Origin of the sequence: Erysipelothrix sp. HDW6A (genome assembly GCF_011400295.1) — a bacterium.
Lineage (GTDB): Bacteria > Bacillota_I > Bacilli_A > Erysipelotrichales > Erysipelotrichaceae > Erysipelothrix.
The window spans coordinates 1,326,446-1,384,116 of the sequence record NZ_CP049859.1 but is presented as its reverse complement, the minus strand read 5'-3'; the positions used below and the strand labels follow the sequence as shown (position 1 = coordinate 1,384,116).

The following is a 57,671-nucleotide window of genomic DNA, read 5'->3' as shown; positions in this document are numbered from 1 at the left end:
CCTTAGTCTCTGTTTGGGGAGGTCTTGCAGCTTCTTATTACCTTAATTTAGCACCTGGAGGAACTATTGTCTTATTAAGTATTGCTTTACTCATGATCACAATTGTTACTCAACAAATAAATAAAGTTGTAAGAAAATGAGATAATCGATAAGATTATCTTTTTTTTATGGAAGATTACCTAAACTGCAGTGAAATCTTGAGAAACAAGACTTGTCTTGGTATAGTTAAATCATAGCGTGTTTCAAAGGTAAAGGAGGAAATGTAATGGCCGATATTTTACTTCAAGAATATCGCAATGAAAAGTCGCAAGCGCTCTCGCTTATTAAATCTTTTTGGTTGTCTCACAATGGTATTAAACAATCAGATGAAGCGGCTTTAGAAGATTTACATCATTGGACACAAGAAGGTCATCAATTATATTTTATTGTATATCATCAAGAATTGATTGGCTTTGTCCATTTGGGAAGTCGTGGCGCAGGTATCGATTGGTTGGAAGACATATTTGTCTTACCTATTTATCAAAACAAAGGAATTGGAACGCGAGTAATTGTGCTTGTTGAGGAAATTGTTCGTACTTATTCGGAATCGCTTTATATTGAGGCGGCAGCTAGAAATGAGAAAGCAATTCGTTTGTATCGAAAACTTGGGTATGAGTGCTTAAATACTATTTCTGTACGTAAAGATTTTGATAAGTGTAAATTTGATGTTGTTCGTAAAGAAGTCTTATATAACTCTGAATTTGAAATACGTAAACTAAAGAATAAATAGAAATGTAGATACACTAAAAGAGTGGATGAGGGGAAAGTATGAAAACAATAAAATTAATTGCTACAGATATTGATGGAACATTACTTAGCTCTGACCGAAGTATTTCGCAAGAAAACTTCAATTATATCAAGGAGTTGGATCATGAAGGTCGCTTTGTAACACTTGTTACAAGTCGTCATTTAAAAGGGCTTCCTGTTAATGTATTGGAAACGAACGCTATTCGTTATACGATTACATCGAACGGGGCAGCAATCTATGACCACCAACATGAGAAATATATTGAAAAGGTATTAATGGATAAAGACCGTATACTACCTTTACTTCGCCAACTTCAAGACTTCAAAGCCGTAATTACAGTTGCCATGTTTGGCGATATTATCACAGATAACGACTCTTTGAAGAACATTGTTGCAAAGTCAGAAGAAGAACGAGAAGAGGTAATTCGTTTCTTTAATCGAAGTCGAAAGTTATTAGATGTAGAATCATTAGTAAATAAAATAAAAGAGAGTGAAGGTATTGAAAAAATACATTTAAACTTTGGAACTGTAAGTGATAAAGATGATGTTATCGAGTTTTTAAATACTTTACCAGATTTTGAAGATTACCATATTACTTCTTCGTACTATAAAAATGTAGAGATATCACATAAGGATGCTACAAAGTTAGAAGCTGTTTTACGTCTTGCAAATAAGATTCAAATTGCTAATCAACAAATCCTAACAATAGGCGACGGAGAGAATGATATAGAGATGTTTAAGGCATCAGAAAACTCTATAGCAATGTTAAATGCTTCCGACTATGTTAAAGAGCATGCTTTGTTTGTAACTGACTATAATAATGATGAAAATGGTTGGTCACGATATATTAAGAAGTATATTGCGAATCGCGAATAGTATTAGGAGACACTATGATTGTACGAAACATAGAGATAAATGACTTTGAATCGCTGACTCCACTCTTTAGTGACTTAGGCTATCCTAGTGAGCCGTATTCAATCAAGAAAAGATTAACTGGTATTCTAGAAGACAAGAGTTATTACCTTATTGGAGTTGATTTTGGTGGTAAGATTGTAGGGATGTGTGGCTACTGCGTTATGCATCAGTTCGAAAGTGATGAACTGTATGCCCGTATTCTTGCACTGGTTGTTGATGGTAAGTATCGTGGTAAAGGCTATGCTCAAGCAATGCTTCAGTTTGTTGAGAAGTGGTGTAAAAATCAAGGAATAAATATCATGACCTTGAATAGCGGCATGAGAGATGAGCGCAAAGCTGCTCATGAATTTTATCAGAAGTACGGGTTCCACCAAAAGTCCTTTGGCTATTCAAAAATCATTGAATAACCGTAGGATAAACCAAGAAATCTGTATGGTATCGTGCTTTATTCTTTCGTTAGACTGATTTTACCACTAACTCAGTATTGTTTCCTTGTTATCTAATCGGTCTTTTGCTATAATAAAAGGCGTATAAATCGATGAAGAGGACTAGTAGTTAAGTAATCTTATTAAAGAGAGTGGTTGGTGCTGCAAAACCATATAAGATGCTCAATGAATTCACCTTAGAGAGAGGCTAATCACCTTCGTAAGTTCGCGTTAAGAACATAAGAGATGTATACTCAAGTATAAATCAGGATGGTACCGCGCTCGACGTTCCTGGACGTGCGGTACTTTTTTATTGTTAAGGGAGGATATTATGGAACTGAAAGATATTATTGTTAATGGGTTAGAAGCTATTAATAAGGCTGAAACTTTAGAACAATTAAATGAAGTAAGAATTGCATATTTAAGTAAAAAAGGACATCTAACTTCAGTGATGGGTCAAATGCGAAACTTATCCAATGAAGAACGTCCAATGTTTGGTAAGAAAGTAAATGAAGTCAAAGAAAAGATTGAATCAGCATATCAACAAAAGGTTTCTGAACTTGAAGCAATTCGTTTAGAACGAAAAATGAAGGAAGATGCAATTGATATTACACTTCCTGGTCCGGAATTTACAATTGGAGCTCAAAATCCATTGATTATTATTCAACGTGAAATTGAAGATGTTTTCCGTGAGATGGGTTATCAAGTTGTCGAAGGTGATGAAATCGAGCTTGATTTGTATAACTTTGAACGTGCAAACATTCCTCAAGATCACCCAGCTCGTGAAATGCAAGATACATTTTATATTGATGAACACACATTATTACGTACGCATACAACTGCAATTCAAACACGTGCTCTTGAAGAGAATGCACCACATATTCCATTAAAGGTAATATGCCCTGGTAAGGTATACCGTCGTGATGACGATGATGCAACACATTCACATCAATTCGTTCAAACAGAAGGCTTAGTAGTAGGTCATAACATAACATTAAGTGATCTTAAAGGAACGTTGTCATTATTCGCTAAACGTATGTTTGGAGATGATCGTGTTATCCGCTTTAGACCATCATATTTCCAATTTACAGAGCCATCAGTAGAAGTTGATGTTTCCTGTCATATTTGTAATGGTAAAGGTTGTAATGTATGTAAGCATACAGGATGGATTGAAATCCTAGGTGCTGGTATGGTGCATCCTCATGTATTAAGAGATGCAGGATATACAGACCCAACACTTACTGGTTTTGCATTTGGAGCAGGGGTTGAACGTATCGCAATGCTTAAGTACGGTATTGAAGATATCCGTTCATTCTATACAAATGATAAACGCTTTATTGAGCAATTTAAACGTTACGAGTAGGAGAGGAAATTATGTTAGTTAGTCGAAAATTATTAGAACGCTATGTTAACTTAGACGGCATTAGCACAGAAGAAATTGCAGACCGTCTTACCAATGCAGGACTTGAAGTTGAAGGTATTTCTACAATTATTCAAGGTACTCAATTAGTTGTAGGACATGTTTTAGAATGTGTTCCACACCCAGACAGTGATCATTTACATGTTACTCAAGTTAATGTTGGGTCGCATGTTGAACAGATTGTTTGTGGTGCAGCGAATATTGCGAAGGACCAATATGTTGTTGTAGCACTTGTTGGTGCAGAACTTCCTCGTTTATCAATTAAAGAAACAAGCATCCGTGGTGTTGAATCACGAGGTATGATTTGTTCTCTTAATGAACTCGGAGTTGCTGAGAAATATCAAACAGAAGAACAAAAAGAAGGAATTGTAGTTTTAGAACCAGCAGAACCTGGATCAAACCCAGCAGTTGCTTTAGGTATGGATGATGAAATACTAGATGTTTCACAAACACCTAACCGTTCTGACTTCTTATCCATGTTTGCTGTTGCAAAAGAAGTAGGGGCAATATTTGAAAGAAGTGTTTCATTACCTACACTTGATGGTACAGAAGATGAAGGTTCAAAAACATCGCTTACTACTGGATCAGAAACAGAGAAAGCGACATCGTTTTATGGAAAAGTCGTTAATAAAGTTACAATTAAACAATCTCCATTATGGATTCGTGAAGTATTAATTGCATCAGGGATTAAACCTATTAATAATGTTGTTGATATCTCTAACTTAGTAATGCTAGAAACTGGGCAACCACTTCATTACTATGATATTGATTTCCTTGCAAACCAATCATTAACAGTAAAAGATGATGTTGAAGGAACGTATCTCGCTTTAGATGAAAAAGAATACACCTTACAAAAAGGTGACTTAGTCATCATGAACGGAGATACTCCTGTTGGGATTGCTGGTATCATGGGTCTAGGAAATTCAATGATTACCGATAATACTCGTGGAATTATTATTGAAGCAGCACGTTTTAATAATGTGTCTGTACGTAAGACATCAACACGCTTGGGTATTTTCTCAGAGTCTTCAGCACGCTTTACAAAACCAATGGATCCATTAGGTTTAGAACTTGCTATTGCTCGTTCTGTTCATCTTCTTAAAGAATATGCTGATGCAGATGGACTTGAAGAGACTGTTAAGTATGGTGTCATCGGTTTTAAAGCTCCACAGGTGTCAGTTGGCTTAAAACGAGTCAATGACTACCTTGGAACAGCTTTATCTCTAGAAACGCTTGTAAACGTCTTTGAGAGACTTAATTTTGAACCAACAGTCAATGGTGATGAGATTACATGTACTATTCCATCTTATCGTCGTGATATCGAACTTGATGTTGATCTTATTGAAGAAGTAATTCGAATCGTTGGTTATGATGTCTTAGAAGAGACATTACCACTACTTGATTTAACAATGGGAACATTAACACCACTTCAAAGAACTATTAGATTAATCGAATCTGTGTTACTAGGTTTTGGTGCGAATCAAATTAATAGTTACACTCTTGTTGAAGAATCATTTACAAAAGGCTTTATGGCATTGGGTGAACCCGTATCATTAATGAGTCCAATGAGTGATAAACGAGCATTTATTCGTAATCAACTCTATCCTTCAATGTTGGAGACATTAGCATACAATAACTCACATAAGATACAAGATGGTTTATATTTCGAACATAGCAGAATTTATTCTAAAGAGAAGAATTCTACACGTCTTGCGCTTATTGGACAAGGAGTTGTTGGTCAAGAAAATTGGACTAAAGCAGCCGTTAAATTAGATTTCTATACTCTAAAGGGTATGGTGTTATCACTTCTTGATAAGCTTGGTTATCAAAGTAAACGTATTGGTTTTACAACAAAAGACCTTGATACTCATGTAATGCACCCATTCAAAAGTGCTGTTATTACATTAGATCGTCAAGTAATCGGGACTCTAGGACATCTTCATCCAACAGTAGTAGCTGCTAATGATTTATCAGATGCAGTTTACTGTGAGATTGATTTAGATGCACTATTATCACGTAAATCCGGTCAAATTAAAGCAACAGCAATTTCTAAGTATCCTGTTGTTACTAGAGACTTATCTATTCTTTGTGATAAAGATGTTGTTGTTCAAGACTTAATTCAATTAATTGAAAAAGGTTCGAAACGTTACTTAGTAGGATTAAATGTCTTTGATGTTTTTGAATCTGAGAAACTTGGAGATAAGAAATCTATTGCCTTAGAATTAAGCTTTGGTCAAAATCGCACTTTAGAAGTTGAAGAAATTAATGATATAATGAATCAGATAGAAACATTACTTGTTGAAAAACTAAATGTTGAGATACGATAGAAACAGGAGATAAGATATATGGGACGCGCATTTGAAGTTCGTAAAGCATCAATGGCTAAAACAGCCGCAGCAAAAACAAAGGTATATTCACGTTATGGTAAGGAAATCTACATGGCAGCAAAAGCTGGAGTTCCTGATCCAGAAATGAATGTTGGATTGAAGCGTATGATTGATGAGGCAAGAGCAAAACAAGTTCCTGCTGACGTAATTAAACGTGCAATCGATAAAGCAAAAGGTGGTTCTGATGAAAGCTACCATTCAGTAGTTTATGAAGGGTTTGGACCTGGTGCTTCGACATTTATTGTTGAGTGCTTAACGGATAACGATAATAGAACGGTTAGTGAAGTACGTAACTGCTTTACTAAGTCTAAAGGTAAGATGGGTGTTAATGGTTCTGTAATGCACGGTTATGACCATGTAGGACTTCTCTCGTTTGCTTATGATGACGAAGAATTAATTATGGAAGTTCTCTTGGAGAATGATGTTGAACTTCAAGATATTGAACTTGAAGAAGGCACAATCACTGTAACTGTAGAACCTTCAAGTCTTCATAAAGCTAAAGATGCAATTGAAGAAAAACTAGGTGAAATAAATTTTGATGTATTAGAGATTACTTACTTAGCTCACGAGTATGTCACGCTATCTGAAGAAGATATGCCGATGTATGAAAAAATGATTGCTATGCTTGATGAAGTAGAAGACGTTCAAAACTATTATCATAATATTGAAATCGTTTAACTTGAAAAAACTTCCCAAATCGTTTTATACTATGATTAAGGGAGGGTTGTAAGATGAATGATATTTTAGATAAAGCAAAAGAGGCAATGGACAAAGTCAAAGACTCTGCAGAAGATGTTGTTGATAAAGCCAAAGACCTCGCCGAAGATGCTAAAGAAAAAACTACTGATGCAGTTGATGATGTAAAAGAAGCAACTGAAGATTTAGTTGAAAAAGCAAAAGAAGTTTTTAAGAAATAATGATAAAAGAAAAGAGTGTTTCTTGATGAAACGCTCTTTTTTAGTCTTTATGCATAAATAGGTATCCAACTGCAATTCCTGCAAAGGAAATAAAGAAATAAATGAGAACTCCTGGTTGTGTGAGCCCTCCATAGAGAACAAGTGATGCTCCAAGAGTTGCTAAAGCAGGGTATAAGATACCATCTCTAAAGCTATACTGTTTTGTTTTAATTTGTTTTCTTATTAGTGCAATATAAAGTGATACATAGAAGAAGTAAGTTAATACAATCGGTAAACTATCGATTTGAAGGAATGAGAAGTTTAAACCAAGAATATTAATTTTAAAAACACTGAGAGCATGTAAACCAATCCAAGATAATACAAGGAATATTGTTAACCATGCAGAGTTTAATGGAATGCTATAATTAGTATTCATTTTCTTAAATGTTGATGATGCTGGGAAACGATCTCTTAATGCTAATGAATAGGGAAGTCGAATGTAGCTAAGCACTAAACCGTTAATAGATCCTAGAATTGAAATAACAACACATACATATATAAACTGGCCACCATATTTTCCAAATAGAGACTGAGCCATAACACCAACGGATTGGTCGCCTAGCTCAATTACAGTATCTGCTCCAAGATAGGTTGAGACGCCAATAAAGTATATTAGATAAACAACAAGAATAATTAGTGGAGCGAGAACGAGAGCACGACTCAGGTTTCGTTTAGGATCTTTAATTTCATGAGCAATCGTAGGGGCAACAAACCATCCATCGTACGAGAAAGCACATGCTATAAGACCAACGAATATTCCAGAATTCAATTCTATATTTTTTGTAGAGTCAGCGATGAAGTTCTGTTTATCACCTAAGAATAATGCTGCAAAAGAAATAAGAAGCAACGACGCTATTTTAATAATTAAGGTAATATTTTGAAATTTACCTGCTGCATAAGTATTTAAGATATTGAGTCCAAATGAACTTGCGATAATGATCAGTGTAATTAACCAGAGTCGATAATCTTCCGGATTTGTAATGTTAAATATTATTCCTAAGTAAACCGCTGCAATCCAACTTAGTACAGCAATGATTGCAGGATAGTAGAAAATAGCTTGAAACCATCCGGAAAGATAACCAAGAGTCTTACCCCAAGCATCTTCCACATAAGTTATTAGGCCACCTGCAGTGCTGTTCTCACGTGCATAGGTGGCGATTGATAATCCACCAAAGACAATTCCAATTGCTCCCACTGTAAGTAGTAAAGCACCTACAAGTGTATTTCCTTGAGCAGCAATTAGTATTTCATCTGCCTTAAAAAATATTCCTGAACCGATGACAACACCAACAATCATAGCGATTGTCGTGAAGAGTCCAAATTTTTGTTGTTTAGTATCCATTGTTTCCCTCTTTAATATAGACAAAGCTCTACAATTATATGCTAGATAGAATAATATAACAATGAAATTTAGGAAAAACCATGTTTCAGAGAATAAATCAAAAAACTATACATTTCGTGTGTATAATAGTGATAAAGAAATGAGGTGAAACAATGAGTGAGATTAAAGATAGAATTATTTTTCATATCGATATTAATCATTGTTTCGCTCAAATTGAAGAAATGATGAATCCGGAGTTAAGAAACGTTGCGATGTGTGTTGGCGGTGATGAGAAAAGTAGAAGTGGAATTGTCCTAGCTAGAAATCTTAAGGCGAAAGAGTACGGAGTTCAGACAGCAGAAACCTTAAGAGATGCTAAGAAGAAATGTCCTCATTTAGTTGTTGTGACTCCACATTCAGATTTGTACATGTACTACACCAGTAAAGTTAAGGATATTTATCGTGAATATACAGATAAAGTCGAATCTTATGGAGCGGACGAAGCATGGATTGATGTCACTGAATCCTATCATTTGTTTGGTAAACCTTATGATTTAGCGTATGAGATGCAAAGGCGAGTATTAGAAGAGTATGGACTGACAGTATCTGTAGGTGTTAGTTGGAATAAAGTGTTTGCGAAACTTGGAAGTGATTTAATCAAACCAAGTGGTATGACCATTATTACTCGATCAAACTACAAAGAAATTGTTTGGCCGCTCCCAGTCAGTGAATTATTATATGTTGGAAAGCAAACGACACCGAAATTAAATGCATTGGGTATTTATACCATTGGTGATCTTGCAACAAGTTCTGTAAAGAAGCTAGAAAAGCATTTTGGTGTTAAAGGATTGCAGATGTGGGAATTTGCTAATGGTATAGAAGAGGGGGATGTCGATTACTCAGGTGTTATGCCAGCTCCAAAAAGTATTGGCAATAGTACAACTCCACCTCACGATATAAATACAAACCATCAAGCGAAGATAATTTTCAGACACCTTGCTGACAGTGTAGCTTCACGACTGCATGATGAAAAAATGAAAGGTTTTACCATTTCAATTTCTCTGCGAGATATTCAATTAGTCACGATTACACGACAAAAACGAATATCTAAAGCAACAAACAACAGTACTGAAATACTAAAAACTGCAATGATGCTCTTAGAAGAGAACTATACTTTTAATATTCCACTTCGTAGTATTGGAATCAGTGTTTCAAATCTTATTGATAATCCCGAATTCGAACAAATATCTATCTTTGAAAACACAAAAGAATCCAATCAAAAACAAGCTATAATCGATGATACGATTGACAAGCTCCGTGATAAGTTTGGCTACAATGTTATTAAGAGAGCAAGTGCAGTAATGGATAAAGATACAGAAAACTTTGATGCAAAAAGACGTAATGTACTATACCCAGGTAGAAAGAAAGATTACGATGTTGATTAATTTTGTTTAATATTTAAACAATCGTTTAAGATATTAATGATTGATGATATAATAATTTCATAGGAGGATATAGTATGAAAATATTAGCAGGGGAGAAAAGATTTTATGTATTAAATGATAATGGTGATGAAATTGGTGAGGTTACTTACCAACAAGCAGGTGAGAACATATTAATTATCGATCACACCTATGTAAATCCTGACTATCGTGGACAAGGAATTGCAGAAGACCTTGTAAAACATGTAGTCGACTTAGCACGTGAAATCAATAAAGTAATAATGCCACTTTGTCCTTTCGCAGCTCAGGAATTTAAACGTAAAGCTGAATATTCAGATGTACTAAAGAAATAAAAAGTAAGCCTTAAATATATATAAACAATTAACTTGTGTTATACTTTAGTTAACATTAGTTAATATTGCCCCAGTATTCACGTCCCCAAACTTGATACTGGGGTGTTTTTATAGAGGTATATTCAATTGTATCTTATCTATAAGTGATATAATTAGGTAAAGGAGGAATTACAATGACATATATTATTCCGCAAGAAGTAAGTGGTTCGGCAACTGATATCCGTGTTCTATATGATGGTGGACCTGATAGTTATTCTGTGGCTTTGGTTAAATGGAAGAACAAAGACACCTATGCTATACGTTGGAATGGTGATAATGTAAAACCAGGAGGTTTTCCTTTATTTGGTAAAACACCTTTATGGTTTGTACTTCCTGAGGACATAGCGGTTGAAGGTATTAAAGGTATTGTAGGGAAGGTCTATTCTACAAAGTAATCATGAAATCAAGAAATAGCTTATTAAAGCGAAAAGGGAGTCTTTGGCTCCCTTTTATTAACGTTATTAATCAATTATTAGCATATCATTTTCATCAAACATCCAATCATAAGCATAAGCTACTTCCTAATAATATCCATCGGGATTTTGGAAATAACCACTGTATCCACCCCAAGAGACTGTTTCGGGGCTCTTAACTATAGTGCCACCAATTTGATTGACTAAGTTAAAGAGGTCATCAACTTCTTGCATTGACTTCATATTACAGGCTAAAGTAATCCCTGAAAAGCAATTCTTACAAACACTCGGAGGATTTACTAAAATTAATATCTTTAGCGAGCTCATCAATTTGAAATAACTCAAGTTTGGATCCTTGGTTATCAAAGAAGACAATTCCTGCGTTCACTTTAGCCAATGTATTAAAACCCAAACTCTTGTAGAAGTCTAAAGAAGTATTGATGTTCTCTACACCTAAGCAAATCAAGTTTATTCTATTCATAGTATGTCTCTCTGTATCTTGGAGTAAATATACCATGTCTATATGAGACTTAGAAGCTTGCATACACTTCAATTGAATAAAAGTTATTATAGGTATCCGATTGTAGGGGATTAAGATTGTTAGGCCCATTACAAGAATAATATCATATGAGAACAAAGACGTTTTATACCTCGAATCATAACTACTAGATAGAGTTATGAGTGTAAATTCAATAATGATTAATGGATTAGTAAGGAATCCCATGTATAAACAATGAAAATTAAACTATTTATATCTTTTCATTTGCTTTTATTGAAATAAAATGTTAACCTTGTAAAGCAACCAAATCAGTTGCTTAAACATTCTTATAACGCATCGTTCAGATTAAACGATAATTAACTCCTTAGAAGAGGAGTTTTTTTGTGCGTTCTTGTGCATACATAAAAAAAAGAGCCCTTAGGCTCTAGTTTAAATTAAAGTCCGCGAACATTGTCGGCTTGTTTACCGCGTTGTCCATCAACAATATCAAATGATACTGCTTGGCCCTCATTTAGAGTTTTGTATCCTTCTGATACGATTGCTGAGAAGTGAACGAAGATTTCTTCGTTTGAACCGTCAACAATAATAAAGCCGAAGCCTTTTTCTGCATTAAAGAATTTTACTTTTCCTGATTCCATGTATAATACCTCCTGTCTAGAATAAGTACACAAATAATAACAAAAGGCATTATTGAGTATTTTTTATCTTATCACTTGAAACTATAACACGTTCACATTAAAATGCAAGAAAAATGTTTTCAAATAATTGCATGCTTCATTTGAATTTTCTAATCTTTTGATAGATTGCACTATTTTATGAGTGCAGTAACAAGAAAATAGATAAGAGCATTAATGGGGAGCAAAATCATTGAGTTCATTTTAGATTTGTAGACAATTAATGAATTAATAAGTAAAAATGATATGAGTATCGAGTTGTTCGATATTGATAATAATAAATCAATAACGACATGCGCCATAATTGCCAGTGCAGCAATAGAAATCCCTTGTAGTATTTTCTTAATGATTTGATTGCTACTTAGTTTTTTCTTAAATGGCATAAGCAGTAACATAAATGTAAATGAAGGGATGAAAATTCCAATTGAGGCTATAATCCCTCCAGGGATATTTGCCATTATAATGCCAAGAGATGTAGCAGTAGTGAAGACTGGGCCAGGAGTAAGTTCACCACTCGCAAATGCTTGAGTTATTTGTTGCTCGGTAAGGATCCTTAATGTATCAACAAACTCTGTTTTTAAGTATGACATTAATACATAACCACTTCCGTAAAGAGTGGCTCCAATTTTAAAGAAACTAAGAAAAATGACGAAAAGAGAAATAGGTTCTACTATTAAGAGCTTTATTGTTTTCAGTTTATCAGCAATTAAATAAAGAAGACCTGCTAAAATGAAGATTATTATTTCATTAACGTTTAGAAGTTTTAAACTTAACGCACTTATGAATAGGAAGATGTTAAGGAAACTCTTTTCTTGTTTCTTTATTAGTTTTATGAGAGCAGATGCAATTATCACAATCAAAAGGGGAGTTACAGCGAGTGTAAGAGTCTCTAGAACCGATAAATCTGAAGAGATAAAAAACAAGGTGATTAAACTGGTTATTAAAAGTGCAGGTAGGATAAATGCAAAGCCTGCTACGATAAGTCCTTTCCTTTTTGAGTGGTGATACCCCACAGCCATTACCATTTCACTTGAATTTGGGCCTGGAATAATATTAGTGAAAGCCATTAATTCAAGGAATTCTTGGCTATTAATCCACTTTCTTTTTTCAACCACTTCGTTTTCCAAGATAGCGATGTGAGCAGCAGGGCCACCAAAAGCAGTAAAGCCTAGACGTAAGCATAACAGAAATAACTCGTTCATCTGAATCTCCTTAACACAAGTTGTTTAGATTATCTCATAATAGATAGTATTCTTTAATTACTTTGCACACTGTTTTCTTTAATATATATTTCTGATATTATGAGCTTAAGAGGGGTGATTATAATGAATGATGAAAAATGCCCACACTGTGGTAGTCAAGAAAATGTTGCAGGTATACAAGGAGTTGAAGCGTATGTCTCTTCAACTCGGAAACTATCGGCGAAAAGAGAACAGCTTCATTATATAATATGCTTGAAATGTGGTACTGTCATTCGATCATTTGTTCAAAAACCTGAAAGATTAAAATAAAAACCACAATCAAGTGGTTTTTATTTATCTGTTTTAGGAAAATTACCAAATCATTGCAGATAATTCGTAAGTGTCATAGTCAATATCTGAGTAATTTTTTGCTTCAAAAGGAGTGGCTTATCCAGAACGCACACCATGGATAATTTTTCCGTCTTTTCTTAGTAATACTGTAATCGCAATTTGATCTTGGTCATTGGGTAGGTTACTAATTACATCACCAACAATTACAGTTGAATTTTGATCTTTTGTTTCGTTAGTATTTTCGAATGTGAAAGAATCTTTATAATTAAAAGATGTTGATTTTACATATTCAATAGGGTCATTTGTTATTGTAAATTCAATTTTTGTGCTTTAGTGTCTTTAGTGATAACTGCTGAAGAGAATGCAATTCGATCGTTAGGTCCCATGTATGGTAATAACTGTTCATAGTATGTAATGGATTTATTGTTTTCATCAAAAGCTTCTACTTTGTATCGTGGAATGGTTACTTCATAGTCGCTATTTGGGTTTTCAATAATAACAGAATAAGTATATGAGAAATTATCATCTTCTGTAGCGTGTACAGACTCAACAATTTGCAACTCTTTAAAATCGTTGTTACTATTGCTGTCTGGTTTAACGGAAATTTCAGATGTTCCTTCGGTTTTATTATTAGGTATTGCATCTTCTTTTTTTCCACACGCAGTGAGAGCAAGTAACGCTAATAGTAAGATACTTAAGATTTTATTTTTCATTTTTCCTCCTAAGATTGATACGTGACATCAAATCTAAACTATATGAATATCGTTCCAAACAATATTCATAAGTCTATCATTATGGAGTTTACTAGTGACTCAGTCATTTTTACACTAATCATAAATGAATAGAATTAATCGTTTGTTAATAATTTTAGAACTGTGATATTATCTAAAGTAGATTAATCATTTAAGAACAAGGAGGGGATTGCTTTGAGTGAATCAAGCTTTAGCTATAAATATGATCAAAGATATGAAGATGTGACACTACTAGATCATAGTCGAAATAAAAAAGTAAACTCTCGTCAGAATATGGTGCTTATTACCCATAGTCCCTTAAAAGGGTTCAAAGTAGAAAGCCACTTTCATGATTGGTATGAGTTTACATATGTAAAAAGTGGACTTCAAAGAATTACACTGGGCACTAATTCATATTTATTATCCTCTGGCGATTTTCTCCTTATTCCAAGTGGAATACTCCATGATTCTGAAGCACTTGAAAAATGCGAAAAAGTAACTTTGCTAATTAGTAGATTATACCTGCAAAGTATTGTCCCGCAAAATATACTTAATAATCTTGAATGTAATACAATTTCAATTCAGTCAACAGAATCTTATTATCAATATCTAGACTTAATTTCAGTGTACTTAGAGTTTACTGATATATTTGATTATGATTGTGATTCTGATAAGTATGAAATAAATGATTTGATGTTGTTTAATTCGGCTTTCTATAAATTTCTGTCCGTGTTAACGAAAAACTTTATTTCTAAAGATCCTGTGCTTATCAATAGTGATATGAGGGATAGTGATTTACTAATATCGCAAATAATTTCTTACATACATAAAAACTATGATAAAAACATTAAACTTCTTGATGTGGCAGATATGTTTTACTGCTCTCCCCAGTATATCTCTAAAATATTCAAGAAAAACAAAGGTGTTACATTTTTAGACGTATTAAATGATGTTCGCATGAATCACGCTGTTTATGAACTCATTAATACGAATAAAATGATTTCAGAAATATGTTTTGAATGTGGATATGGAAACTTTAAATCATTCATTAATGTGTTTAAGAAGAGATATGGAATGACACCTAAAGAATTCAGACAAAACAACTCTTAGACTATCAAAATTATTTGATAGTCTTTTTACGAGGTTAATTTTAGCTAGTTATTTGGCAATTTAAGAATATTTTATTATTGATCTTAGTTCTAATATAGATGTATAAGGTAATTGAACTTACCTTAAGGAGGAGAATATGTTTAGTTTGCTTCAAGAAAAAATGGAGAGTATTATCGGACCTCTAGCTGAGAAGTTAAGTAAGAATAAGACTCTTAATGCCTTGCAAGCGGGTATGATGCTTTCGATGCCTGTTTCACTAGGTGTTTCAATGATTGCCGTACTTACAAATTTCCCGGTAAAACCGTGGTTAGAATTTCTAAGTAACATTGGTCTGAGCTCGGTGTTAAATGAGGTGTTAGCAGCTTCACTTAATATGCTGGCAATTTATATTGTTGTAACAATCGCGTACAAATATGCACAGGCTGAGAATGAGAATGGTATTGTAGTTGCTACTTTAACCCTTGCTGTATTCTTGGTTCTAATGCCACAAACTATTGCTGTAGGGGAAGAATCAATTTCAGCATTAAAATCAAGTAATCTTGGATCTGATGGAATTTTTGTTGCTATGATTATTTCTATCGTTGTTCCTAAGCTTTATGTTTTCTTATCAAAGAAAAATATAAAATTGAAATTACCAGAGAGTGTTCCTACAATGGTTTCTGATTCATTGTCTCCAGTATTTGTTTCAATGATCCTATTTATCCTAGTAACTGCAATAAAATATCTATTTACTTTTACAAGTTATAATAATATTTTCACTTTTGTAAGTACTGTAGTTGCTCAACCTATCATGTCGTTTGGTAGCTCACCATGGGCATTAATTGGCGTATATACGTTTGCTAACTTCATGTGGTTCTTTGGGATACACCCTTCCGCAGTCACATCAGTATACCGCCCAGTGACATCTGCAGCCATGCTTGCATGTATTGGCGCATTTGCAGCAGGAGAACCACTACCATACGCAACTTTCTTTGTAATATTCTGGAGTATATTTAATAGTGGCACTGGTAACACTCTCGGTCTAGCATTGCTTGCAAGTTTTGCTAAATCAAAACACTTAAGAAGTGTTGGACGATTGTCACTCATACCTAATATATTCAACATCAACGAACCTATTGTTTTCGGATTTCCTATAATCATGAACCCAATTTTCTTTTTCCCATTTGTTTTCTCAAGCTTAATTCCAGGAGTAATTTCTATGGGAATAATAAAAGTCATTGGTACAGTTACATTTAATCCGACGATTAGTTTGCCGTGGGCAACTCCAACAATTATTGCTTCCTTTATTAAAGGTGGATTAGCTTTAGGAATAATTGTAGTGATTGCAACATTAGTAAATACTTTACTCTACTATCCATTCTTCAAGATTGCTGACAAGCGTGCTTACCAAGAAGAATTGAACAATCAATAAAATAATAAAATTGCATTTGAAGGTTTATTCTTCAGTGCAATTTTGTTTAGTAATTTAGAAAGGACGTATTATGATTAAATTTCCAAAAGATTTTTTATGGGGAGGAGCGATTTCTGCATCTCAAGCGGAAGGAGCCTATTTAGAAGGAGGACGACTGCCTTCGCAAGGGGATATTCTAGAAAGTGGTTCTGGAAGGTTAGGATATAAAGATAATCTAGAGATATCAAATGAAGAATACTATCCGTATCATACAGGAATAGATTTTTATCACACTTATAAAGAAGATATTAAATTGTTTGCAGAGATGGGTTTTAAAACATTTAGAACTTCAATATCTTGGAGCCGTATTTATCCAACAGGTGAAGAAGATATTGCGAATGAGGAAGGTTTACTGTTCTATGATGCAGTAATTGATGAGCTTCTGAAATATAAGATTGAACCCTTAATAACAATATCTCATTATGATGTACCACTTAATTTAGTTCAGAAATTTAATGGTTGGCAAAGCAGAGAAATGATTGATCTGTATGTTAAATTTGCGAACACATTAATGAATAGATATAAAAACAAAGTTAAGTATTGGATAAACTTTAATGAAATAAACGTTACTATAATGTGCTCAAGTCTTGGTGGCGCAACTTACATAAAAAGAGATGCACCTGATTACTACCAAAAAGCATATCAAGCGGTGCATCATCAGTTTGTCGCAGCAGCGAAAGTAACTAAACTTGCCAGAGAAATTAATCCTGATTTTAAAATTGGAGGCATGATAGCTGGTAATGGAATTTATGCTGAAACTTGCAATCCAAATGATGTTATGGCTGCGCTAGAAAAGGAAAGACGTACTTTTTTCTTTTCTGATGTGTTAATTAGAGGGTATTATCCATCATACATGAATACTTTTTTTAAAAAGAAAAATGTTTCTATTGTAGTTCATGATGGCGATAGTGAATTGATAAGAAACTATACATCAGATTATTTGGCGTTTTCATACTATATGTCATCAGTAGTCAACGAGGAAAATCTCGGTGATGAGAAAACAATAGGAAATTTTTCAATGGGAGAGCCTAATCCAAATTTAGAAACAAGTGAATGGGGATGGCAAGTTGATCCTGTTGGATTAAGAATCTACTTGAATAAACTGTATGATCGTTACCAGAAACCATTGTTTATTGTAGAAAATGGATTAGGTGCAAATGATATCCTTAATGGTGATAAGACTGTACATGACGACTACAGAATAGACTACGTCCGCCAACATATTGTCGCGATGCGTGATGCTATTGAGGATGGAGTAGATTTAATTGGTTATACACCATGGGGATGTATCGATTTAGTAAGTGTATCTACTGGGGAAATGAGCAAGAGATATGGTTTTGTTTATGTGGATAAAGATAATGAAGGCTTTGGAACATATGAACGATATCGCAAAGATTCATTTTATTGGTATAAAAAAGTTATTGAAAGTAATGGAGAAATACTGTAATTATTGTAAAAGCCACTTTTTAGTGGCTTTGTTACTTTTTTAAGAAAAAGAGTGTTGTCATGAGACACAATTTTATTTTGAATGCTTTGTACTAGTATACTTAAGTTGCTACAACTGGGTGGAAAAATGATAAAATGAAATCAATGAGAACACTATGAAAAGATATACCAATGAACTTAAAAATGAAATTATTCAACTCCATTTAAAAGAAGGAAGAACCATTAAAAGCCTTTCTAAGGAATATTACTTTGGAAGTGGAACACTTCAATACTGACTTAAAGAACTCCGCAAAGAATGCCAAAACAATCCATATATCGAAGAAGTAGCACTATCTTTTGAAGAATCTAAAAAACAGCGGCATTCTTTGCAAAGGAAATCGAATAAGCGAATATCAATTTATTCGGCATCATGGAGAAGAGTTTGGAATACGATGGCTTTGTCGTAAATTCCAAATGAGTACAAACGCATATTATAATTATCTTAAACAACGCAAAGCAGCTTAATATGAAAAGAAAGCAGAAGTACAACGTTTCATCAATCTAAAGGTACAATGGGATCCAAAATGATGCGTGACTATTGTGCCAATCAAGGATATCCATATTCACTTTCAACAGTTCGAAAGTATATGAGAGAAATGAAATTGGCTTCAAGTATTCGTCGTAAAAAACAGACTTATAAAAGCAAGAAGCAGCATCTCGTGTTTCCCAATCTTGTTCAACAACATTTCATTGCTTCAAAACCCAATCGAGTGTGGTGCGTTGACTTCACCTATTTATATTTAGCAAATGGAACACCACAATATAACTGCACTATACAGGATGTATACGATCGTAGAATTGCTTCTTGTAGTTTGGTAATCACATGAATACTCAGTTACGATTACCACACTACAAGAAGCGATTCATAGATATTATCCAGAGGTAGGACTGATACTTCACAGTGACCAAGGCAGTCAATTTACCAGAAACACATTTACGGATTACTGAAAAAAAAGACACATACAGCAAAGTATGAGTCGTGCAGGGTTTCCTTATGATAATGCGGTCATGGAACAATACTTTAATACATTGAAACATGAATGTACCACCCTTTATTCATTTACAACAAAAGAAAGAATGGATTCGACGTTTTTAGATTTTGAAGAAAATTGATACAATTCCAAACGCCCCTATACATTTATCAATGGAAAACCACCTTATCAGGTCTATGCAAACTCTACCTTACTGTAGCAGCTTTGCTTGACTAGAACAGTTTAGTTTGATTAGAAATCGGAATGACGGTTTGTTAGTTTTGATGTTATAATCACAACAATTTCCATTTGTCGATAATTTGTTAATATATATTGTATTTATATACAATATTTCACTTTTTAACTGTTTGTTAGTAAAGTTAAGTGATAAACTATTAATAGGAGGTTCGTAATATGAAAAGGTATATTAGAACTATAATTGCATTGGTTATTGTTATTTCTAGTGTTGTAAGTCTTCAACAGATTGATGCTGATGATGTCCAAAAAAAAAATATACAAATTGTTGAGGGAGGAATAGAAGATAAATTTACCGATCAAAATCTTCTTAATTATGTAAGAAGTGCCCTTAAACTATCAGCAACTGAACCAATTACTGAGACAAACATTAAGAAATTGAAGTCTATTCAAATTAATAAATCTGTTGGGAATGAAGTCAAACAGTTAAATGGACTTGAATATGCTATGGAGTTAAAAACGATTATTTTCGATTATCACTCAATCGAAGATTTCAAGCCAATAGAGAATTTAGTAAATTTAGGAATAATTAGAGTAAGTAACAATTCTACTCCAATCAATAATTTTTCTCTGATTGGTAATTTACCTAAAGTAAGTAGTTTGAATTTTTCTAATACAAAACTAGATGATGTATCTATACAGGCGATATCTAAACTTCCGCTGTTAACTCATATTGCGTTAACAAATACGGGTATTTCTGATATATCGTTTTTGTCTAACTTGGAAAATTTAAATACAGTTTACTTGTCTGAGAATAAAATTGTGGATATTTCTTCGCTAGCAGGAAAATCACTCCAAAACTTGTGGTTAGATGATAACTTGATTGAAGATGTATCAGCGTTAGCAGGAAATCAGTATAGAAATGGATTGTATTTATACAACAATAAAATTTCTGATATATCAGCTTTGTCTCCTCAGACGTCTGATTTGCTTTCCATCGTCTTATATGGAAACAGAATACTCAATGTTGGAAATATTAATCCCAAAAATGTATTGGCGTCAAAAGCAAGTTTTCAAAGAGGCGAGATTAGTATTGGGAAAATAGATTTTGATTCATCAGAAATTAGAGTCTCGAATCCATTGGTCGGATTTGAAGGATATGGTGTTATTGAACCATCGTTAGACTCAACTCATGAAGATGGTGCATATATATTTGATTTAACGAATAATCAATTAGTATTTGATATGACAAAAATTACACCGATTTATAATGAAACTACAAAAAAACATTCTGTTGTAATGTCATGGGATCAAGTAGATGAAAATGATTCAGATATAAGATTCCAAGGTAGATTAGTCATCTATATGGAGCCAATAAACAAATATACCGTTACATATACTGATGGCGTTGATTCTGAGATTATATTCGCAGATGAGTCATATACGGTAAAAGAAGGAGGGTTAACCCCTGAGTTCTCTAAAGAAATTACAAGATATGGCTATACATTCGATGGATGGTCACCGCTAATTGAACCGACAGTAAATGAAGATGTAACATATGTAGCACAATGGAAAAAAATTGATACATTCACTGTTACTTATACAGATGGAGTTGATGGGGAAGAGATATTTAAAGATCAAACATCAACTGTATATCGCAATGATCCATCTCCTATTTTTGAAGGGGAGGAACCTGTGAGAACAGGATATATATTCAAAGGTTGGTCGCCAGAATATGTGGGTGTTGTAGCTGAAAATATTATTTATACTGCAACATGGGAAAAGATTACTGTACCTGCTAAAGAATATTTAGTAATCTACACTGATGGAACTAACGAAGAAGCAGTATTTACGAACCAAGTAAATTCAGTTCCTGAAGGGGCAGCTACACCGCTATTTAAGGGTGATATTGTTAGAAATGGTTACACTTTTGAAGGTTGGAATCCTGAAATTGCATTAACAGTAAGCAAAGATGTAATTTATGTAGCTCAATGGAAGAAAGTTGAACTACCAATTGAACCTGAGATTCCTGTGAAACCGGTTGAACCTAGTGATCCAAATGATCAAGTAAAGCCGATAGAACCTCAAACTCCAGTTTTACCAAGTACAGGGGTAAAAGATAATCATTTTAGTTTCTTTACTATTATATTGGGAATTTCGTTTATAAGCTATAGAACAGTTTCAAGGAAAAGAAATAATCAATAGTTGATAACAGCCAGGCTTTTACAACCTGGCTTTTTTTATTTCACAATATAAACTATAATTATAGTGAAAACTGATGCAAATCACATAGGAGTGAATGTCATGAACAAAATAATGAAGTTGTTAGAGCCAACAAAGAACAGAATAATTTCAGGTGTGATTGTTATTTTGGTTGTGGTTGGTGGATTAGCGATATGGAGTATTTCACAAGCTAGAGCCAAAGAACCTATGATAGTCTTTAAAGATTCTATGACCGTTGAATATGGAGCATACACTGCAGATACACCAGATCATATGGCAATTGAACCAGATGCATTAGTTCATCAAGAGCGTTCTATTTATGAAGAGCTTGCATTTGATGAAGATTTTTTAGTTAAGAAGTCTCCGCAAGATGGTAAGAACTATTTTAATACAATGAATGTTGGGGTGGATAAAATTATCATATTCGCAAAGAACGATGGAATTGTTAAATCTTTTGAATTCGAATACGAGGTTAAGGATACAAGACCACCAGAATTTAATTCGGTAATGAATATTGATGCACCATACAACACTGTGCCGAACTATGCAGATATTATTAGAGCATCAGATATTGTCGATGGAGAACTTGAAGTAATAATAAGTGGTGATATAGACTATACAGTACCAGGCATTTATACTTTAGAAGCTAGCGCAAGTGATATAAATGGAAAATCAAGTAAACATACTTTTTTTGTCACTGTAAAAGAAGAAATTAAAGGAGTTGTTACGAAAGATCCTTCATCAACGAGTAATAGCGGTAATAATACCGCGACAAAACCGACTACACCGAGTAAGCCGGTAGATAAGCCTACTGAACCTCCGAAAACAGTAGAGAAACCTAAACCAGTAGAACCTGAAAAACCAAGTAGACCTGCACCAGAAGCACCTACCGGAATGTTTTTCTATAAAGATTATGGAAATACAGATGGTTGTATCGCGGTCATGCATACTGTAAAAAAAGAATATGTGAGAGAGTGGGTAAGTAATTTCTGTGATGTCAACGGATATATGTATTACGCACCACGAAATTAGAAAGAATCACTATAGAATATATTCACAATAGATACATTGCTCTAGTTAAAGTAGATGAAAACGGTAAAAAGACCATACACAAATATGGTCTTACCTTTTGATCATTTAATGAGTTACTAGAATATGAAAGAACTATACATAAGAAACAAGCAACTTCAAATGATAAGGATGCTTGGTTGAAATCTAAAGGGGAATATTAAAATAGACGACAGATAATGTCGTCTTTGCTTTATATACTTCCAATATAAGGGAGTGATATGAATGGTTACTAGAACTAAAAAGGAGTTTACACCTTACAATGATTATCAAGATAGGCCTTTTGGCTTAAAATGGGGTACTGCATTTGCGTTACCTGAATTAACTAAGTCTATTAAATCGTTACATGATGAAGCGGTTAAATATGTAGAAGAACTACCTCAGATGGATAGAAATGAAATCGATGAAGTGTTGCAGCAAGCATTCTTAAAGAACAAGGTGGTTTCTATTCAACATAATGAACGTGATGAATTAGGTAGGCTACAAGATAGCATAGTGTCTAAGTTTACGGGCTATGCAGATGAAACATATTTATTCATAGATTCTAAAATGATTGAATGGGGTAGGGTAAGGAATGTATCTTTTTATTAATGATTATTAGTAAGGATAATAGCTTTTAATAATATCTTGAAATTGATGTATGTAGGCTATTTGTAGGCCATTATTTCAAATAAGACATTAAAAAACCCACTTAATAGTGGGTTAAATGATATATTGGCAGGGGTAGCAGGACTCGAACCCACATTAACGGTTTTGGAGACCGTTGCTCTACCATTGAACTATACCCCTGTGTTTGCGCTAACAAATAATAACACAGTCTTATACCAATTTCAACATGTATTTGTTATAATGTTACACGAGGTGTACTATGAAAACAATAATGGATGAAAACGCTATTAATCGCTCTCTTATTAGAATGACTCATGAAATAATTGAGCGAAATAAAGGATTGGATAAAGTAATATTATTAGGGATTGAAACTCGAGGCGCTACTCTTGCATTTAGAATGGCTAAACTCATGGAACAATTTGAACAAGTGAGTGTTCCTGTTGCTTCGTTGAATGTCCGTTACTGGCGTGATGATCTTACAATTAAAGATAAAGCATTCCGCTTACCAATCAGCGTTCAAGATAGAGTCGTTGTAATTGTTGATGATGTTCTATTTAGGGGTAGAACTGTACGTGCTGCAATGGATGGTATTATTTTCAATGGTCGACCACAACAAATTCAGTTAGCTGTGCTTGTTGATCGTGGCCATAGAGAACTTCCAATACGCGCTGATTTTGTAGGGAAAAACATTCCTACATCACATCACGAAACAGTTAAAGTTCGTCTTCAAGAAGATGACGGAGAAAACTTAGTAGTAATAGAATAAATATCAATGAGGAGGATGTCAAATGAGAATTGGCTTATTTACCGATACGTATACACCAGATATTAATGGTGTTGTTACTTCGGTGGTAACGTTACAGAATGCTTTAGAAGCGCTAGGGCACGAGGTATACATTGTTACCAATCAACCATCATTACTCAATACAAGTTATGAAAATAACGTATTACGTTTACCAGGAGTTGAATTAAAATTCTTGTATGGCTACATCATGAGTAGTCCTATACATATTCAAGCACTTAGAGTAATAAAAGAAATGGAACTTGATGTTATTCATGTTCATTCAGAATTCGGTATTGGAATGTTTGCTCGTAGTGCTGCTAAACAGCTTCATATACCTTTAGTATCGACTTACCACACTACATATGAGGATTATACTCATTATGTTAACTTACTTGGCTTAAAGTCTGTTGATAGCCTTTCAAAGATTGCTGTCGCAAAGATAAGCAGAGTCTTTACTAAACAATCTCAAATCGTTATTGCACCATCTGAGAAAACAAAGAAGATGCTTTTAGGTTATGAAATCAAAAAAGAAATCTCAGTAATTCCTACAGGGCTTGATCTTCAACGTTTCCAAAAACGAGACGGAGAAGCACTGGATAGAATTCGTAACAAACACAACATTATCGATTCTGTTACAACCTTCGTTTATATTGGACGCTTAGCGAAAGAGAAAAGCATTGACGTTGTTATCAACAGTATCGCTTCTCTTATCAAACAAGAACCCAATGTTAAATTACTTATTGTAGGTGGAGGTCCATCAGATGATGAACTCAAAGCACAAGCGAAACGTCTTGGTATTGAAGAGAATGTTGATTTTGTCGGACCTGTTGCAAGTGATGAAGTTGTAAACTACTACCATGTATCTGATGCGTTTATATCAGCTTCGCTAACAGAGACTCAAGGGCTTACCTATATTGAAGCACTAGCGTGTGGTATCTGTGTCTTTGCTCGTCCAGATAGACCATTAGATGGAATCATTGTCGACCAAGAAACAGGATATCTCTTCGAAAGTGAAGAAGAGTTCACCACAAAAGCTGTTAAGTTTATTCGTGAATCAAATGAAGAAAGACAATTAATGCATAGCAATGCTCTTGCCAAAGCAAGCACTTTTGGCAGTGAAAAATTTGCACTTGATGTTTTAGAAGTTTATACGAAAGCAATCGATATTTACTTTGGTAGATATAGTGTTGTTGCAATTGATGAACTTGAAAATGGTCAATGGAAATTGGTTGTGAATTCGAAAGAAAGTCAAGAAACGTTTATGTTAGATGACTTTATTATGGAACGTCGTGAAATTAAAGTAGGTGATGAAATGTCACGTGTAGAATTAAGTGAAATGGAAGATGATCAACAAGTCTATGAAGCGTATCAGCTTGCGCTGAAGCGTATTGGACTTCGAGATTATACAAGTTTTGAAATGTCTGACTACTTAAGAGCTAAGTTTGATTTATCAGAAAATCAAATCAATGTTGTTATCGATCTATTAAAGAAACGTAGATTTATTAACGATGAGCGTTACTTTAGGGATAAGGTGGATTATCACCGAGAACAACTCCGAGGCAATCAAAGAATAATTGATGACCTCACAAAACGTGGTTTTGATCGCATTGAGATTGAAGAAGCTTTAAGTAAGGAGCCTTATGAAGATTATCTTGAAAGAGGCAGCTTACGTGCTCAGAATTATTACAATACAATTCGTGATGGTTCGCGCCAACAACGCTACGACCGTGTGAGTCAACACTTAATCCGTCAGGGGTATGAGTATTCAATCGTTAGAGAAATATTAGATACGATTAAAGATGACTACGATCTTGAAAGTGAAAAATCTAGTTTAGAAGAAGTGATTCGAAAGGCATGGATGCGTTATTCCCGTCGTAGTGAATCAAAACGAGAAGTAAAGAACAAAGTCGTTCGTTATGTTTTAGGTAAAGGATACGACTACGATTTAGTAAAAGAAGTTATTGAGGAGTATGAACATGAAGATTAAAGAATTTGAAAATGGTATGAAGTTAACGATTCCGTTGTTAATTACTCGTTTTGTACGAGGAGTTACACAAAACGGTTCACCATACCTGTCAATTACCTTACAAGATAATACAGGTGAAATAGAAGGTAAGATTTGGGATGTTGCTCCTGATCAAGAAGCACTCATTAAGGTAGGAGTTATCGCAGAGTTTGACTGTGAAGTTAATCAATACCGAAATTCCTTACAACTCCGTATTTATAAAGTAGAGGTTAAAGATGCATCACAATATCTACCTGAAGACTTTGTGAATGCGAGCCAATACGATACAGAGTTCCTAAGAGAAGAAATTACTAAATTTGTTGATTCAATTGAAAACAAAGTACTCTTGAATATCGTTAGAGCTTCTCTTGATGAAATAGGGGAAGCATTCTATCAATATCCGGCAGCAACTCGTAATCACCATGATTTTGTTGGAGGACTTGCAACTCATGTTTATGGGATGATGCGTCTTGCAGATGCAATTTGCGAACTTTACCCAATCTACAATCGTGATTTACTAATGTCTGGAATTGCACTCCATGACTTAGGTAAAGTTGAAGAGTATACAGCACCTGTACTTAGCGAGTACTCTGTAGCAGGTAAGTTATTAGGACATATCTCAATTGCTCATGCTAATGTAAGTCGTATTGCTGAAAAACTTGGACTAGAGAATAATGAAGAGGTACTTCTGCTTCGTCACTTGATTCTCTCACACCATGGTCAATTAGAATATGGATCACCAGTTGTTCCGATGATTAAAGAGGCAGAGATATTAAACTTCATTGATAATATGGATGCTCGTACAAATATGTTTGAGAAAGTCTATGACAATCTAAGTGAAGGGGAGTTCAGTCCACGTATTTTCGCATTAGAAAATCGTAACTTCTATAAAGCTAAAGGTATTAAATAATCATAAATGTAGGTGTTAAGTAAAAAGACTTGACACCTATTTCTATGGATGCTATAATTCAAAAGGAATTAATTAGGAGGCTATATTAAATGGCAGTTAAATTACGTTTAAGAAGAATGGGTTCAAAACAAAAACCTTTTTACAGAATTGTTGCAGCTGACTCACGTGCACCACGTGATGGTCGTTTTATTGAAATCGTAGGTTACTATGATCCAACTAAATCACCAGCAGTTGTTAAAGTTGATGAAGAACTAGCATTGAAATGGTTAGGTGTAGGTGCTCAACCATCCGATACAGTTCGTAGTATTCTATCAAAAGAAGGTATCATGGCTCGTTTCCATGAGTCAAAATTAGCGAAATAATTATGAGACCGGTTGAAGATATTCTATATGATTTGGTTCTTCCAATTGTTGAAGATGAAAAGAGTTTGAGTGTCAAGAGTTTACCGAGTTTAGATGATAATGAAATTATTCTAGCAATCTATGCACAAAGTTCAGACATTGCAAGATTAATTGGTCGTCAAGGTGTAATGGCACATGCAATCCGCCAAACAATGGCAATTGGCTCGCGCGTCCTTGATAAGCGTATTTCGATTAAATTTGAATCATACTAGGATGTACTCATGTACATCCTTTTTTGGAGGAAATATGGAACGAATTAAAATAGGCGTAGTACAGAAACCACACGGAGTACGTGGGGAAATAAAAATCTTTCCAACAACAGACTTTATTAAAGAACGTTTTAAGAAAGATAATGTAGTTACCATGATACTTAATGGTAAAACAAGTGAACTTACAATTGAATCAAGTAGGATGCATAAGCAATCTGTACTTGTTAAGTTTAAAGAGCATAGTTCTTTAAATGATGTTGAATTTTTTCATAATGCAGAATTGTATGTTAATAGAGATGAATTACATGCTTTACCTGAAGATGAGTTTTACTTTGTAGATCTCGTAGGATGCAAAACTTTTGTCAGTGATAAAGAAATCGGTGAAGTCATTGAAGTTATGGAAACACCAGCTCATCCAATTCTTAGAATAAAAGCCATAGATGAAGATCGTGATATCTTAGTGCCTTTTGTCGAACGTTTCATTGTATCTGTTGAAGTTGAAGCAAAACAGATAGAAATAGACTGGATGGAGGGTCTCTAATGAAAGTAAGCATATTAACACTTTTTCCAGATATGTTTACAGGATTCAAGGAGACATCAATCATAAAGAAAGCTATACTTAAAGGTATTGTTGAACTTGAAGTGGTTGATATGCGATCATTTACTGAAGATAAACACAATCGAGTTGATGATTATCCTTATGGTGGTGGTGCTGGGTTGGTGTTAATGTGTCAACCTGTTGTTGATGCTATTAAAGCAACCCGCACTGATGATTCACTAGTAATAATGATGACTCCACAAGGAAAAACCTTTAAACAATCAGTTGCTTACGAATTGAGTGAGTATAAACATTTAATCCTTGTCTGTGGACATTACGAAGGCTTTGATGAGCGTATTCGTAACTACGTAGACTTAGAGTTATCAATTGGTGATTTCGTCCTTACAGGTGGTGAAACAGCTGCCATGGTTGTAAGTGATGCTGTGATTCGTTTGGTTGATGGGGTTATCACTCAAGAATCTCATGAAGACGATTCATTCAGTAATGGTTTACTAGAATATCCTCACTATACACGACCACGTGAATATGATGGTCATGAAGTTCCTGATGTAATAGTTAGTGGACACCATGAGAATGTTAAACGATTTAGAATTAAAGAATCACTAAGAAAAACATTACGAGTTCGACCAGATCTTCTCGAAAACAGAGAATTCACAGACTTAGAACTCAAATTATTAAAAGAAATCAAAGAAGAATTGTAAATCAATTCTTTTTTTGTGCAAAAATGAATCAGAGTAAATTGAAATATGTTACGATACATCTAAGTGGAGGTAGTGTATGAAAATACTTGTTGTCGGTGATGGTCCAATTAATGAGGAAGAATTAGTAAGTTTAGGTAATGAGATTGAATATTTAGATTTACGCAGAGGATTGGAAGAAGGAACAAATCTTCTCGATTCGTATCAAGAGTCACATCCAGAACTTATCCCAGGAGTGCGAAACACAATCAAAGATATCAATCCAGATAAGATTGTAGCTCTTGGTCGTCTTGAAGGGTATTTATGGGTAGGAACCGTTGTTTGCCGTTTCTTTGGCCAGTTTAATTCCTGGCTAGATCAGTGGCATAATCCTTACGGAATTACTGAAATTATGGTGGGAGAACGAAAAGTGAAACTCTATGCTATTGAGTCTTTAGCTGATTGGTCTGTAACCAAAGGATAAGTGTTGTAAAAGAAATGAAACTATGGTAATATATTAACCGGTGCAAAGGCACCTAATCACACACCATGGATTGGGAGACCCGTGCTCTTAAATGAGTTGTCAACTTTAGAAATGGTGGAGGACTAACGGAAAGGTAGGAATTTAGTTATGTCAGTTGTGACAATGAAGAAATTATTAGAAAGTGGGGTTCATTACGGACATCAAACACGTCGTTGGAACCCAAAAATGAAGCCATATATCTATGCGGCTAAAAATCGAATTTATATTATCGATTTAAACAAAACACAAGAGAAATTAGATGTTGCTTATGCAGCTCTACGTGAAATTGCAGAACGCAATGGAAAACTCTTAATTGTTGGTACAAAGAAACAAGCACAAACAATCGTAGTCGAAGAAGCTCTACGTAGTGGTTCATTCTTTATCAACCAACGTTGGTTAGGAGGAACACTTACAAACTTCCGTACAATTCAAAAGAGTATTCGTCGTTTAATCGAAATCGAAGAAATGGAAGCAAGTGGATCAATCCAAGTTTATACAAAGAAAGAAATCGCTTTATTACTTAAAGAGAAAAACCGTTTAGAAAACTTCTTAGGCGGTATTAAAGAAATGAAGAAACTACCAGACGCAGTCTTTGTAGTTGACCCAATCGAAGATGCTAACGCAGTTGCTGAAGCACGTAAATTAGGTATCCCAGTATTCGGTATCGTTGATACAAACTGTGATCCAGATGCAGTTGATTACGCAATTCCAGGTAATGACGACGCAATTCGTTCAATCCGTTTAATCGTAGGCTTAATGGCAGACGCAATGGTAGAACCAAAAGGTGGCGTATTACAAGTTGCTTACCAAGATCAAGATGAAGAAGACATTACAATGGAAGATGTTATTGTTAATGTTGAACAACAAGCTGCAGAAAACGACCGTCGCCGTCGTCAACGTTTCGAAGAACGTCGTAAACGTGATGAACGCCGTCGTCAACAACGTTACAACCGTCCAAACGACAACCGTGACGATAGAAGACCTACAGAAAATGTAGAAGGAAATACAAAAACAGAAAAAAGTGAGGAGTAATTTATGATAACAGCAAGTTTAGTTAAAGAACTACGTGATCTTACTGGCGCAGGAATGATGGACTGTAAGAAAGCTCTAGAAGCTACAAACGGAAACATCGAAGAAGCAGTTGTATGGTTACGTGAAAAAGGTATCGCTAGTGCTGCTAAAAAATCAGGTCGTATTGCTGCTGAAGGAACAAGTACTGTTAAATCAGTAGGAAATACAGCTGTTATTTTAGAAGTTAACTCAGAAACAGACTTTGTTGCTAAAAACGAACAATTTGTTGAACTTGTTGCAGGTTTAGCAGACATCTTGTTAGCATCAAAACCAGCTTCATTAGAAGAAGCATTAAAAGTTGATTTTAATGGGCAAACTATTGAAGAAGCAGTTGTTAGTGCAACAGCTACAATCGGTGAAAAAATTACATTACGTCGTTTTGAAATCGTTGAAAAAAATGATAACCAAGTATTTGGTGAATACATCCATATGGGTGGTAAAATCTCAGCAGTTGCTGTTTTAAATGGTGACAATGCTGAATTAGCTCGTGACATCGCAATGCAAGTTGCATCAATGAGTCCACAATATGTATCCCAAAAAGAAATCCCAAGTGAAATCGTTGATAAAGAAACAGCTATCCAAGTTGAAATCGTAAACAATGATGAATCACTATCTGGAAAACCAGAACAAGTTGTTCAAGGAATCATCAAAGGCCGTGTAAGTAAACAAATGCAAGAAATTTCATTAGTAGACCAAATCTACTTTAAAGATGGAAAATCAAAAGTTGCTCAAGTATTAAAAGAAGCAAATACTGATGTTGCAAGTTTTGTTCGTTACGCAGTTGGTGAAGGAATTGAAAAACGCGAAGAAGATTTTGCAGCGGAAGTTGCTAAAGCTTCACAAATTTAATTTATCTATTTGAGGACACGTTTCGTGTCCTTTTTGAAAGGACGATTCGATATGTACAAACGAGTATTATTAAAGTTAAGCGGAGAAGCATTATCATCAAAAGATGAAATATTTGATAAAGATGTTCTTGATGATATCGCTAACCAAGTTAAAACTATTGTCAATGATGGAGTACAAGTAGCAATTGTTGTTGGTGGTGGTAATTTCGTTCGTGGTAGAATGGCAGACGACTTAGGTATTGATCGTACACAAGTAGATTCAATGGGTATGCTTGGAACTGTAATTAATGCGCTGGCAATTCAAGGTGCATTAGAACGTCATGGTGTATTAACACGTGTTCAAACTGCAATTGATATGACAAAAATTGCTGAACCATACATTCCTAGAAGAGCAATTCGTCACTTAGAAAAAGGCCGTGTAGTTGTGTTTGGAGCTGGAACAGGTTCTGCATTCTTCTCAACAGATACTACTGCTGCACTTCGTGCTTCAGAAATTAAAGCAGATGTTATTCTAATGGCAAAAAATGGTGTTGATGGAGTGTACGATTCAGATCCACGTATTAATAAAGATGCTGTACGATTTGATTCAATTAGCTATATGGAATTACTACAAAGAGAGCTATTAGTCATGGATTCAACAGCTACTTCAATGTGCATGGACAACAATATTGACCTTTTGGTATTTAATATGAATGAAAAAGATAATATAATAAAGGCAGTAAGAGGAGAGGCTGTTGCCACACGTGTCTCCAAGGAGGGTAAATAAATGAATGAAATTATTGAAATGGGAACATTAAGCATGGAGAGTGCTTTAGAAACCCTAAATTCACGTCTACAAACATTACGTACAGGACGTGCAAACGTATCTGTACTTCACGGAATTCTTGTTGATTACTATGGAACACCAACACCACTTGAGCAAATTGCTTCATTATCTGTGGTTGAAGGTCGTCAACTTTTAGTTAAACCATTTGATCCATCAAGCTTAAAAGACATGGAACGTGCAATTGGTGAATCACCACTTGGCTTACCAATTCAAAATGATGGTTCAGTTTTACGTATCAACGTACCACAATTAACAGAAGATGCTCGTCGTGATGTATCAAAAAATGTTGGTGTGTACGCAGAAGAATCAAAAATTGCGATCCGTAATATCCGTCGTGATTTAAATGATGATGTTAAGAAGTTAAAAGATCTTCCAGAAGATGACGAACGTGGTCTTTTAGAAGAAGTACAAAAATTAACTGATTCATACATTAAGAAAATTGATGACATTGCAAAGGCAAAAGTTGCCGACATCATGTCTATCTAATTATGAATTCACTCAAGCATGTTGCCATCATTATGGATGGCAACGGCCGCTGGGCTACTAAGCAAAATAAGGATCGTACAGTAGGTCATCATTATGGTAGCGAGAATGTTCGCGAAATTGCTTTAGAAGCTCTCGATTTAGGCGTTGAAGTTGTCACTCTGTATGCTTTTTCGACAGAGAACTGGAAACGTCCGCAAAAAGAAATTGATTATCTTATGAAGCTTCCAGCAATCTTTTTCAAAAAGTTCCTAAAAGAACTCAATGAGAAAGGCATTCGCATACGAACAATCGGTGATTTAAGTAAAATCCCTGAGAAAACTCGTAAAGTAATGGAAAATGCGGTCGAAGAAACAAAGAACAATACAAAATTAATCCTTAATTTTGCATTAAACTATGGTTCTCGTGATGAAATAGTAAGAGCAACCAATTCTCTTATTCAACAAGGTTTAACTTCTGTTACTGAAGAAGATTTTAACAATGCACTTGATACCCGTGATTTACCAGATGTCGATTTATTGATTCGTACAGGTGGTGACAAACGTTTATCAAACTATCTTCTCTGGCAATTAGCGTATGCAGAATTAGTATTTGTTGATATGGAATGGCCACGATTTGGCCGTGAAGACTTTAATAAATGTATTGAAGATTTTAATCAACGTCAACGAAGATTTGGAGGTTTGGTTTAGTATGAAAGATCGAATAGTGACTGCTCTAATTCTCATAGCTGTCTTTGGCTCGGCCTTTCTTATGAATAACCAAGCCCTTTTTTTATTAATCGAAGCCCTTATCTTAGTAGGAGCTTATGAAATTTATCAAGTAAAAAAAGACCAACTTAAACCAATAATCTTTGGAATCATTTTGGCATTTACAATTATTGGTAGTTCGCTATCAATCGGTGATATTCCAGGATATATCATGGTTCTCATCATGACTTTATTCATACTAACTGTAGTCTTTGAATGGTTTAGTTTTGATGATGTAAGTTATATCTTTACAATGATTATGATGCTTACAACAGCTATGATTGCTGTAAACAAAGTACTTGAATACGATCGTTTAGTATTCTTTTACATCTTACTTGCTACATATCTAACAGACACCGCAGCGTTCTTTGGCGGATACTTCTTTGGAAAACATAAATTGATTCCAAGAATTTCTCCTAAGAAAACAGTTGAGGGTGCTGTCATTGGATTTGCAGCATCTGCTATTGGATCGTTCTCGTTTGCATACTTCTTCTTGCAAGCTTACATTCCAATTAAAATTATGATTGCATGTTCCATTGCGATTCCTATTCTTGGACAATTTGGAGATCTTGCATTCAGTCTTATTAAACGTCATTTCAAAATTAAAGACTTTGGAAGTCTCTTCCCAGGCCATGGTGGCGTCTTAGATCGTGTTGATAGCGCAATTTTCGCCCTTTATACGTTCTATATAGTATTAATGTTGTTAGGGTAGGTGCTTATGAATTTTCTAATTAATATCTTAATCTTTGCGTCAGTATTGAGCATTCTTGTATTTGTTCATGAACTTGGTCATCTTATTGCAGCCAAGCGTTTTGGTGTGTATTGCCAAGAATTTGCGATTGGTATGGGACCACAAATCTACAAAATCAAGAAACCACACTGGGAAACAACTTACAGTATTCGTGCATTACCATTTGGTGGTTTTGTATCAATGGCAGGAGAACCAGGTGAAGGTGATATGGGAGTTCCTGAATCACGTACTATGATTGGTATTGCTCGATGGAAGCGTCTCATTATCATGCTAGCAGGAATATTTATGAATCTAGTTCTTGCTATTGTAATATACACAGGTATCTTTGCAGTTCAAGGACATGTCGTTGTTCCGGAAGCAAAAATTCTAACGGTTGTTGCTGATTCTCCAGCCGAAAAAGCAGGGATACAAGTTAATGACCTCATTACAAAAGTTTCTTTTTCAGATGGTACATCTAAAGAAATTAATCATTTCTCTGACTTGCAAGTTGCATTCACTGTATATAAAGACCAAGAAGTCACACTAACAATAGTTCGTGATGGTAGTCAATTAGACCTGCCTATTACTCCTGAATTTGATGCTAAGAATCAAACAAGTGTTATTGGAATCCAAGGACCTAATGCAACTTTAGAAAAAGTTGGAATTATAGAATCATTAAAACTATCTTTCACTCAAATAGGTAAAGATGTATCGCAAATGATTTTCTTACTTACAAGAGTATTTCGAGGAATAGGATTTGAGAACTTGGGTGGACCTATCGCAATCTATGGGGCAACATCGCAAGTTGTTACCTATGGTTTATCGTATTACTTTAATCTTCTAGCATTACTATCAATAAACCTTGCAGTTGTTAACTTATTACCAATTCCTGTCATGGATGGAGGACGTGTAGTACTTACACTAATCGAAATGATTATTCGCCGTCCTATCCCTGAAAAGATTGAAAATGCAGTTATGCTTGCAAGTATGGCTCTAGTTTTAATGTTTTTCATTGCTGTAACATTCAACGATGTTATTCGTAGCTTGCCAATCTAAAATATTAGAGTATTCTCATTCGAAATATTCTAAATAATATGATATAATTTCCTAAAGAGGTGGATTATGACTTACGTTATTTCGCAAACGGAGACAACAGACCAGTGGTACGCTGTCACCGAATTTACAATTCCTGACTTTTCATACACTACAGATATGAGAGTTAGATCTTTATTACGCTCACAACTAAAATCAATAGGTGTTAAACAAACTGAGCCTTTTTATGAATTTATGATCGGTGAGAATGAAGATGATTATATTGAAGTTCTTGCTGTTACAGTTTATGTTGCAATTGAAGAACCTGTAGAAACTGATCTCGATATTGAATATGTTCGAGAAGAGGCAGGTCAAACAATCATTCGAATTGAAGCGGATGATTTTGTGGATGTTCATGCTGGTCTTGCTGAATGGATGCATGACAATGACTGTGTTGCTGATGGTGACATTCGTCGTGTTCTTGTTGAAAATGAAACACGTTATGTGTTTGACTGTCCTGTTCGCAAGGCGGAAGATTAATTTAAAGCAAAAGAAAACTTCGTGTCTCACGAAGTTTTTTTATACCATACAGAATATTATTGCAATAATATGCGATATTGAAGCTGCATTGATAAATAAGTGCCATATAAAGTGGAAGTATTTACGATCCTTTTGAAGATAGAAATAGGTTCCTACTGAATAGAAAACACCACCCAATACAATTAGTCCCATAAATAAGGGTGTGCTATTTTTAAGTAGTTCTGGAATCAATAGAACTGCTACCCAACCCATTACCATGTAAATAGCAACAGATAGCTTAGGCATTGATTTTTTACCTACTGTCTTCTGCAAGATACCGATAATTACCATAGCCCATTGAATGATTACAACCGCATAACGCAACCAGCCATCCAGTACTGTTAAGGCAATAGGGGTATAACTACCAGCTATTGCTACAAATATAAAACTATGATCAAGGATTCTGAAAATGTATTTACTCTTTGTATCATTCTCCATTGAATGATACAGTGTCGAGCCCATAAACATAAAGAATAATGATATGAGGAATATTGCATCACCTGCAACTAACACCCAACCACCACCATGAAATGCTTTCACTGAAGCATAGGGAAGAAAGAAAAGCAATAGTAAAGCCATCACGCCATGAGAAACTGCATTCGCAACTTCTTCACCAAAAGTTAATCTTTTATAATCTTTCATTGATTTATCTTTTTCAGCCATACATGCCTCCGTATTAATCTAATCATTGTAATATTTTAACATAAATTTTCGATCTTTTTGCCATATTTCAAAAACATTACACATTAATCGTGTATTATTGGTTCTAGAACAATGTGTTTTGATCGCTAATATGATAAAATATAAACAATAGGTGATGTAAAAATGAAATTAAACAAATCAAAAATTAAAGTATTAAGTATATCGGTACTTACCATGCTTGTGGTAAGTCTTTTCTCGAGTCAATTCATGGTTAGAGCAGAAGATGATGAACCTAATGCAACAACAATTACTACAGATAAAGCTGGAGAAGTTACAATTCTCGATATTGATACAAGTGAAAATACTGAGGTAGTTTACCTTGACCCAATTGTTGCAGAAGAACCAATTACTGCAATTGGAGGAGAGGGGCTTACTCAAGAAGTCTTTCGAATAATAGAAAAAAGTGGAACTCAAACTGGAATATTAAGACCTAATAAACCAATGAGTTTAACTATGAACGTATACTCAAGTAGTATCGGGGGTAATGTTCTATCATATATATCAGGTTCGATTGCTTATAATGGTGTATTTCCTTTTTACAAACACGAAAATAAACGTTACTTGATTACAATTGCAGGTTTAGAAGGTTGGGTTGATGAAGCTAACTTTGATGCGTATTCAATGGATGAGGTTGCAAATGAAACAGTAACGGCAGTCAACCATTATCAAGTAAATAGTGATGGAAATTTAATTCACTATATTGCGCAAACACATACAGGACAAAACCCTGGCTACTCACCAATTAATAATGGGCCGGCACCAACATATCTTAAAAAGGGAATTAAGTACTACTCAAATGACGGACATTATTTCTATAGTAAAATTGCTTCCATGAACCTTGATTATTCTATGGGTCAGCGCGAAGGAGCAATAAACGCTGGAAGTCCATACTACAACTATTATCAATTCTTATCATACAGAGCTCCATCACAAATCACAGCTGCAAACTTAGACGCATATGCTACAAATAAAAAAGGATATACTGAACGTCCTGTTGTTGGACAAACATTAAAAGCAAATCAGTCGCAACTCTTTAATCTTGGAAATTCATTTATTGATAATGCGAAGAGATATGGTCTTAATCCATTATTAACTTATGGAATAGCAATCAACGAGAGTGCTTGGGGTCGCAGTAATATTGCCATTAAATATAATAACTTATTTGGACATGCTGCATATGATTCTTATCCGGAAGGTGCTAATGGTTATCCTTCGGTAGAAAATAGTATTCATTATCATAATCAAAGATTTATGAACTGGTTATATTTGGATCCTACAAACTTTGCCTATTATGGTGGATTTGTAGGAGACAAACAAGCTGGTATGAACGTTAAATATGCTTCTGACCCATTTTGGGGCGAGAAAGCTGCGCAGTTCTATTATGAGTTAGATCGAGCTTATAACAATGTAGATTACAATAAACAGACTCTTGCAGTATCAAACTATGAAAACGTACCTGTATATCGCGAGAAAGATTCTAAATCAAAAGTTGCATATAAACTTAACCGTAAAGATTTAAGTGTGCTTATAATGAGTATTGAAGAAGGCGAAATGCATAACAATTCAAAAATATGGTATAAAATAGCGAGTGATCCAGTTCTTGAGGATGATCGAACATTAATGGATGTAAAACCAGGAAACGCTCATAGAGAAGCTTACTATGATATGAATAAGCATTACTTCTATGTTCACTCTTCTGATTTAACAATAATCTCAAATGGAAAAGGGATTGGACAAATGCCTGAAGGTGAAGTGAAACCACAAGGTAAAAAAGGTGATTTAAATAATGATGGATTGATTAACATCAGTGATATGATGGTCATTCGTCGACACATACTAAATATTAAACCATTAACAGGTTTTGATTTAATCGATGCTGATTTAAATAATGACGGACAACTAAACATTAGTGATATGATGGTTATCCGTCGTCACATTCTCGGCATCAAACCGATAGATTAGGTGGATATGATGAAAAAAATTCTTAAATTTCTTATAGCAGCTGTAGTAATGATGCTTATTCCTATCAATACAGTTGAGGCTGCCTCAAGTGTAAGTATTTCTAAAACAACTTTAAAGCCAAATGAATCAGCGACAGTTACTATACGAGAGTCTGATTCTCAAGGTATGGTACAAGGGACAATTACAACAACTGGTTCAATTTCTGCTTCTGCATCTAGTTTTGCGGAAGCAACAAATACATTTTCATTTAGTGTTAGAGCAGGATCTTCGGGTTCAGGAACAGTTTCTATTGTTGGCTTTAGTGAAGATTTGAATGGGAAGAAGTATCCATTTAACAAAACCTATACAATCACAATAGTGGCGACAACACCAGAACCAGAGAAGCCTACAGCTCCAAACAAACCTACTACTCCTCAAAAGCCTGCTGAACCAACAGGTCCAACAGCAGAGGAAATAGCACAGGCTGAGAAAGAAGCAAAACAAAAAATTCCGCTCATTAGTAAGATTGAACTTATTTCTAACTCAACAGCACACACTGGAACGGTCATCAATACTATTGAACCAAGTGAGAACACTTGGGAATACGAGTATTCACTTCCAAAACGAATCAATAAATTCAATTTAGAAGTTACGGGTACTTCAGACAGTGTTGTTCTTACGTATGATAAAGAATATGAGTTTGCAGAAGGTGAAACTGAACCAAAGGCAATTACTATTCGAGCAGTTAGTGATGATATTACTCAAGAATATACATTGAAAGTTTCACCAGATACTTCAACACCATTAGAAGTAACCGTTGGTGAAACGAAACAACAAGTGTTCGAAGATAAAATCATTGATGAGTTTATGACAGCGCGTGGGTTTACAGTTGAATCATATGAGAATGATTCAGAAGTAGCTGTTCCATACTATGCGATTGATGACATTAAGTTACAACTCTTAGTTGATACAGATAGCAACGTAAAATGGTACCGTATGGGTGAATCAAACAATCCTACAGAAAAAGTTGCATTAGTATTTGATGCAGATGATAAACCATTAATTGTTGTTGAAGCTCCGGAAGAAGAACAAAAACAAACAGTTCGTGAAGTTTCTTATAAAGAGAAAGAATTCGAAGTTCCTACTGAGCTCAAGAATGTTGATTCTTCATTAAAATGGGATAATAAATATTCTGCTTGGTCAACTGACGAAGGGGATATCGTTCAAGCTTTAAGAACTAATACAGAATCTGATAAATTCAGAATTAGTCCAGAAAAAGATGTCGTTGCAGCTGTTGTATCATTTGATCAAATTAATACATCAATGTATCAATGGTGGGCATATATCTCAACTGGATTACTTGTAGTTGTAAGTGCTGCATTCATTCTTTATATTAATAAAAATAATAAACTTAAGAAGTCAGCTTTATAGTAATTAAACAAGGTGTGATAAGTGAACAGTGTTTTCGTTAACATAAGTCCTTATTGCATCTTTTTATTCGTTAATTTCACGAGAATTCATCACAAAGATAGTGTGATATATGGTAAAATTGATAAGAGGTGGAAACATGCAATCTAAATTAAAATCATTACTAATAAACTTAACTCTTGTAATAGCGATTGTTGTTACAGTATGGATTGCTTATGTTGGCTTTATAGGTGGTCCTGCACGGGCCTATGAGAAAGAAGACGTTAACTATGTTCAAGCTTTCTTAGAATCAAAGAAATATGATTCGGCACAGTTGTTGAATCGGTTTTCTTTTGATCAAGTATATTATATTGTTCAGTATAAAAATAAAAGTGAAGAAAAAATTGCTTGGTTCAGTAAAGACTTTAAGAAACAAGGAAACCATGCATTGGTATCAAATGATACAGTTTTAGATTTTGCGAAAAGACATGATCTGTCAGCAGATAAAATACATTTTGGAGTGTTTGAGGACAAGCTTGTGTTTGTTTACAAGAACGGATCCAAAGAAGTGTTTTATGACGTTGATTCGTTAGAATTAGTTTACAGTAGGGAGTGATTGATTTGGTATGGTGGAAAAAATCGTATATTAATCGTCGTGATTGGATATTAGAAAATCAAGGAAGTTTAAAGTTAAGTCCTCAAAGTTTAATGATTACCTTGATGATTGATTTTATGAATGAGAACAACGAAAGTATTTCTCTTGAAACTTTAGCTAAACGTAGTGGTTTAGAAATTGAAGAAGTCGATACAACAATTCAAAACTTAATTAACTCAATGATTCTTCAAGTTTCAGTCATGAATCAATCTATAGAGTTTAATCTTGATAACTTATTTAAAAATGGTGTAATTTACGAACATGTTGATGAAGATATCTTTGGTGTCTTTGAAACAGAATTTGGTCGTTTACTAACACAAGCGGAGTTACAAACTCTTAACACATGGTTGCGACGTTATACAGAAGAAGAAATACTTGACGCGCTTCGTAGTGCAATGATGTATAAGAAAATGTCAATGCAATACATTAATGCAATTCTGGTTAATAAAACAGAGGAGAAACGAGTATGACAATTCTTGAGGTTCTTGAAATCCTTGACAAAGAGTTTCCAGACACACAGGGAGAATTGGATTATACGACTCCATTTCAATTGTTGATTGCAGTGATACTCTCAGCACAGACGACAGATGCAGCGGTCAATAAAGTTACTGTTGAACTGTTTGAAAAGTATCCTGATGCTTATGCTTTATCACTTGCAAAGCAAGAAGATATTGAACCAATACTAAGTACGATTGGTTTGTATCGTAACAAGGCTAAGTTCATTATTAACTGTTCGAAACAGTTAGTTGATGAGTTTGATGGTGTTGTGCCTAAGACTCGTGAAGAACTAATGACCTTAGCAGGAGTTGGTCGTAAAACGGCCAATGTCGTCCTTTCTGAAGGTTTTGGTATTCCAGCCATTGCAGTTGATACTCATATTGAACGTGTCGCTAAGAGGCTGAAACTAGCGTATAAGAACGATTCAGTTGAAGTTGTTGAAAGAAAGCTTATGAAAAAAATACCTGAGGATTTATGGGCTCGTGCTCATTTACTATTGCTACTTTTTGGTCGTTATTATTCGACTGCACGAAATCATGAAGATCCTTATGAAATATTAGAACGATTAAAGGAGAAACATCAGTTATGAGAGATTTGAATTTAGAACAAGTGAATACATGGGTTCATGGATCACTCAAAGGAAAAGGATTCATACAAGGTGTTCAAGTAGATAATCGGAAAATTACACGAGGAGATCTCTTTGTTTGTCTACGAGGAGAAAAAGTCGATGGGCATACATTTGCTCAGAACGCTGTTGATCAAGGTGCTGTAGCTCTTATTGTTGATCGTTATCTCGATATCGATGTTCCTCAAATATTAGTTAAAGATACTTTAGAAGCTTTAAGACTCTTTGGTAGATTATACCGTAATTCTTTAAATGCAACATTTATTGGTATTACAGGAAGCAATGGAAAGACATCAACAAAAGATATACTATTCAGTATATTCTCACGAGTTGGTAAAACAATTGCTACACATGCTAACCAAAACACCGAGATAGGTACATACTTAAACCTCTTTAGAATGGATTATGATACAGAGTACGGTATCTTTGAAATGGGATTGGATATGCCAAATGATGTTCGTTTGATGACATCAATCGTTAAGCCTGATGCAGCGCTTGTCATGAGTTTAGCACCGACACACATCGTTAACTTTAGAGATGAACAACATATTGCTGAAGAGAAATTCGCAATATTTGCAGCTGTTGTGAACGATGACGCGAAGTTTTATCAAGGAGACTTTGAATTGTATCGTAATCTCGATCGTGGATACCACACTTTTGGTTTTAATGAATCCAATGAAACAATCGTTAGTGATGTTAAGTCTGATAATAATGGTATTGAGTTTAAAGTGAATGGTACACCATATTCCTGCAACTTATTAGGAGCTCATCAAGCAAGTAATTGTGCTGGAGTGATTGCATTAGCTCGTAAATTAGGTGTTGATGATGTTGATATTCGTGAAGGACTGAATCATGTAGCCTTAACGTCACTTCGTACAGAGCTAGTTGAGAAAGATAAGTCACTAGTGTTATTGGATGCTTATAAATCAAATCCTATCAGTGCAATTTATGCAATTGAACTCTTAAAAAACTACGATTATGAAGGACCTCGTGTTGCCGTTCTAAGTGATATGGTAGAACTTGGAGATAACTCTGTTGAACATCATATTGAAGTACTTGAAGCACTTGAAAAATATGAAATTGCAGAAGCATATTTGTACGGTCCAGAATTTAAACAAGCACTTACACGGTATACTCTAGACAATGTACATGTTCATCATTATGATACATTTGAAGCATTGTATAGTGATGTGCAAGGCTTATTTAAAGCTAAGCAAATGATATTAATTAAAGGGTCGCGTTATTATTCTCTAGAGCGACTTATGAAAGAGGCATAATATGAAAAAGAATATAGCATTAATTTTCGGTTCGATAAATAGCGAACATGATGTTTCGGTAGCTTCTGCTGCTTCTGTATTAGAGCATTTTCCGTTAGATAAATATGATTTAAGTCTTATTTATATTGCGAAAAATGGTACATGGTATACTGGTGATTACTCACTGGATGCTATGAAAGCTAATGAATTAGATGGACACAAAGAATTACTTCTTAAATTTGACTTTAAAAACCCTGGATTTGTAGAACGTGAATCAGGTGTAGAACTTCATATTGATGGAGCGTTTATTATGCTTCATGGTCGAATGGGTGAGGGTGGAGAGATTCAAGGACTACTACACAGTGCAAATATTCCGTTTACTGGATGTGATGTCTTATCTTCCGCACTTTGTATGGATAAGTACTATACACATGTTGTTTGTGAAGCTAATGACATTCCAATGGCACAATACCAACTCATCACTAAAGAAGATACAGTTGATGCATCATCAATTTCATATCCTGTGATTGTTAAACCCAATAGAGAAGGTTCATCATTTGGTGTTACATTTGTACCGGATGAGAAATCACTTCAAAAGGCAATTGACTTTGCGCTAGAATACGACTCACATATCCTTATTGAAGAGTATATCAAAGGTACTGAAGTTGGTCTTGGAATCCTTAAAACTAAAAATGATTATGTAATTAGTGAAGTAGACCAAGTAAACGTTTCCGGAGATATCTTTGATTTCTCAGAGAAATATCATCCTCACAGCACTGAAACATTACCAATATCAATATTCCCTGAAGAAGTACGTAAACAAGTTCAGGCATATGGTGCGAAAGTTTTTGATTTACTAGCATGCTATCAATTCGCGCGTCTTGATTTCTTTGTGACAGACGATCATAAAATTTACTTAAATGAAGTTAATACAATTCCTGGATTCACGAGCTCATCCCGTTATCCAAAGATGTTAGCTGGTAAAGGTGTTGATTTTACAAGTCTTATTACTAAGATGGTGGAAGATATCGTATGTTAGAAAGTGTTCAAGCAATTGTTGATGAGGGAATAATTCTTGAGAACACAAAGCTTCTTAGAAAAACATTAAATCAAGAAACTAAAATCATAGCAGTTATTAAAGCGAATGGTTATGGTTTAGGTATTACTGAAGTAGCTCATACCTGTGAGAAACTTGGAATTGATATTCTTGCTGTTCTTGATGTTTATCAAGCCAAACAGTTAAGAGATGCAGGGATTACATCGCCCATTTTATTATTGGGAGCAACCATTGAAAGTGACTTTAATTATCTTCATGAATTAGATTTAATTCAGGTCATTTTTGATTTAGATTTCGCTAAACGACTTAATTCATATGCTTTATCAAAGAATTTAAGGATAAAAGGGCATGTTAAGGTTGATACTGGACTTAATCGTCTTGGAATGCGCTCTGTAGATGATATAGAGGCGTGTTACCATCTTAATGGTCTTGATATTCAAGGAATCTATTCACACTTTGTAGAGGCTCAAAACGGCGAAGGGGACGCATTAGAGTTTTCCAAACTTCAAATAGAACGTTTTAATTTAGTACTTGAAAAACTTCGTTCTAAAAACATTGAGGTAGGGATGACTCACATGCAAAACAGTCCATCAATACTTCAGTTTGGAGATCTTGGTTATGATGCTGTCCGTTGTGGAATGATACTCTTTGGTTTATTCCACCCAAGTCAGTTAGAAAGTGCGTATTCTCTAGGTTATCGTTGTTGTCTCCGTTTAGAAACTCGCATAGCAATGATTCATACAGTCTACCCAGGTGATTTTATTGGATATAGTCGATCCTATGCAGTAACAAAAGAAATGAAGATTGCTACAATCTCATCGGGATACTGTGATGGTGTGATGAAAGCATTATCGCTTAATGGTGGTTCAGTTATTGTTAATGGAAAAGCATGTAAGATACTTGGAGACATTGCGATGTCGCAGTTTATGATTGATGTAAGTGATGTAGAATGTCAGGCAGAAGATGTTGTTGTAATCTTTGGAGATGAGAACCAATCTATTTATGATTATATTCGTATCACAGGACAATCAATAAATGAACTAATTAGTCATTTACGTTACACAATACCAAGACGTTATATTAATACAATTTAGATCTTCAAACGAAGATCTTTTTTTATGAAGAAAAACTCCACACCTTTCGATGTGGAGTTAAGCCTTATTTCGTTAATATAATGATATTTTTTTGGAATCGTGTACTTAACATGAATGATTTTACGGTAGTGCCATCAATCTGATACCCAGTAATGAGCGCATCATCTGACAGAGAATCCAAATTAGATATTGTCATTAAAGTTCCATATAAATCTTTAAACTGTTTTACTGTTAATCCTGTATTAATTTTAGTATCCGCAACAGTTAGGGTTAATTTTGTTTTAATTAACTCTTCTTTGGTCATTGATTTACCAGAGATGTTTGGGGTGACTTTTAGAGTCACTCCAAACTGATTGCTTGATTGTTGATACGAGATTGCAGGTTGTTCCATTCCATTGTCCTTTGCCCAGTTAATAACTAAGCCAGAAGCTTGACCTGTAAAGTCAGGAACAGAAATAGTATTTGCTTTTACTTCAATCTTTGAACATTTTTGATTCGATTGGATATTTGGTGCTTTATCAAATGTATAGTATGAACATACTTCTACAGAGGATGTATCGTTTGGTAAAGAGATTGTTAATGAGTGATTTTCCTCATCGGTCTTCAGCTCTTCATAAAGTGCACCATTAACTTTTACATCTGTCTTGTATCGAACCGCTCCATAAATCCATGACTCATCGTAAAGACGTGTACCGGAGTATGTTCTTCCGTTGATACTGTCTTTCATCTCTAGAGTTGCATCTGCTTCAATTAATTTCTCTGCATCAGGATATGGTGTTAAACCAACATTGATCTTGAGTTCATTACCAATCTGTTCAGCAGTCACATTTTGTGTTTCTAATGAAGATAAATCTTGTGGAGTTGCAGATGTTAAGGTAGCGTGTTTCTTAAGAACTTTTCCTGTTGAAATTAAATCTGGGTTCATATTTTCAAGTGGAGTTTGATAAGGGAAGAATCCTTTGATATGTGTTATTGACACTACATCACTTGGTTGACTCATTCCTTTTCCTGGTCCATAACTGTTTGCAAGTAAGTCTAGAATGTAACTATTCAAATTACCAGGTAAGTTGAAATTCTTTTCTTGAGGACTGAAGTATGTTTGTAATTCTTTGTCAAGTTCTTCAAAACCATTCCAGGTGGCAATGGTGAAATCACTTGTAGCTGCAATCATAAGTCGATCTATACCAGCTCCTACTGGGATGTTGAATTTGGATGCTTGTTTGTCATCTGCTTCAACTGTACCTGTTTTCGCATAAGTAGGGTAGCTGCGTCGCAATACACGAGCGTAAGTTGTGTCGAGAACTTCTCGCATTTTTTCAGCGGTGAGATAAGCTGCTCCAGGAGATAATACTTGGACTGGAGTGTAATCAGGTTCAATTGTATCAGTACCATCTAGGAACTCTATTTTTGTAACTGTATGTGGTTTGATATATTGACCTTCATTAAAGATAGATGCTGTAGAACCTGCTATTTGAATGGTATTTACATTTAATGGATCGTTACCAATCGCAAATGGAACTGTCACATCAGTTATGTTATCACTTGTAACTAAACCTATTTCTCTTAAGTATTCGAGATATTTCTCATTTCCAATCGCTTCACGTACATCCATGAGTGCTTTAATTGCAGGAATGTTTCGAGAGTCTGAAATAGCTCGGCTTAAAGTTATGTGACCTTCGTGACGACTATCCCAGTTTTTCCAAGAAATTCCGTAGTAACTAATAGGTTCATCTGTAATAAGATGATCGGATGCCCATCCTAAGTGTTCAAATGCAGGTGCATAGACAACGATAGGTTTCAATGTAGAACCAGGAGAGCCAACTCTATTTGCTGCTAAGTTTGACATACGTTGTCCGTTGTAATCGTAACGACCAACAGTTCCGATAATTTCTCCGGTTTTATTATTAACAATTGTTGAAGCAACTTGTTGGATACTCTTGTCAGATACAGTGAGCATGTTCAAGTTTGCAATTTCTCGGTTTTGAACCTTGTCGAGACCACTTTGCACATCTCGGTTAAGGTTAGTATGGACCTTCATAGCTAAATTTGAAGGGATATCTTTAGTATCCTCTGGAACTAACTTATGTTCTTTAAGTAAATCAAGAACTTCAGAATAGGCTAGGTCAATATATGATTGATAAGGTTGAGATCCTTCGTAACTTAATCTATTTTCTGCTAGTAAATCTTCAATTTTTACATTTCGAGCAACATTGTATTCTTCTTCTGAAATATATCCATGATAGTACATGTTATAGACAACACGTTGTGTTTCTCGGTTTGCTGCTGTGATGTTTTGGTATGGAGAATATGCATTAGGCGCGTTAATAACTGCAGCCATAAATGCTGACTCTACAGTATTCAATTCGCTTGCTGATTTTCCAAAGTAAGCTTGTGCGGATTTTTCTACACCAAGTGTATTGTTACCAACACCGAAGTTTACTTTATTAAGGTAGAGTTCTAAAATTAGTTTCTTACTTAATACACCTTCTTTTTCAAATTTTTGAGAAAGGAAGATCTCAACTAATTTACGATCAATACCACCTAAACCACCTTTAGCTTCTTCTGTTTGTTCTCCAGAACTACCGTCTTTAACGAAAGCGGTGTTTTTAATAAGTTGCATTGTGAAAGTTGATCCACCTTCACCCAAACTAAGTTTTCCGGTTTTTAAAGTATCAAATACGTTATTGATGAGCGCCATTGTGAAACGAGGCACATCAAATCCGTTATGAACAAAGAAACGAGAATCTTCAGCAGAGACAAAGGCATCGATGAGCGAATTAGAAAGTTCGTCATAAGAAATATTATCTCGATACTTATTGGATAACTCAAAATAGGATTCCCCATTAGCATCTAAGAAGTTTGTTGAAGGGGGATCTACGAAATCTTGTTGGGTTAATGATGTAAATTGCTCTTGGTTAGCCAGTTTTAGCGTATGCGTTACTAATACTGTAGCGACAGCTAATCCTATAACTGTAATAACTATTAAAATAGAGGCAACAATACGCTGTCCAAAGAACGGTGACCGTCCTTTTTTCTTCTTTTTAGGATTGTTTGGATTTTCTGACTTATTTTTCTTTAGTGACTTAATAGATTTAATTTCTAAAGTTCTATCGTCATTATTGTTCTTTTTGGTCATAATTACTCCTTTTCAGATAGTACTTGATTGAGTACTGTAATGTAATCGCATGGAATTTGATAGGATTGTGGTACCAAATACCCATGTTTCTTTATCCATGATAAAGGTAAGGAACGTGATTTCTCGGAATCAAGATACGGAAGAAACTCACGAGCTAATATTAAGTAGGTTTCATCAAATGAATTGAATCGTATAACAAGAAAGGCAATCGCACCATGTCGATGAACGTTTCTTAAATGGTCAATTTGATGTTGATGAAGTGAAGATAAAGGAAATAAAGTTTTGTTTTTAGTTTCTTTAGCTTCAAAGTCTAGGGCATAAGATCGATAAACACCTTGATAATCGGTAGTCGATGCTTGCCTAAAATAAGCTTCAGTAATCTTTGCTTTATTTCGAGCAGGGTAGTCAACGTTGACGATTTGAATGGGTGTTGGCTTTTTATGCACAACAGCAGTATCTTTAATAAGATAATGATTGTTAGAGGTGTTGATATCTTCTTCAAGACTCATTCCTCTTCGACTTGTTACTTTACTATTTGCAGGTCGTTGATATACTTTTTTACTCCCTGGATATTGAATCATAAAATCACCATTGTTATTATACTATAAATTCTCACATTTGTTTACTTTATTAATGTGGGAAGTTTTGTTTAATGCGCTTGAAGAAGCACACATAATTTGAGATAATAGACCAAGAGGTGAGAATATGGCACAGAAACTAACAATTGATGAAATCATGGAAAAAGAATTTCATGTTGATTTTAAAGGTTATGAAGCATTAGAAGTTGATCAATTCTTAGATGAAGTAATTCAAGATTATAATTACTTTACAGAACTCATAAAAGAACAACAAGAGTTACTTAAACGATATGAAGACTCACTTGCTCAACAGAAGCGAGTAATCTTAGAACTTGAAGGAAAATCACGCAATCAAAGCAATCAAGTTCCAAGTCAATTCAGTCATGTAGATATCTTAAAACGTATCTCACGTCTTGAAGAAGTTGTATTTAAAGACAACAAATAGTAAAAAAAACATACACGAAAGATAATCGCTGCAGTAATGTAGAGGAAAGTCCATGCTCGCACCGCCTGTGATGGTGGTAGTGTTTGTGTCTGATGAAACCATAAGTCAGAGCATAGAGGCATCTATGACGGCAGATCGAAGTCCTAAGGGAAACTATGGATAACGACTTGAAAGTGCCACAGTGACGAAGTCTCTATCGAAAGGTAGAGAGTGGAACGAGGTAAACCCCATAAGCGAGAAACCCAAAATTGGTAGGGGAGCTTGTTGGAGCAAATCGAAGCAACAACAAGACGCGTAAGCGTAGATAAATGATTATCATTAACAGAACATGGCTTATTGAGTGTATATGCATTAAAGGAGTATAGCTCCTTTTTTATTGATTTTCTTGTCACAATAATCTCAAAAATGATTGATTGCTAAATGTATCTTTGATTGGTATAATTTAGCTGTATGACTTTTGATAGGAGGGATCGTATTGGAGAGACTGGGTAGTGTATTAAAAGAACGTCGACTCGAATTAAATCTTACATTAGAAGATATGAGTACTAAAACCAAATTATCAGTTCCTCAACTACAGGCAATTGAAGAAGGTAATATTTCATTCTTTAAAGAAGATTTATCATACTTAAATTACTTTGTAAGATATTATGCAAATGCATTAAATGTTAATTATGACGAAATTAGAGATATTTTAGATGATGCAGTAACCAATTATACAGACGCTATTAATCTTTCACAGATTCAAAAGAAAGAAGAAATAAGTTCTAGTGTAAGGGAAAAAACGAAACAAAACCCATCGCGTAATAGTGGAATGAATCGTGCAAAACCAAGTTATCGAAAAATTGATATACCAACACTTGGTCTTTTAGTTCTTGCAATTGCTATTATAGCTGGGATGATTTTAGTTGGTGTAAAATGGATTATTCCTATGATTGGATCTACAGATCCGATTACACCACCACCAATTGTAAATCCGAATCCAGACAAAGAAGAGGATAAAACATCAGAAGAGGGAAATTCACAAACACCTGAATCACCTGAAACACCGGATCAAAAGTATGTAGTGACTAAGATAGATGCTACAACTTATGAAATTAAAGGTTGGTCTCCTCAAGAAGAGTTTAAGTTTGGTGTTAATATACAAAACCGTTCTTGGATGCAATTCCTTGAAAATAGTAAGATTCTTGCCGAACCGAAGTCAATCATCTATGAAAATGGTGCTACCATTGATGTTTCTGTAGTTGCAGAGAAAGATAAAGTCTTTATTATTAATTTTGGTTATTTTTCAGGAAACACAATTACATTAAATGGACAAACAATTGAAACAGATAAGAGTATCTTAAATAAAGATATTGTTAAGATTACATTTAGATTTACTGAGGGAGTATAGAATGAATATTGCGAATAAATTAACCGTTTTTAGAATTATTTTAATACCGGTAATTGTTCTTGTGGAATTATTTCCCTATGAGCAATTCGGGATTCAAATACCATACTTTGTTATAGAACATATAACATTGTCACTTAAGAATATTATTGTGCTCGTGTTGTTTGCAACCGCAGCTATTACTGACTTTATTGATGGATACTTAGCTCGTAAGTATGACATGATTACAGTTTTTGGTAAATTCTTAGATCCAATTGCTGATAAGTTACTTGTAAATACATTGTTTATTATTTTTGCTTTCAGAGGAACAGTTCCTGTAGTAGCAGTTCTCTTGATGATATGGCGTGATACGATTGTTGACGCAGTTCGTATGCTTGTATCACAAAAAGGCCTTGTAATGGCTGCTGGATACCTTGGTAAAGTTAAAACTGTTGCCCAAATGATTGCTATTATTCTAATTCTTATGAATAATCTTCCATTTGAATTATTCTCAATTCCACTTTCAACCATCCTCGTATGGTTTGCGACATTAATGTCAGTGATGAGTGGAGCGTCTTATGTGATTCAAGCCCGATCATATTTAGTTGAAAGTATGTAGGGAAAACGATAGTTCATGTTGTATTTTATTGTAAAGGAGACATAATGGCTAACGATAATAGAGATAAAGTGCTTGATGAAACAATTAAGCAAATAGAAAAGCAATTTGGTAAAGGTTCAATCATGAAACTAGGGGACCGAGCTTCAGTTGATATTGATGCAATTAGCTCGGGATCATTAGCTTTAGATGCTGCACTTGGTATTGGTGGATATCCTAAAGGTCGTATTATCGAAATTTACGGTCCAGAATCCAGTGGTAAAACAACTCTAGCGCTCCATGCTATTGCAGAAGTCCAAAAAACAGGTGGGAAAGCAGCTTTCATTGATGCTGAAAATGCGATTGATCCAATTTATGCACGTAATTTAGGTGTTAAAATTGACGAACTAATCTTATCTCAACCAGATTCAGGAGAACAAGCATTAGAAATTGTTGATGTTCTTGTACGAAGTGGAGCGGTTGATTTAGTAGTTGTTGATAGTGTTGCTGCACTTGTACCACAAGCAGAGCTTGATGGCGAAATGGGCGACTCTAACATCGGTTTACAGGCACGTATGATGTCAAAAGCAATGCGTAAACTAGCAGGTCCAATGAACCGCGGTAATTGTACTGCAATCTTCATTAACCAATTACGTGAAAAAGTTGGAATTATGTTTGGTAACCCTGAAACAACACCAGGTGGTAGAGCTTTAAAATTCTATTCATCTGTTCGTCTTGATATTCGTCGTTCCGAACAAATCAAACAAGGTACGGATGTTGTTGGTAATAAAGCCAACATTAAAGTTGTTAAAAATAAAGTAGCACCTCCATTCAAGGCAGTTCAAGTTGAAATTGTCTATGGTAAGGGTATTTCCTTTATTGGAGAAGTTATCGACTTAGGTTCAGAGTTCGATATTATTAACAAGAGTGGATCATGGTATTCATACAATGGTGAAAAAATCGGACAAGGACGTGAAGCAGTACGTACTTATCTTGAAGATAATCCAAAAATATTGGATGAAGTTGCTGCTCAGGTAAGAGAAAGAATGATAGTTAAAGATAAAACAGAAGAGGCTTAAATGCTTCTTCTTTTTTATAGGAAGATAAAACTATCTATTATCAAAAGTAACGATATATGGTTGAGAAAAAGCTATAAATAAAGTATTATATAAGTATGTTAGGAAACTAACTTTTGAAAAAGAAAGAGGAGTATTATGAATGATATATTATTATACTCCATCATAACCGGTATTAGCGTATTTGTAGTGATGATTCTGGCGATGGTCATCATGAACAAATTAGGAATGAATCGTTCAAAACAGCAAGCAGAATCAATCGTTGATGATGCAAAAGAAAAAGCTGAAAATATGACACGTCAAGCGCAGCTTGAAGCAAAAACTCATGCTTATGAAGTAAAATTAAATGCTGAGAAAGAAGCACAAGAAAAACGACAAGAACTACAAGAGGTAGAAAGTCGTTTAGAACGTCGTGATGAAAATCTCAATATGCGTGATGCAAATTTAGTTTCTAAAGATAAGGAACTTCAAGAAAAGCAACGTGTTTTAGAGGTGAAAAATTCAAAACTGGATAAGATGGAAGAAGCATTAAACGAACGTATGGCTGTTCAATTGGAAGAGCTTGAACGTATAGCATCAATGCCTGCATCGGAAGCTAAGAAAGAATTGTTTGAAATTGTTGAAAAACAAATGGAACATGAAGTATTGGCATACATTCGTGAGCAAGAAGATCAAGCGCATCAGCGTTCAGAAGAAATTGCTCGTAATATCATCGCACTAGCTATTAATCGTTATGCTCAAGAAGAAACAACACAGCGTAACTCAACTACTATTACATTACCAAATGAAGAAATGAAAGGACGTATTATTGGTCGTGAAGGACGTAATATTCGTGCATTTGAAAATGCTACGGGTGTTGACTTACTGATTGATGATACTCCAGAAGTTATTACATTATCATGTTTCGATCCAATTCGTCGTGAAGTGGCTCGTATGGCTTTAGACACATTACTAACAGATGGTCGTATTCAACCAGGTCGTATTGAAGAAGCAGTTGAGAAAGCTCGTAAAGAGTTAAATCAAATCATTCAAAAGACTGGTCAAGAAACATTGTTTGATTTAGGAATCAGCAAAGTAGATAAAGAAATCGTTCATGTAATTGGACGTTTGAAATATCGTTATTCATATGGTCAAAATGCTTTAGCACATAGTATTGAAGTAGCAAACTTAGCAGGTATGATGGCAGCCGAACTTGGTTTAAGTCAAAAACTTGCGAAGCGTGCTGGTTTACTTCATGACATTGGTAAAGGTCTTGACTTCGAAATGGAAGGTTCTCACGTTGAACTTGGTGTAAGACTTGCTAAGAAACATAAAGAACATCCAGTCGTTATTAATGCAATCGCTTCTCACCACGGTGATACAGAAGCAACAAGTGCAATTTCTGTTTTAGTTGCTGCTGCAGATACATTAAGTGCTGCACGCCCAGGTGCTCGTTTCGAGTCCTTTGAAAACTACATTCAACGTCTTGAAGATCTTGAAGCAATCGCAATTACACAAGAAGGTGTACAACGAGCATTTGCTATTCAAGCAGGTCGTGAACTTCGTGTTCTTGTTATTCCTGAAGAAGTTGATGACTTACAAACAGTTAAAATGGCACGAACAATTCGCCAAGAAATTGAAGAAAAACTTACCTATCCAGGTCAAGTTAAAGTTACTGTTATTCGTGAGTTGCGTGCTACGGAGCTCGCTAAGTAATGCGTATTCTATTTATAGGAGATATCGTAGGTTCAAGTGGTCGACAAATTGTTGTTGACCACTTAAGCACGATTAAGGACAAATATAACATAGATTTTACCATTGCGAATGCAGAGAACAGTGCACACGGTAAAGGTATAACTAAGAAAATTTATCATCAATTAAAGAATGCAGGTACCGACTGCATGACAATGGGAAACCATAGTTTTGCAAAGCGAGAAATATTCGATGATTATGATGAATGTGAAGACTTACTTATTCCGGCAAATATAGAACCTTTAGACTTTGGTAATTTCTATAAGATTTATCAAGTTAAAGGTAAATCGATTTGTGTTGTTAATCTCTATGGTGAAGCATTTATGAATCGGGTAGGGGATCGTCCTTATCCATACATGGATGAAGTACTCGAAGAAACACAGTGTGATTATTACTTCGTTGACTTTCATGCCGAATCAACGAGTGAAAAAATGTTGTTTGCTCATGTATACCAAAATGATGTTGATGCAGTTGTAGGGACACATACACATGTTCAGACAGCTGATGAGAGATTGATTGGAACCTGTGCATACATAACAGACGTTGGAATGTGTGGTGCTAAGGAAAGCATTATTGGTAGAGATGTTGAAGAACTCTACAACAATGTCATCCTTGGTGAACGAACACGTTTTGAAGTTGCTAATGGAGAAGCTTTTTTAAACGCTGTAATAATTGATGTTGATGATGAAACAATGACATCTACAGCTATTACACGCTTAAACTTGTAAAATACCAAGGTGTACTTGGTATTTTTAATGAAGAAACACGCAATCTAGTGTATAATATACACAATGAGATCAACCGTGTTTTATAAGGAGTAATTATGGAAAAAATTAAATTTCTCGAACTGGGAGGCCTTGATGAAGAGGGACGTAACCTTTCAATTGTCGAGATTGATGATGAAATGTACATCATCGAAGTTGGGATAAAATATCCTCAGGCAGAACAACTTGGAGTTGAAGTTGTTTTACCTGACTTTACGTATATTAAACAGAATAAAGAAAAACTCAAAGCAATCTTCATCACACATGGACATGAAGACGTTATGGGAGCATTGCCTTATCTCTTAAAAGAAGTAAATGCACCAGTCTATACAACACCATTGATTGCTTTAATGATTGAAGACAAATTGAAAAAAGCTCGTGTTAAAAACACGAAGATTTTTAAGATTAAACGTGATAGTCGATTTAAAATAGGTAGCCGTCAATGTGTTTCATTCGGAGTAACTCACTCCATACCAGATTCATTTGGTATCGCAATTAACACAGAATCAGGCTACATTGTTCATGCTAGTGAGTTCATGATTGACTTTAACATCCAACAGACTGGTTTTACTACAGATGTCGCAAACATCTCAGAACTTGGTAAAAAGGGTGTATTCATGCTCATTGCGGAATCAGGCTATGCTAAGAAAGAAGGTTTCACATCACCTAATCATCGTATTGCAAGCCGTCTTGAACGAGTTTTCGAGTCAACAGATAGCCGAATTATCGTTACATTATATGACCAAAATGTTTTCCGTTTAATCGAAGTTATTGAAATGGCTCATCGATTTAAACGTAAGATATATTTCTATGATGATAAAGTTCGTCATATCTTAAAACACTTAAACAAATTAAATTATTTTACACTTCCAAATGGTATTGAAATTAGTGATAAAGAATTTGATAACAATGAAGAAAATGTAGTTGTAATTGTATCGGGTGTTGGTCCTGAAGTGTTTGAGAAGATGACAAGCATCTCAATGGGAGCTGACAAGAAAGTTGAAGTTCGCGAAACAGATAGTGTTATCATCGCGTCTCCAGAAGTACCAGGCACAGAAAATAAAGCTGGTATGATGGTTGATGAGCTTTTCAAAGATGGCGTTGCAGTTACAAATATGAGTTACAAACAAGTTCTTGCAATGCATGCATCCATTGAAGATTTAAAAATGATGATTTCATTATTAAAACCTAAATACTATGTACCTGTTAAAGGCGAGTATCAAAACCTTGTAGCGAATGCTGATGTAGCAATCGAAATGGGTATTATGCCTACAAACATTGTAATCTTAGACAATGGTCAAATCGCTGAATTCCATGATGGTCGTTTAAAGTCTACATCTGAAATTCTTAAACTAGAAGATGTCTTAATTGATGGTAAAGATCATTTAGATAGTTCAGGACTTGTGTTGCGTGATCGTCAAATCTTAGCGACAGATGGTGCTATCATCGTAGGTATGGTCATTAACCAAAAAACAAAACAAATCTTAGGTGGACCGGATGTACAATCTCGTGGTCTTATTTACTTAAAAGATGCTGATAATATTGTTAGCGAGATTGGAAAAATCTTAGAAAATACGATTATTACTATGGTAAAAGAAAAGAAATATACTAACATTGATGCGCGTAATGAAGCAAGAGATGGCATCTCTAAATTCATTTACAAGCAAACAGGAAAGAGACCGATGGTCTTGCCTGTAATTATTGAAATTAATGTCTAATTGAGGTGATTGTGTGGCAAAAAAGAAAAGACAAACGAAAGCAAGCATACAAAAACGTAAAGAAATCATAATTTTCGGTGTGTGCATTGCATTGATTGGATTTTCCTTAATCGGTTGGTTTCGTTTAGGATTTATTGGAGCAGTAATTGATAATAGTATGAGAGTTGTTATTGGACAATATACCATTCCATACTACATTCTTATTATTGTGATCTTATTGTTATATCTAATACGACCTGATGCATTTGAACGTTCTCCAATCTTTTGGATTGGAATAACGCTTCTAAGTATGAGTGTTATCTTATTACAATCTTTAACATTTGATCGTAGTTTGATAGGAATACCATTAATACAAATGTTCTTCAAGGAAATTCCTGTAATATTTAGTAATCCGAGTGCAAATGCATTTGGAGGTTTAGTTGGAGCTGTTTTATATGGCTTATTATCATTCTTACTCGATCGAGAAGGGGTTATTATTTTCATATTTGTGTTCTTCTTAATCGCAATGGGAATCCTTATTACACCAACTAAGTTATTTGAACCAGTATCAAAAGGAGCTAAAAACTCTAAGTCATGGTTTGAACGTCATAAAGAACGTCGTGAGGAATCGAAAAGTAAGAAAGAACTGGAAACATCTGTTGATGCAATGATTGACAGTAATTACGAAGAAGTTCGTGCTAACTTTGTTTCTTTAGATGAGGCTGAGAAAAAAGAAACTCCAGTTGTTAAAGATACACATAAAGATAGTAGTCTCTTCATGACTCTTGATGATGAACTAGAAGTTCAAAAAGAAGATACAGCAATTGTTGAACCACTTTCCAAAGAAAGTGAAGAGGTCAAAAAAGATGATGAAGTTGTTAGTGTACCATCAAATGCAGTTGCTAACTATTCTAATTATCGAGTACCTCCTTTAACACTTCTAGAATCCCAAAAAGGTGGTACGCGTTCATCTGCGAATGCAGGGAGTGCTAAAGCTAAGGCTGACCGTCTAATTGCAGTTCTTAAACAGTTTGGTATTGAGGCTACTCTAATTGATATTCATATTGGACCTGCAGTTACGAAGTTTGAATTAAAACCAGATAGTAACGTTAAAATATCAAAAATTTCTTCAATCCAAGATAACTTAATGATGGAACTTGCAGTAAAGACCTTGCGTATTGAAGCGCCAATTCCTGGTAAAAGTGCTGTAGGAATCGAGATTCCAAACGTAGAAATGATTCCAGTTAAGATGCGTGAAGTGATCCAACAAACTACAAACTTTAACGATCCAAACAATATTAATGTTGCTCTCGGTAAAGACCTTATGGGTAAACCAATTGTTGTATCCTTAAATAAAATGCCGCACTTACTTGTTGCTGGAGCTACAGGTAGTGGTAAATCTGTATGTATGAACTCAATCATTACATCCATTCTATTAACTAAAAAACCAGATGAATTAAAGCTTCTCTTAGTTGATCCTAAGAAAGTAGAATTTACACCTTATGTGGAAATTCCTCATTTAATTGGTCCTGTAATATCTGATCCAATGCAAGCGTCGATGGCTCTTAAGGTTATCGTTGATGAAATGGATTTACGTTATGAAACATTCTCTAAGACAGGGGTTCGTAACATCGGTAGCTATAATGAGAAAGTTCAACAAT

At 34.8% G+C, this 57,671-nt stretch carries 60 protein-coding genes, 1 tRNA gene, 1 other RNA gene, 1 pseudogene and 1 other annotated feature (2 of these 64 running past the window's edge); of the genes and pseudogenes, 53 read left to right on the top strand and 10 right to left on the bottom strand.

Translation table 11 applies throughout. The features are described from left to right. From G7059_RS07075 to G7059_RS07040, 8 genes are all read left to right on the top strand, one after another. Positions 1-140, top strand: the end of a protein-coding gene (locus G7059_RS07075) for a metal ABC transporter permease (RefSeq protein WP_166081388.1). Its footprint begins 664 nt before the window's first position; only the last 140 of its 804 coding nucleotides appear in the window; the start codon falls outside the window, past its left edge; its stop codon occupies positions 138-140. A gap of 125 nt (positions 141-265) precedes the next feature. Next, positions 266-769: an N-acetyltransferase gene (locus G7059_RS07070; protein WP_166081387.1), complete on the top strand. Its 504-nt coding sequence runs from the start codon at positions 266-268 to the stop codon at positions 767-769. A 38-nt stretch (positions 770-807) separates the two neighbouring features. Then, positions 808-1,662 carry a Cof-type HAD-IIB family hydrolase gene (locus tag G7059_RS07065; RefSeq protein WP_166081386.1) on the top strand — a complete coding sequence of 285 codons (855 nt, stop codon included), beginning with the start codon at positions 808-810 and terminating at the stop codon, positions 1,660-1,662. Positions 1,663-1,676: 14 nt separating this feature from the next. Continuing rightward, positions 1,677-2,108 carry a GNAT family N-acetyltransferase gene (locus G7059_RS07060; RefSeq protein WP_166081385.1) on the top strand — a complete coding sequence of 144 codons (432 nt, stop codon included), beginning with the start codon at positions 1,677-1,679 and terminating at the stop codon, positions 2,106-2,108. Between the two features lie 122 nt (positions 2,109-2,230). After that, positions 2,231-2,422 (top strand) — a binding site (T-box leader). A gap of 35 nt (positions 2,423-2,457) precedes the next feature. Further along, positions 2,458-3,489: a phenylalanine--tRNA ligase subunit alpha gene (gene pheS / locus G7059_RS07055; RefSeq protein ID WP_166081384.1), complete on the top strand. Its 1,032-nt coding sequence runs from the start codon at positions 2,458-2,460 to the stop codon at positions 3,487-3,489. Between the two features lie 11 nt (positions 3,490-3,500). Further along, positions 3,501-5,873: a phenylalanine--tRNA ligase subunit beta gene (gene pheT, locus G7059_RS07050; protein ID WP_166081383.1), complete on the top strand. Its 2,373-nt coding sequence runs from the start codon at positions 3,501-3,503 to the stop codon at positions 5,871-5,873. A gap of 18 nt (positions 5,874-5,891) precedes the next feature. Continuing rightward, positions 5,892-6,611: a YebC/PmpR family DNA-binding transcriptional regulator gene (locus tag G7059_RS07045; RefSeq protein WP_166081382.1), complete on the top strand. Its 720-nt coding sequence runs from the start codon at positions 5,892-5,894 to the stop codon at positions 6,609-6,611. A 53-nt stretch (positions 6,612-6,664) separates the two neighbouring features. Further along, on the top strand, positions 6,665-6,850 hold the full coding sequence (locus tag G7059_RS07040) for a YtxH domain-containing protein (protein WP_166081381.1): 186 nt from the start codon (positions 6,665-6,667) through the stop codon (positions 6,848-6,850). Between the two features lie 40 nt (positions 6,851-6,890). Here G7059_RS07040 and G7059_RS07035 read toward each other — a convergent pair whose 3' ends face one another. Then, on the bottom strand, positions 6,891-8,231 hold the full coding sequence (locus G7059_RS07035) for an APC family permease (protein ID WP_166081380.1): 1,341 nt from the start codon (positions 8,229-8,231) through the stop codon (positions 6,891-6,893). 152 nt (positions 8,232-8,383) lie between these two features. Here G7059_RS07035 and dinB point away from each other — a divergent pair, with 152 nt between their 5' ends. The 3 genes from dinB (at position 8,384) to G7059_RS07020 (ending at position 10,439) form a co-directional block, all read left to right on the top strand. Then, on the top strand, positions 8,384-9,655 hold the full coding sequence (gene dinB, locus G7059_RS07030) for a DNA polymerase IV (protein WP_166081379.1): 1,272 nt from the start codon (positions 8,384-8,386) through the stop codon (positions 9,653-9,655). A gap of 74 nt (positions 9,656-9,729) precedes the next feature. Then, entirely contained in the window at positions 9,730-10,005 is a 276-nt protein-coding gene (locus G7059_RS07025) for a GNAT family N-acetyltransferase (RefSeq protein WP_166081378.1), read from the top strand. Positions 10,006-10,178: 173 nt separating this feature from the next. Further along, positions 10,179-10,439, top strand: coding sequence for a hypothetical protein (locus tag G7059_RS07020; protein WP_166081377.1), 261 nt, complete (start codon positions 10,179-10,181; stop codon positions 10,437-10,439). 126 nt (positions 10,440-10,565) lie between these two features. On the opposite strand, the gene G7059_RS10590 is transcribed toward G7059_RS07020, so the two are convergent. From G7059_RS10590 to G7059_RS07005, 4 genes are all read right to left on the bottom strand, one after another. Continuing rightward, complete coding sequence (locus tag G7059_RS10590) at positions 10,566-10,700, bottom strand: hypothetical protein (RefSeq protein ID WP_255489553.1); 135 nt, start codon at positions 10,698-10,700, stop codon at positions 10,566-10,568. 34 nt (positions 10,701-10,734) lie between these two features. After that, entirely contained in the window at positions 10,735-10,938 is a 204-nt protein-coding gene (locus G7059_RS10425) for a VOC family protein (RefSeq protein WP_205700193.1), read from the bottom strand. Positions 10,939-11,390: 452 nt separating this feature from the next. Further along, on the bottom strand, positions 11,391-11,594 hold the full coding sequence (locus G7059_RS07010; RefSeq protein ID WP_166081376.1) for a cold-shock protein: 204 nt from the start codon (positions 11,592-11,594) through the stop codon (positions 11,391-11,393). 170 nt (positions 11,595-11,764) lie between these two features. Next, the gene (locus G7059_RS07005; RefSeq protein WP_166081375.1) at positions 11,765-12,832 is read right to left on the bottom strand and encodes a chromate transporter; all 1,068 of its coding nucleotides are present in this window, start codon (positions 12,830-12,832) and stop codon (positions 11,765-11,767) included. 123 nt (positions 12,833-12,955) lie between these two features. On the opposite strand from G7059_RS07005, the gene G7059_RS07000 reads away from it, so the two are divergent. After that, positions 12,956-13,141 carry a hypothetical protein gene (locus tag G7059_RS07000; RefSeq protein WP_166081374.1) on the top strand — a complete coding sequence of 62 codons (186 nt, stop codon included), beginning with the start codon at positions 12,956-12,958 and terminating at the stop codon, positions 13,139-13,141. A gap of 326 nt (positions 13,142-13,467) precedes the next feature. On the opposite strand, the gene G7059_RS06995 is transcribed toward G7059_RS07000, so the two are convergent. Beyond that, entirely contained in the window at positions 13,468-13,875 is a 408-nt protein-coding gene (locus G7059_RS06995; RefSeq protein ID WP_166081373.1) for a hypothetical protein, read from the bottom strand. A gap of 213 nt (positions 13,876-14,088) precedes the next feature. Here G7059_RS06995 and G7059_RS06990 point away from each other — a divergent pair, with 213 nt between their 5' ends. The 8 genes and pseudogenes from G7059_RS06990 (at position 14,089) to G7059_RS06950 (ending at position 22,986) form a co-directional block, all read left to right on the top strand. Further along, the gene (locus G7059_RS06990; protein ID WP_166081372.1) at positions 14,089-15,003 is read left to right on the top strand and encodes an AraC family transcriptional regulator; all 915 of its coding nucleotides are present in this window, start codon (positions 14,089-14,091) and stop codon (positions 15,001-15,003) included. 136 nt (positions 15,004-15,139) lie between these two features. Next, a complete protein-coding gene (locus G7059_RS06985) occupies positions 15,140-16,414 on the top strand; it encodes a PTS sugar transporter subunit IIC (RefSeq protein WP_166081371.1) in 1,275 nt (424 codons plus the stop codon). Between the two features lie 70 nt (positions 16,415-16,484). Then, positions 16,485-17,900 carry a glycoside hydrolase family 1 protein gene (locus G7059_RS06980; RefSeq protein ID WP_166081370.1) on the top strand — a complete coding sequence of 472 codons (1,416 nt, stop codon included), beginning with the start codon at positions 16,485-16,487 and terminating at the stop codon, positions 17,898-17,900. A gap of 538 nt (positions 17,901-18,438) precedes the next feature. Further along, positions 18,439-18,765, top strand: a pseudogene (locus tag G7059_RS06970) (IS3 family transposase); the annotation flags it as partial. 145 nt (positions 18,766-18,910) lie between these two features. Continuing rightward, a complete protein-coding gene (locus G7059_RS06965) occupies positions 18,911-19,051 on the top strand; it encodes a hypothetical protein (RefSeq protein WP_166081367.1) in 141 nt (46 codons plus the stop codon). 272 nt (positions 19,052-19,323) lie between these two features. Continuing rightward, positions 19,324-21,309 (top strand): leucine-rich repeat domain-containing protein, encoded by a 1,986-nt coding sequence (locus G7059_RS06960; RefSeq protein WP_166081366.1) that lies wholly within the window; start codon positions 19,324-19,326, stop codon positions 21,307-21,309. A 99-nt stretch (positions 21,310-21,408) separates the two neighbouring features. After that, positions 21,409-22,359, top strand: a complete 951-nt coding sequence (locus G7059_RS06955) for a hypothetical protein (protein WP_166081365.1) — start codon at positions 21,409-21,411, stop codon at positions 22,357-22,359. A gap of 261 nt (positions 22,360-22,620) precedes the next feature. Then, positions 22,621-22,986 (top strand): hypothetical protein, encoded by a 366-nt coding sequence (locus G7059_RS06950; protein WP_166081363.1) that lies wholly within the window; start codon positions 22,621-22,623, stop codon positions 22,984-22,986. A 124-nt stretch (positions 22,987-23,110) separates the two neighbouring features. Here G7059_RS06950 and G7059_RS06945 read toward each other — a convergent pair. Beyond that, positions 23,111-23,184: transfer RNA gene (locus G7059_RS06945), tRNA-Trp, on the bottom strand. Between the two features lie 79 nt (positions 23,185-23,263). Here G7059_RS06945 and pyrR point away from each other — a divergent pair. The 16 genes from pyrR (at position 23,264) to G7059_RS06865 (ending at position 35,348) form a co-directional block, all read left to right on the top strand. Continuing rightward, on the top strand, positions 23,264-23,770 hold the full coding sequence (gene pyrR, locus G7059_RS06940) for a bifunctional pyr operon transcriptional regulator/uracil phosphoribosyltransferase PyrR (protein ID WP_166081362.1): 507 nt from the start codon (positions 23,264-23,266) through the stop codon (positions 23,768-23,770). Positions 23,771-23,792: 22 nt separating this feature from the next. After that, positions 23,793-25,775, top strand: a complete 1,983-nt coding sequence (locus G7059_RS06935; protein ID WP_166081361.1) for a RecX family transcriptional regulator — start codon at positions 23,793-23,795, stop codon at positions 25,773-25,775. Then, positions 25,765-26,703 (top strand): 3'-5' exoribonuclease YhaM family protein, encoded by a 939-nt coding sequence (locus G7059_RS06930; RefSeq protein WP_166081360.1) that lies wholly within the window; start codon positions 25,765-25,767, stop codon positions 26,701-26,703. The genes G7059_RS06935 and G7059_RS06930 overlap by 11 nt, the downstream gene beginning before the upstream one ends. Before the next feature lie 89 nt (positions 26,704-26,792). Then, positions 26,793-27,065, top strand: a complete 273-nt coding sequence (gene rpsP / locus G7059_RS06925; protein ID WP_166081359.1) for a 30S ribosomal protein S16 — start codon at positions 26,793-26,795, stop codon at positions 27,063-27,065. A 2-nt stretch (positions 27,066-27,067) separates the two neighbouring features. Next, positions 27,068-27,316, top strand: a complete 249-nt coding sequence (locus G7059_RS06920; protein ID WP_166081358.1) for a KH domain-containing protein — start codon at positions 27,068-27,070, stop codon at positions 27,314-27,316. Between the two features lie 34 nt (positions 27,317-27,350). Then, entirely contained in the window at positions 27,351-27,854 is a 504-nt protein-coding gene (gene rimM, locus G7059_RS06915; protein ID WP_166081357.1) for a ribosome maturation factor RimM, read from the top strand. Then, positions 27,854-28,573 carry a tRNA (guanosine(37)-N1)-methyltransferase TrmD gene (trmD, locus tag G7059_RS06910; RefSeq protein ID WP_166081356.1) on the top strand — a complete coding sequence of 240 codons (720 nt, stop codon included), beginning with the start codon at positions 27,854-27,856 and terminating at the stop codon, positions 28,571-28,573. The genes rimM and trmD overlap by 1 nt, the downstream gene beginning before the upstream one ends. A gap of 76 nt (positions 28,574-28,649) precedes the next feature. Then, positions 28,650-29,033: a hypothetical protein gene (locus G7059_RS06905; RefSeq protein ID WP_166081355.1), complete on the top strand. Its 384-nt coding sequence runs from the start codon at positions 28,650-28,652 to the stop codon at positions 29,031-29,033. 147 nt (positions 29,034-29,180) lie between these two features. Beyond that, positions 29,181-30,104: a 30S ribosomal protein S2 gene (rpsB, locus tag G7059_RS06900; protein ID WP_166081354.1), complete on the top strand. Its 924-nt coding sequence runs from the start codon at positions 29,181-29,183 to the stop codon at positions 30,102-30,104. A gap of 3 nt (positions 30,105-30,107) precedes the next feature. Continuing rightward, entirely contained in the window at positions 30,108-30,992 is an 885-nt protein-coding gene (gene tsf / locus G7059_RS06895; protein WP_166081353.1) for a translation elongation factor Ts, read from the top strand. A 51-nt stretch (positions 30,993-31,043) separates the two neighbouring features. Then, positions 31,044-31,757, top strand: a complete 714-nt coding sequence (gene pyrH, locus G7059_RS06890; protein ID WP_166081352.1) for a UMP kinase — start codon at positions 31,044-31,046, stop codon at positions 31,755-31,757. After that, positions 31,758-32,303, top strand: coding sequence for a ribosome recycling factor (gene frr, locus G7059_RS06885; protein ID WP_166081351.1), 546 nt, complete (start codon positions 31,758-31,760; stop codon positions 32,301-32,303). It abuts the gene before it with no gap. Positions 32,304-32,305: 2 nt separating this feature from the next. Continuing rightward, the gene (locus G7059_RS06880) at positions 32,306-32,989 is read left to right on the top strand and encodes an isoprenyl transferase (RefSeq protein ID WP_166081350.1); all 684 of its coding nucleotides are present in this window, start codon (positions 32,306-32,308) and stop codon (positions 32,987-32,989) included. A gap of 1 nt (position 32,990) precedes the next feature. Then, positions 32,991-33,758, top strand: a complete 768-nt coding sequence (locus tag G7059_RS06875) for a phosphatidate cytidylyltransferase (protein ID WP_166081349.1) — start codon at positions 32,991-32,993, stop codon at positions 33,756-33,758. Between the two features lie 6 nt (positions 33,759-33,764). Further along, positions 33,765-34,832 (top strand): RIP metalloprotease RseP, encoded by a 1,068-nt coding sequence (rseP, locus tag G7059_RS06870; RefSeq protein ID WP_166081348.1) that lies wholly within the window; start codon positions 33,765-33,767, stop codon positions 34,830-34,832. Between the two features lie 66 nt (positions 34,833-34,898). Next, positions 34,899-35,348 carry a hypothetical protein gene (locus tag G7059_RS06865; RefSeq protein WP_166081347.1) on the top strand — a complete coding sequence of 150 codons (450 nt, stop codon included), beginning with the start codon at positions 34,899-34,901 and terminating at the stop codon, positions 35,346-35,348. 39 nt (positions 35,349-35,387) lie between these two features. Here G7059_RS06865 and G7059_RS06860 read toward each other — a convergent pair whose 3' ends face one another. Then, positions 35,388-36,050 (bottom strand): hemolysin III family protein, encoded by a 663-nt coding sequence (locus tag G7059_RS06860; RefSeq protein WP_205700192.1) that lies wholly within the window; start codon positions 36,048-36,050, stop codon positions 35,388-35,390. Between the two features lie 162 nt (positions 36,051-36,212). Here G7059_RS06860 and G7059_RS06855 point away from each other — a divergent pair, with 162 nt between their 5' ends. The 8 genes from G7059_RS06855 to alr all read left to right on the top strand — a co-directional run bounded on the left by G7059_RS06855 (position 36,213) and on the right by alr (position 44,622). Then, complete coding sequence (locus tag G7059_RS06855) at positions 36,213-38,051, top strand: glucosaminidase domain-containing protein (RefSeq protein WP_166081346.1); 1,839 nt, start codon at positions 36,213-36,215, stop codon at positions 38,049-38,051. 9 nt (positions 38,052-38,060) lie between these two features. Further along, entirely contained in the window at positions 38,061-39,461 is a 1,401-nt protein-coding gene (locus G7059_RS06850) for a hypothetical protein (RefSeq protein WP_166081345.1), read from the top strand. Positions 39,462-39,597: 136 nt separating this feature from the next. After that, positions 39,598-40,053 (top strand): transporter, encoded by a 456-nt coding sequence (locus G7059_RS06845; RefSeq protein ID WP_166081344.1) that lies wholly within the window; start codon positions 39,598-39,600, stop codon positions 40,051-40,053. 5 nt (positions 40,054-40,058) lie between these two features. Beyond that, positions 40,059-40,562 carry a DnaD domain-containing protein gene (locus G7059_RS06840; RefSeq protein ID WP_240920462.1) on the top strand — a complete coding sequence of 168 codons (504 nt, stop codon included), beginning with the start codon at positions 40,059-40,061 and terminating at the stop codon, positions 40,560-40,562. Further along, positions 40,559-41,179: an endonuclease III gene (gene nth / locus G7059_RS06835; protein WP_166081343.1), complete on the top strand. Its 621-nt coding sequence runs from the start codon at positions 40,559-40,561 to the stop codon at positions 41,177-41,179. Before G7059_RS06840 ends, nth begins: the two co-directional genes overlap by 4 nt. Continuing rightward, positions 41,176-42,492: a UDP-N-acetylmuramoyl-tripeptide--D-alanyl-D-alanine ligase gene (murF, locus tag G7059_RS06830; protein ID WP_166081342.1), complete on the top strand. Its 1,317-nt coding sequence runs from the start codon at positions 41,176-41,178 to the stop codon at positions 42,490-42,492. Before nth ends, murF begins: the two co-directional genes overlap by 4 nt. Before the next feature lies 1 nt (position 42,493). Next, a complete protein-coding gene (locus G7059_RS06825; protein ID WP_166081341.1) occupies positions 42,494-43,510 on the top strand; it encodes a D-alanine--D-alanine ligase family protein in 1,017 nt (338 codons plus the stop codon). Further along, positions 43,504-44,622 carry an alanine racemase gene (gene alr / locus G7059_RS06820; protein ID WP_166081340.1) on the top strand — a complete coding sequence of 373 codons (1,119 nt, stop codon included), beginning with the start codon at positions 43,504-43,506 and terminating at the stop codon, positions 44,620-44,622. The genes G7059_RS06825 and alr overlap by 7 nt, the downstream gene beginning before the upstream one ends. A gap of 64 nt (positions 44,623-44,686) precedes the next feature. Here alr and G7059_RS06815 read toward each other — a convergent pair whose 3' ends face one another. Then, positions 44,687-47,758: a transglycosylase domain-containing protein gene (locus tag G7059_RS06815; protein ID WP_166081339.1), complete on the bottom strand. Its 3,072-nt coding sequence runs from the start codon at positions 47,756-47,758 to the stop codon at positions 44,687-44,689. Between the two features lie 2 nt (positions 47,759-47,760). Further along, entirely contained in the window at positions 47,761-48,339 is a 579-nt protein-coding gene (gene recU, locus G7059_RS06810; protein WP_166081338.1) for a Holliday junction resolvase RecU, read from the bottom strand. 124 nt (positions 48,340-48,463) lie between these two features. On the opposite strand from recU, the gene G7059_RS06805 reads away from it, so the two are divergent. The 9 genes from G7059_RS06805 to G7059_RS06765 form a co-directional block, all read left to right on the top strand. After that, positions 48,464-48,781, top strand: coding sequence for a DivIVA domain-containing protein (locus tag G7059_RS06805; protein ID WP_166081337.1), 318 nt, complete (start codon positions 48,464-48,466; stop codon positions 48,779-48,781). Between the two features lie 12 nt (positions 48,782-48,793). Continuing rightward, positions 48,794-49,120, top strand: an RNA gene (gene rnpB / locus G7059_RS06800) — RNase P RNA component class B. Between the two features lie 136 nt (positions 49,121-49,256). Then, a complete protein-coding gene (locus G7059_RS06795) occupies positions 49,257-50,171 on the top strand; it encodes a helix-turn-helix domain-containing protein (RefSeq protein WP_166081336.1) in 915 nt (304 codons plus the stop codon). A 1-nt stretch (position 50,172) separates the two neighbouring features. Beyond that, entirely contained in the window at positions 50,173-50,766 is a 594-nt protein-coding gene (gene pgsA, locus G7059_RS06790) for a CDP-diacylglycerol--glycerol-3-phosphate 3-phosphatidyltransferase (RefSeq protein WP_166081335.1), read from the top strand. Positions 50,767-50,810: 44 nt separating this feature from the next. Further along, positions 50,811-51,821 carry a recombinase RecA gene (gene recA, locus G7059_RS06785; protein ID WP_166081334.1) on the top strand — a complete coding sequence of 337 codons (1,011 nt, stop codon included), beginning with the start codon at positions 50,811-50,813 and terminating at the stop codon, positions 51,819-51,821. Between the two features lie 135 nt (positions 51,822-51,956). Then, a complete protein-coding gene (gene rny / locus G7059_RS06780) occupies positions 51,957-53,513 on the top strand; it encodes a ribonuclease Y (protein ID WP_166081332.1) in 1,557 nt (518 codons plus the stop codon). Continuing rightward, entirely contained in the window at positions 53,513-54,277 is a 765-nt protein-coding gene (locus G7059_RS06775) for a TIGR00282 family metallophosphoesterase (RefSeq protein ID WP_166081331.1), read from the top strand. The genes rny and G7059_RS06775 overlap by 1 nt, the downstream gene beginning before the upstream one ends. A gap of 95 nt (positions 54,278-54,372) precedes the next feature. Next, positions 54,373-56,031, top strand: a complete 1,659-nt coding sequence (locus G7059_RS06770; RefSeq protein ID WP_166081330.1) for a ribonuclease J — start codon at positions 54,373-54,375, stop codon at positions 56,029-56,031. Positions 56,032-56,044: 13 nt separating this feature from the next. Continuing rightward, a protein-coding gene (locus tag G7059_RS06765; RefSeq protein WP_166081329.1) for a DNA translocase FtsK crosses the window boundary here: on the top strand, positions 56,045-57,671 show its 5' portion. The gene runs 677 nt beyond the window's last position; the window shows 1,627 of its 2,304 coding nt (coding positions 1-1,627); the start codon lies at positions 56,045-56,047; its stop codon lies off the right edge, out of view.

Bases quoted from the DNA above. Each gene is read 5' to 3' on its own strand.
- G7059_RS07070 (WP_166081387.1), top strand. From the start codon at position 266: ATGGCCGATATTTTACTTCAAGAATATCGCAATGAAAAGTCGCAAGCG.
- G7059_RS07065 (WP_166081386.1), top strand. From the start codon at position 808: ATGAAAACAATAAAATTAATTGCTACAGATATTGATGGAACATTACTT.
- G7059_RS07060 (WP_166081385.1), top strand. From the start codon at position 1,677: ATGATTGTACGAAACATAGAGATAAATGACTTTGAATCGCTGACTCCA.
- pheS (WP_166081384.1), top strand. From the start codon at position 2,458: ATGGAACTGAAAGATATTATTGTTAATGGGTTAGAAGCTATTAATAAG.
- pheT (WP_166081383.1), top strand. From the start codon at position 3,501: ATGTTAGTTAGTCGAAAATTATTAGAACGCTATGTTAACTTAGACGGC.
- G7059_RS07045 (WP_166081382.1), top strand. From the start codon at position 5,892: ATGGGACGCGCATTTGAAGTTCGTAAAGCATCAATGGCTAAAACAGCC.
- G7059_RS07040 (WP_166081381.1), top strand. From the start codon at position 6,665: ATGAATGATATTTTAGATAAAGCAAAAGAGGCAATGGACAAAGTCAAA.
- G7059_RS07035 (WP_166081380.1), bottom strand. From the start codon at position 8,231: ATGGATACTAAACAACAAAAATTTGGACTCTTCACGACAATCGCTATG.
- dinB (WP_166081379.1), top strand. From the start codon at position 8,384: ATGAGTGAGATTAAAGATAGAATTATTTTTCATATCGATATTAATCAT.
- G7059_RS07025 (WP_166081378.1), top strand. From the start codon at position 9,730: ATGAAAATATTAGCAGGGGAGAAAAGATTTTATGTATTAAATGATAAT.
- G7059_RS07020 (WP_166081377.1), top strand. From the start codon at position 10,179: ATGACATATATTATTCCGCAAGAAGTAAGTGGTTCGGCAACTGATATC.
- G7059_RS10590 (WP_255489553.1), bottom strand. From the start codon at position 10,700: ATGAAGTCAATGCAAGAAGTTGATGACCTCTTTAACTTAGTCAATCAA.
- G7059_RS10425 (WP_205700193.1), bottom strand. From the start codon at position 10,938: ATGAATAGAATAAACTTGATTTGCTTAGGTGTAGAGAACATCAATACT.
- G7059_RS07010 (WP_166081376.1), bottom strand. From the start codon at position 11,594: ATGGAATCAGGAAAAGTAAAATTCTTTAATGCAGAAAAAGGCTTCGGC.
- G7059_RS07005 (WP_166081375.1), bottom strand. From the start codon at position 12,832: ATGAACGAGTTATTTCTGTTATGCTTACGTCTAGGCTTTACTGCTTTT.
- G7059_RS07000 (WP_166081374.1), top strand. From the start codon at position 12,956: ATGAATGATGAAAAATGCCCACACTGTGGTAGTCAAGAAAATGTTGCA.
- G7059_RS06995 (WP_166081373.1), bottom strand. From the start codon at position 13,875: ATGAAAAATAAAATCTTAAGTATCTTACTATTAGCGTTACTTGCTCTC.
- G7059_RS06985 (WP_166081371.1), top strand. From the start codon at position 15,140: ATGTTTAGTTTGCTTCAAGAAAAAATGGAGAGTATTATCGGACCTCTA.
- G7059_RS06980 (WP_166081370.1), top strand. From the start codon at position 16,485: ATGATTAAATTTCCAAAAGATTTTTTATGGGGAGGAGCGATTTCTGCA.
- G7059_RS06965 (WP_166081367.1), top strand. From the start codon at position 18,911: ATGAGTCGTGCAGGGTTTCCTTATGATAATGCGGTCATGGAACAATAC.
- G7059_RS06960 (WP_166081366.1), top strand. From the start codon at position 19,324: ATGAAAAGGTATATTAGAACTATAATTGCATTGGTTATTGTTATTTCT.
- G7059_RS06955 (WP_166081365.1), top strand. From the start codon at position 21,409: ATGAACAAAATAATGAAGTTGTTAGAGCCAACAAAGAACAGAATAATT.
- G7059_RS06950 (WP_166081363.1), top strand. From the start codon at position 22,621: ATGGTTACTAGAACTAAAAAGGAGTTTACACCTTACAATGATTATCAA.
- pyrR (WP_166081362.1), top strand. From the start codon at position 23,264: ATGAAAACAATAATGGATGAAAACGCTATTAATCGCTCTCTTATTAGA.
- G7059_RS06935 (WP_166081361.1), top strand. From the start codon at position 23,793: ATGAGAATTGGCTTATTTACCGATACGTATACACCAGATATTAATGGT.
- G7059_RS06930 (WP_166081360.1), top strand. From the start codon at position 25,765: ATGAAGATTAAAGAATTTGAAAATGGTATGAAGTTAACGATTCCGTTG.
- rpsP (WP_166081359.1), top strand. From the start codon at position 26,793: ATGGCAGTTAAATTACGTTTAAGAAGAATGGGTTCAAAACAAAAACCT.
- G7059_RS06920 (WP_166081358.1), top strand. From the start codon at position 27,068: ATGAGACCGGTTGAAGATATTCTATATGATTTGGTTCTTCCAATTGTT.
- rimM (WP_166081357.1), top strand. From the start codon at position 27,351: ATGGAACGAATTAAAATAGGCGTAGTACAGAAACCACACGGAGTACGT.
- trmD (WP_166081356.1), top strand. From the start codon at position 27,854: ATGAAAGTAAGCATATTAACACTTTTTCCAGATATGTTTACAGGATTC.
- G7059_RS06905 (WP_166081355.1), top strand. From the start codon at position 28,650: ATGAAAATACTTGTTGTCGGTGATGGTCCAATTAATGAGGAAGAATTA.
- rpsB (WP_166081354.1), top strand. From the start codon at position 29,181: ATGTCAGTTGTGACAATGAAGAAATTATTAGAAAGTGGGGTTCATTAC.
- tsf (WP_166081353.1), top strand. From the start codon at position 30,108: ATGATAACAGCAAGTTTAGTTAAAGAACTACGTGATCTTACTGGCGCA.
- pyrH (WP_166081352.1), top strand. From the start codon at position 31,044: ATGTACAAACGAGTATTATTAAAGTTAAGCGGAGAAGCATTATCATCA.
- frr (WP_166081351.1), top strand. From the start codon at position 31,758: ATGAATGAAATTATTGAAATGGGAACATTAAGCATGGAGAGTGCTTTA.
- G7059_RS06880 (WP_166081350.1), top strand. From the start codon at position 32,306: ATGAATTCACTCAAGCATGTTGCCATCATTATGGATGGCAACGGCCGC.
- G7059_RS06875 (WP_166081349.1), top strand. From the start codon at position 32,991: ATGAAAGATCGAATAGTGACTGCTCTAATTCTCATAGCTGTCTTTGGC.
- rseP (WP_166081348.1), top strand. From the start codon at position 33,765: ATGAATTTTCTAATTAATATCTTAATCTTTGCGTCAGTATTGAGCATT.
- G7059_RS06865 (WP_166081347.1), top strand. From the start codon at position 34,899: ATGACTTACGTTATTTCGCAAACGGAGACAACAGACCAGTGGTACGCT.
- G7059_RS06860 (WP_205700192.1), bottom strand. From the start codon at position 36,050: ATGGCTGAAAAAGATAAATCAATGAAAGATTATAAAAGATTAACTTTT.
- G7059_RS06855 (WP_166081346.1), top strand. From the start codon at position 36,213: ATGAAATTAAACAAATCAAAAATTAAAGTATTAAGTATATCGGTACTT.
- G7059_RS06850 (WP_166081345.1), top strand. From the start codon at position 38,061: ATGAAAAAAATTCTTAAATTTCTTATAGCAGCTGTAGTAATGATGCTT.
- G7059_RS06845 (WP_166081344.1), top strand. From the start codon at position 39,598: ATGCAATCTAAATTAAAATCATTACTAATAAACTTAACTCTTGTAATA.
- nth (WP_166081343.1), top strand. From the start codon at position 40,559: ATGACAATTCTTGAGGTTCTTGAAATCCTTGACAAAGAGTTTCCAGAC.
- murF (WP_166081342.1), top strand. From the start codon at position 41,176: ATGAGAGATTTGAATTTAGAACAAGTGAATACATGGGTTCATGGATCA.
- G7059_RS06825 (WP_166081341.1), top strand. From the start codon at position 42,494: ATGAAAAAGAATATAGCATTAATTTTCGGTTCGATAAATAGCGAACAT.
- alr (WP_166081340.1), top strand. From the start codon at position 43,504: ATGTTAGAAAGTGTTCAAGCAATTGTTGATGAGGGAATAATTCTTGAG.
- G7059_RS06815 (WP_166081339.1), bottom strand. From the start codon at position 47,758: ATGACCAAAAAGAACAATAATGACGATAGAACTTTAGAAATTAAATCT.
- recU (WP_166081338.1), bottom strand. From the start codon at position 48,339: ATGATTCAATATCCAGGGAGTAAAAAAGTATATCAACGACCTGCAAAT.
- G7059_RS06805 (WP_166081337.1), top strand. From the start codon at position 48,464: ATGGCACAGAAACTAACAATTGATGAAATCATGGAAAAAGAATTTCAT.
- pgsA (WP_166081335.1), top strand. From the start codon at position 50,173: ATGAATATTGCGAATAAATTAACCGTTTTTAGAATTATTTTAATACCG.
- recA (WP_166081334.1), top strand. From the start codon at position 50,811: ATGGCTAACGATAATAGAGATAAAGTGCTTGATGAAACAATTAAGCAA.
- rny (WP_166081332.1), top strand. From the start codon at position 51,957: ATGAATGATATATTATTATACTCCATCATAACCGGTATTAGCGTATTT.
- G7059_RS06775 (WP_166081331.1), top strand. From the start codon at position 53,513: ATGCGTATTCTATTTATAGGAGATATCGTAGGTTCAAGTGGTCGACAA.
- G7059_RS06770 (WP_166081330.1), top strand. From the start codon at position 54,373: ATGGAAAAAATTAAATTTCTCGAACTGGGAGGCCTTGATGAAGAGGGA.